General features: G+C 71.1%; 53 protein-coding genes and 1 pseudogene. 31 read left to right on the top strand and 23 right to left on the bottom strand.

Annotated features, from left to right (window positions below):
* Nucleotides 1–9 precede the first annotated feature (9 nt).
* From ACWC2B_RS25410 to ACWC2B_RS25390, 5 genes are all read right to left on the bottom strand, one after another.
* Nucleotides 10–1,731, bottom strand: coding sequence for an urease subunit alpha (locus tag ACWC2B_RS25410; protein ID WP_450720332.1), 1,722 nt, complete (start codon nt 1,729–1,731; stop codon nt 10–12).
* A complete protein-coding gene (locus ACWC2B_RS25405; protein ID WP_450720330.1) occupies nt 1,724–2,035 on the bottom strand; it encodes an urease subunit beta in 312 nt (103 codons plus the stop codon). Before ACWC2B_RS25405 ends, ACWC2B_RS25410 begins: the two co-directional genes overlap by 8 nt.
* Nucleotides 2,036–2,050: 15 nt before the next feature.
* Nucleotides 2,051–2,353, bottom strand: coding sequence for an urease subunit gamma (locus ACWC2B_RS25400; RefSeq protein ID WP_161247375.1), 303 nt, complete (start codon nt 2,351–2,353; stop codon nt 2,051–2,053).
* A 299-nt stretch (nt 2,354–2,652) separates the two neighbouring features.
* Nucleotides 2,653–2,949 (bottom strand): type II toxin-antitoxin system Phd/YefM family antitoxin, encoded by a 297-nt coding sequence (locus ACWC2B_RS25395; protein WP_450720328.1) that lies wholly within the window; start codon nt 2,947–2,949, stop codon nt 2,653–2,655.
* A 175-nt stretch (nt 2,950–3,124) separates the two neighbouring features.
* Nucleotides 3,125–3,820, bottom strand: coding sequence for a lysophospholipid acyltransferase family protein (locus ACWC2B_RS25390; protein ID WP_450720326.1), 696 nt, complete (start codon nt 3,818–3,820; stop codon nt 3,125–3,127).
* 251 nt (nt 3,821–4,071) lie between these two features.
* Here ACWC2B_RS25390 and ACWC2B_RS25385 point away from each other — a divergent pair, with 251 nt between their 5' ends.
* From ACWC2B_RS25385 to ACWC2B_RS25375, 3 genes are all read left to right on the top strand, one after another.
* On the top strand, nt 4,072–4,701 hold the full coding sequence (locus ACWC2B_RS25385; RefSeq protein ID WP_450720324.1) for an ATP-dependent Clp protease proteolytic subunit: 630 nt from the start codon (nt 4,072–4,074) through the stop codon (nt 4,699–4,701).
* A 6-nt stretch (nt 4,702–4,707) separates the two neighbouring features.
* Nucleotides 4,708–5,016, top strand: a complete 309-nt coding sequence (locus tag ACWC2B_RS25380; protein WP_450720322.1) for a hypothetical protein — start codon at nt 4,708–4,710, stop codon at nt 5,014–5,016.
* A 525-nt stretch (nt 5,017–5,541) separates the two neighbouring features.
* Nucleotides 5,542–6,015 carry a C40 family peptidase gene (locus tag ACWC2B_RS25375; RefSeq protein WP_450720320.1) on the top strand — a complete coding sequence of 158 codons (474 nt, stop codon included), beginning with the start codon at nt 5,542–5,544 and terminating at the stop codon, nt 6,013–6,015.
* Between the two features lie 112 nt (nt 6,016–6,127).
* Here the strand turns inward: ACWC2B_RS25375 and ACWC2B_RS25370 are convergent, their stop codons facing one another.
* A complete protein-coding gene (locus tag ACWC2B_RS25370; RefSeq protein ID WP_450720318.1) occupies nt 6,128–6,562 on the bottom strand; it encodes an ATP-binding protein in 435 nt (144 codons plus the stop codon).
* A gap of 234 nt (nt 6,563–6,796) precedes the next feature.
* Between ACWC2B_RS25370 and ACWC2B_RS25365 the strand changes: the two genes are divergently transcribed.
* Entirely contained in the window at nt 6,797–7,660 is an 864-nt protein-coding gene (locus ACWC2B_RS25365) for a helix-turn-helix domain-containing protein (RefSeq protein ID WP_450720316.1), read from the top strand.
* A gap of 20 nt (nt 7,661–7,680) precedes the next feature.
* Nucleotides 7,681–7,920 carry a DUF397 domain-containing protein gene (locus ACWC2B_RS25360; RefSeq protein WP_450720314.1) on the top strand — a complete coding sequence of 80 codons (240 nt, stop codon included), beginning with the start codon at nt 7,681–7,683 and terminating at the stop codon, nt 7,918–7,920.
* Nucleotides 7,921–7,927: 7 nt separating this feature from the next.
* Here ACWC2B_RS25360 and ACWC2B_RS25355 read toward each other — a convergent pair whose 3' ends face one another.
* Nucleotides 7,928–9,070, bottom strand: a complete 1,143-nt coding sequence (locus ACWC2B_RS25355; RefSeq protein WP_450720312.1) for an 8-amino-7-oxononanoate synthase — start codon at nt 9,068–9,070, stop codon at nt 7,928–7,930.
* Between the two features lie 145 nt (nt 9,071–9,215).
* Between ACWC2B_RS25355 and bioB the strand changes: the two genes are divergently transcribed.
* The 11 genes from bioB (at nt 9,216) to ACWC2B_RS25300 (ending at nt 21,174) form a co-directional block, all read left to right on the top strand.
* Nucleotides 9,216–10,427: a biotin synthase BioB gene (gene bioB / locus ACWC2B_RS25350; protein WP_450720310.1), complete on the top strand. Its 1,212-nt coding sequence runs from the start codon at nt 9,216–9,218 to the stop codon at nt 10,425–10,427.
* On the top strand, nt 10,420–11,709 hold the full coding sequence (locus ACWC2B_RS25345; RefSeq protein ID WP_450720308.1) for an adenosylmethionine--8-amino-7-oxononanoate transaminase: 1,290 nt from the start codon (nt 10,420–10,422) through the stop codon (nt 11,707–11,709). Before bioB ends, ACWC2B_RS25345 begins: the two co-directional genes overlap by 8 nt.
* Nucleotide 11,710: 1 nt before the next feature.
* Nucleotides 11,711–12,403, top strand: coding sequence for a dethiobiotin synthase (gene bioD, locus ACWC2B_RS25340; RefSeq protein WP_450720306.1), 693 nt, complete (start codon nt 11,711–11,713; stop codon nt 12,401–12,403).
* Nucleotides 12,403–12,765, top strand: a complete 363-nt coding sequence (locus tag ACWC2B_RS25335; protein WP_450720304.1) for a VOC family protein — start codon at nt 12,403–12,405, stop codon at nt 12,763–12,765. The genes bioD and ACWC2B_RS25335 overlap by 1 nt, the downstream gene beginning before the upstream one ends.
* A gap of 98 nt (nt 12,766–12,863) precedes the next feature.
* Complete coding sequence (locus tag ACWC2B_RS25330) at nt 12,864–13,544, top strand: class I SAM-dependent methyltransferase (protein ID WP_450720302.1); 681 nt, start codon at nt 12,864–12,866, stop codon at nt 13,542–13,544.
* A 184-nt stretch (nt 13,545–13,728) separates the two neighbouring features.
* A complete protein-coding gene (locus ACWC2B_RS25325) occupies nt 13,729–14,547 on the top strand; it encodes an ABC transporter ATP-binding protein (RefSeq protein ID WP_450720300.1) in 819 nt (272 codons plus the stop codon).
* A gap of 6 nt (nt 14,548–14,553) precedes the next feature.
* Nucleotides 14,554–17,121 (top strand): FtsX-like permease family protein, encoded by a 2,568-nt coding sequence (locus ACWC2B_RS25320; RefSeq protein ID WP_450720298.1) that lies wholly within the window; start codon nt 14,554–14,556, stop codon nt 17,119–17,121.
* 24 nt (nt 17,122–17,145) lie between these two features.
* Nucleotides 17,146–18,030 (top strand): TIGR03621 family F420-dependent LLM class oxidoreductase, encoded by an 885-nt coding sequence (locus tag ACWC2B_RS25315; RefSeq protein WP_450720296.1) that lies wholly within the window; start codon nt 17,146–17,148, stop codon nt 18,028–18,030.
* Between the two features lie 155 nt (nt 18,031–18,185).
* Entirely contained in the window at nt 18,186–18,608 is a 423-nt protein-coding gene (locus tag ACWC2B_RS25310; RefSeq protein ID WP_450720439.1) for a GNAT family N-acetyltransferase, read from the top strand.
* 209 nt (nt 18,609–18,817) lie between these two features.
* The gene (locus ACWC2B_RS25305) at nt 18,818–20,155 is read left to right on the top strand and encodes a hemolysin family protein (RefSeq protein WP_450720294.1); all 1,338 of its coding nucleotides are present in this window, start codon (nt 18,818–18,820) and stop codon (nt 20,153–20,155) included.
* Nucleotides 20,152–21,174, top strand: coding sequence for a hemolysin family protein (locus ACWC2B_RS25300; protein WP_450720292.1), 1,023 nt, complete (start codon nt 20,152–20,154; stop codon nt 21,172–21,174). Before ACWC2B_RS25305 ends, ACWC2B_RS25300 begins: the two co-directional genes overlap by 4 nt.
* A gap of 21 nt (nt 21,175–21,195) precedes the next feature.
* Here the strand turns inward: ACWC2B_RS25300 and ACWC2B_RS25295 are convergent, their stop codons facing one another.
* Nucleotides 21,196–21,459: a holin gene (locus tag ACWC2B_RS25295; RefSeq protein WP_450720290.1), complete on the bottom strand. Its 264-nt coding sequence runs from the start codon at nt 21,457–21,459 to the stop codon at nt 21,196–21,198.
* Between the two features lie 181 nt (nt 21,460–21,640).
* Here ACWC2B_RS25295 and ACWC2B_RS25290 point away from each other — a divergent pair, with 181 nt between their 5' ends.
* Nucleotides 21,641–22,474 carry an SGNH/GDSL hydrolase family protein gene (locus ACWC2B_RS25290; RefSeq protein ID WP_450720288.1) on the top strand — a complete coding sequence of 278 codons (834 nt, stop codon included), beginning with the start codon at nt 21,641–21,643 and terminating at the stop codon, nt 22,472–22,474.
* A gap of 67 nt (nt 22,475–22,541) precedes the next feature.
* Here the strand turns inward: ACWC2B_RS25290 and ACWC2B_RS25285 are convergent, their stop codons facing one another.
* Complete coding sequence (locus tag ACWC2B_RS25285; RefSeq protein WP_450720286.1) at nt 22,542–23,264, bottom strand: GNAT family N-acetyltransferase; 723 nt, start codon at nt 23,262–23,264, stop codon at nt 22,542–22,544.
* A gap of 278 nt (nt 23,265–23,542) precedes the next feature.
* On the opposite strand from ACWC2B_RS25285, the gene def reads away from it, so the two are divergent.
* The 3 genes from def to mug all read left to right on the top strand — a co-directional run bounded on the left by def (nt 23,543) and on the right by mug (nt 26,406).
* Nucleotides 23,543–24,190, top strand: a complete 648-nt coding sequence (gene def, locus ACWC2B_RS25280; RefSeq protein WP_450720284.1) for a peptide deformylase — start codon at nt 23,543–23,545, stop codon at nt 24,188–24,190.
* 217 nt (nt 24,191–24,407) lie between these two features.
* Complete coding sequence (gene purB, locus ACWC2B_RS25275; protein ID WP_450720282.1) at nt 24,408–25,850, top strand: adenylosuccinate lyase; 1,443 nt, start codon at nt 24,408–24,410, stop codon at nt 25,848–25,850.
* A gap of 13 nt (nt 25,851–25,863) precedes the next feature.
* On the top strand, nt 25,864–26,406 hold the full coding sequence (gene mug, locus ACWC2B_RS25270; protein ID WP_450720437.1) for a G/U mismatch-specific DNA glycosylase: 543 nt from the start codon (nt 25,864–25,866) through the stop codon (nt 26,404–26,406).
* A gap of 118 nt (nt 26,407–26,524) precedes the next feature.
* Here the strand turns inward: mug and ACWC2B_RS25265 are convergent, their stop codons facing one another.
* The 3 genes from ACWC2B_RS25265 to ACWC2B_RS25255 all read right to left on the bottom strand — a co-directional run bounded on the left by ACWC2B_RS25265 (nt 26,525) and on the right by ACWC2B_RS25255 (nt 28,708).
* Entirely contained in the window at nt 26,525–26,959 is a 435-nt protein-coding gene (locus ACWC2B_RS25265) for a hypothetical protein (RefSeq protein WP_450720280.1), read from the bottom strand.
* A gap of 66 nt (nt 26,960–27,025) precedes the next feature.
* Nucleotides 27,026–27,772: an ABC transporter permease gene (locus ACWC2B_RS25260; protein ID WP_450720278.1), complete on the bottom strand. Its 747-nt coding sequence runs from the start codon at nt 27,770–27,772 to the stop codon at nt 27,026–27,028.
* Nucleotides 27,773–27,775: 3 nt separating this feature from the next.
* Complete coding sequence (locus ACWC2B_RS25255; protein ID WP_450720276.1) at nt 27,776–28,708, bottom strand: ATP-binding cassette domain-containing protein; 933 nt, start codon at nt 28,706–28,708, stop codon at nt 27,776–27,778.
* 107 nt (nt 28,709–28,815) lie between these two features.
* On the opposite strand from ACWC2B_RS25255, the gene ACWC2B_RS25250 reads away from it, so the two are divergent.
* The 3 genes from ACWC2B_RS25250 (at nt 28,816) to ACWC2B_RS25240 (ending at nt 32,167) form a co-directional block, all read left to right on the top strand.
* Nucleotides 28,816–29,991 (top strand): sensor histidine kinase, encoded by a 1,176-nt coding sequence (locus ACWC2B_RS25250; RefSeq protein ID WP_450720274.1) that lies wholly within the window; start codon nt 28,816–28,818, stop codon nt 29,989–29,991.
* 279 nt (nt 29,992–30,270) lie between these two features.
* Nucleotides 30,271–30,921: a response regulator gene (locus tag ACWC2B_RS25245; protein WP_450720272.1), complete on the top strand. Its 651-nt coding sequence runs from the start codon at nt 30,271–30,273 to the stop codon at nt 30,919–30,921.
* An 88-nt stretch (nt 30,922–31,009) separates the two neighbouring features.
* Nucleotides 31,010–32,167 carry an ROK family transcriptional regulator gene (locus ACWC2B_RS25240; RefSeq protein WP_450720270.1) on the top strand — a complete coding sequence of 386 codons (1,158 nt, stop codon included), beginning with the start codon at nt 31,010–31,012 and terminating at the stop codon, nt 32,165–32,167.
* Between the two features lie 181 nt (nt 32,168–32,348).
* On the opposite strand, the gene ACWC2B_RS25235 is transcribed toward ACWC2B_RS25240, so the two are convergent.
* The gene (locus ACWC2B_RS25235; RefSeq protein WP_450720268.1) at nt 32,349–33,122 is read right to left on the bottom strand and encodes a GntR family transcriptional regulator; all 774 of its coding nucleotides are present in this window, start codon (nt 33,120–33,122) and stop codon (nt 32,349–32,351) included.
* Between the two features lie 342 nt (nt 33,123–33,464).
* Here ACWC2B_RS25235 and ACWC2B_RS25230 point away from each other — a divergent pair, with 342 nt between their 5' ends.
* From ACWC2B_RS25230 to ACWC2B_RS25215, 4 genes are all read left to right on the top strand, one after another.
* Entirely contained in the window at nt 33,465–34,337 is an 873-nt protein-coding gene (locus ACWC2B_RS25230) for an alpha/beta fold hydrolase (RefSeq protein WP_450720266.1), read from the top strand.
* Nucleotides 34,338–34,589: 252 nt separating this feature from the next.
* Nucleotides 34,590–36,146, top strand: coding sequence for an alkaline phosphatase D family protein (locus ACWC2B_RS25225; protein WP_450720264.1), 1,557 nt, complete (start codon nt 34,590–34,592; stop codon nt 36,144–36,146).
* Nucleotides 36,147–36,299: 153 nt separating this feature from the next.
* Complete coding sequence (locus ACWC2B_RS25220; RefSeq protein WP_450720262.1) at nt 36,300–37,697, top strand: GNAT family N-acetyltransferase; 1,398 nt, start codon at nt 36,300–36,302, stop codon at nt 37,695–37,697.
* Between the two features lie 84 nt (nt 37,698–37,781).
* Nucleotides 37,782–39,458: a DUF885 domain-containing protein gene (locus ACWC2B_RS25215; protein WP_450720260.1), complete on the top strand. Its 1,677-nt coding sequence runs from the start codon at nt 37,782–37,784 to the stop codon at nt 39,456–39,458.
* Nucleotides 39,459–39,516: 58 nt separating this feature from the next.
* Here the strand turns inward: ACWC2B_RS25215 and ACWC2B_RS25210 are convergent, their stop codons facing one another.
* Nucleotides 39,517–40,002, bottom strand: a complete 486-nt coding sequence (locus ACWC2B_RS25210; protein ID WP_450720258.1) for a rhodanese-like domain-containing protein — start codon at nt 40,000–40,002, stop codon at nt 39,517–39,519.
* Between the two features lie 95 nt (nt 40,003–40,097).
* Between ACWC2B_RS25210 and ACWC2B_RS25205 the strand changes: the two genes are divergently transcribed.
* A complete protein-coding gene (locus ACWC2B_RS25205; RefSeq protein WP_450720256.1) occupies nt 40,098–40,544 on the top strand; it encodes an Lrp/AsnC family transcriptional regulator in 447 nt (148 codons plus the stop codon).
* Between the two features lie 378 nt (nt 40,545–40,922).
* On the opposite strand, the gene ACWC2B_RS25200 is transcribed toward ACWC2B_RS25205, so the two are convergent.
* On the bottom strand, nt 40,923–43,952 hold the full coding sequence (locus ACWC2B_RS25200) for an AAA family ATPase (protein ID WP_450720254.1): 3,030 nt from the start codon (nt 43,950–43,952) through the stop codon (nt 40,923–40,925).
* Nucleotides 43,949–45,103 carry an exonuclease SbcCD subunit D gene (locus ACWC2B_RS25195; protein ID WP_450720252.1) on the bottom strand — a complete coding sequence of 385 codons (1,155 nt, stop codon included), beginning with the start codon at nt 45,101–45,103 and terminating at the stop codon, nt 43,949–43,951. The genes ACWC2B_RS25200 and ACWC2B_RS25195 overlap by 4 nt, the downstream gene beginning before the upstream one ends.
* Nucleotides 45,104–46,123: 1,020 nt before the next feature.
* Between ACWC2B_RS25195 and ACWC2B_RS25190 the strand changes: the two genes are divergently transcribed.
* The 3 genes and pseudogenes from ACWC2B_RS25190 (at nt 46,124) to ACWC2B_RS25180 (ending at nt 48,071) form a co-directional block, all read left to right on the top strand.
* Entirely contained in the window at nt 46,124–46,549 is a 426-nt protein-coding gene (locus ACWC2B_RS25190; RefSeq protein ID WP_450720250.1) for an SAV_915 family protein, read from the top strand.
* Nucleotides 46,550–46,558: 9 nt separating this feature from the next.
* Nucleotides 46,559–47,546, top strand: a pseudogene (locus tag ACWC2B_RS25185) (diaminopimelate decarboxylase family protein); the annotation flags it as partial.
* Nucleotides 47,547–47,744: 198 nt separating this feature from the next.
* Nucleotides 47,745–48,071, top strand: a complete 327-nt coding sequence (locus tag ACWC2B_RS25180; protein ID WP_450720248.1) for a hypothetical protein — start codon at nt 47,745–47,747, stop codon at nt 48,069–48,071.
* 61 nt (nt 48,072–48,132) lie between these two features.
* Here the strand turns inward: ACWC2B_RS25180 and ACWC2B_RS25175 are convergent, their stop codons facing one another.
* The 7 genes from ACWC2B_RS25175 to ACWC2B_RS25145 form a co-directional block, all read right to left on the bottom strand.
* A complete protein-coding gene (locus ACWC2B_RS25175) occupies nt 48,133–49,086 on the bottom strand; it encodes a sporulation-delaying protein SdpB family protein (protein ID WP_450720246.1) in 954 nt (317 codons plus the stop codon).
* 29 nt (nt 49,087–49,115) lie between these two features.
* On the bottom strand, nt 49,116–49,727 hold the full coding sequence (locus tag ACWC2B_RS25170) for an SdpA family antimicrobial peptide system protein (protein ID WP_450720244.1): 612 nt from the start codon (nt 49,725–49,727) through the stop codon (nt 49,116–49,118).
* 109 nt (nt 49,728–49,836) lie between these two features.
* Entirely contained in the window at nt 49,837–50,496 is a 660-nt protein-coding gene (locus tag ACWC2B_RS25165) for a hypothetical protein (RefSeq protein ID WP_450720242.1), read from the bottom strand.
* 208 nt (nt 50,497–50,704) lie between these two features.
* A complete protein-coding gene (locus tag ACWC2B_RS25160; RefSeq protein ID WP_450720240.1) occupies nt 50,705–51,085 on the bottom strand; it encodes an SdpI family protein in 381 nt (126 codons plus the stop codon).
* A 322-nt stretch (nt 51,086–51,407) separates the two neighbouring features.
* Nucleotides 51,408–53,951 (bottom strand): ATP-binding protein, encoded by a 2,544-nt coding sequence (locus ACWC2B_RS25155; RefSeq protein ID WP_450720238.1) that lies wholly within the window; start codon nt 53,949–53,951, stop codon nt 51,408–51,410.
* A 63-nt stretch (nt 53,952–54,014) separates the two neighbouring features.
* Nucleotides 54,015–54,698 carry a response regulator gene (locus ACWC2B_RS25150; protein ID WP_450720236.1) on the bottom strand — a complete coding sequence of 228 codons (684 nt, stop codon included), beginning with the start codon at nt 54,696–54,698 and terminating at the stop codon, nt 54,015–54,017.
* Nucleotides 54,699–54,828: 130 nt separating this feature from the next.
* The gene (locus ACWC2B_RS25145; protein ID WP_450720234.1) at nt 54,829–55,512 is read right to left on the bottom strand and encodes a potassium-transporting ATPase subunit C; all 684 of its coding nucleotides are present in this window, start codon (nt 55,510–55,512) and stop codon (nt 54,829–54,831) included.
* Nucleotides 55,513–55,538 lie beyond the last annotated feature (26 nt).

Here is a 55,538-nt window from a genome sequence, read left to right as displayed (position 1 = left end):
GACGGCCCGTCAGAAGAGGAAGTAGCGCTGGGCCATGGGCAGTTCGACGGCCGGAGCCGGGTCCACCACATCGCCGTCGATGGTCACCGTGAACGTGTCCGGGTCGACCGTGACGTCCGGCAGCGCGTCGTTCTCGCGCATGTCCGCCTTGCCCACCCGGCGGGTGTTCTTGATGGCCACGAACCGCTTGTCCAGGCCGAGGCGTTCGGGAAGGTCGTCCTCCAGCGCCGCCTGCGACACGAAGTTGAGGGAGTTGGCGGCGGGCGCCTTGCCGTGGGCGCCGAACATGGGGCGCGGCAGGATCGGCTGCGGGGTGGGGATCGACGCGTTCGCGTCGCCCATCTGCGCGTACGCGATCTGGCCGCCCTTGATGACGAGCTGCGGCTTGACGCCGAAGAACGCGGGTTCCCACAGCACCAGGTCGGCGAGCTTACCCGGCTCGACGGAGCCGATCTCGTGGTCGAGGCCCTGGGCGACGGCCGGGTTGATCGTGTATTTGGCGACATAGCGCCGCACCCGGTGGTTGTCGGCCCGTCCGTCCCCGGGCAGCGCGCCCCGCCGGACCTTCATGACGTGCGCGGTCTGCCACGTACGCAGCACGACCTCGCCGATGCGGCCCATCGCCTGGGAGTCGGAGGAGATGATCGAGATGGCGCCGAGGTCGTGCAGGAAGTCCTCGGCCGCGATGGTGGAGGGGCGGATCCGGGACTCGGCGAACGCCAGGTCCTCCGGCACCGCCGGGTTGAGGTGGTGACAGACCATCAGCATGTCGAGGTGTTCGTCGATGGTGTTGACGGTGTGCGGCCGGGTCGGGTTGGTGGAGCTGGGCAGCACGTTGGGCTGCGAGACCACGGTGATGATGTCGGGCGCGTGCCCGCCGCCCGCGCCTTCGGTGTGGTACGCGTGGATCGAGCGGCCCGCGATGGCGGCGAGAGTGTCGCCGACGAAGCCCGCCTCGTTCAACGTGTCGGTGTGGATGGCGAGTTGGGCCCCGGTCTCGTCGCAGACGCTCAGGCAGGCGTCGATGACGGCGGGGGTGGCGCCCCAGTCCTCATGGATCTTGAATCCGAGGGCCCCGCCGCGCAGTTGGGAGTGCATGGCCGCGCGCGACATGGTGTTGCCCTTGCCGAGCAGCCCGATGTTGACGGGCGCGTTCTCCAGGGCGGCGAACATGCGGGCCAGATGCCAGGGACCCGGCGTGATGGTGGTGGCCTTGGTGCCCTCGGCGGGCCCCGTACCGCCGCCGACCAGCGTGGTGATGCCCGAGGAGAGCGCCTGGTCGATGAGGGTGGGCGAGATGAAGTGGACGTGGGTGTCGACGGCTCCCGCGGTGAGGATCTTCCCGTTGCCCGCGATGATCTCGGTCTCGGGGCCGATGACGAGCTCGGGGTGGACGCCGTCCATGGTGTCCGGGTTGCCAGCCTTGCCGATGCCGGTGATCCGCCCGTCCCGGATGCCGATGTCGGCCTTGACGATGCCCCAGTGGTCGACGATCACCGCCCCGGTGACAACGGTGTCGGGCGCGCCTTCGGCTCGCGTGGTCCGCGCCTGCCCCATGGACTCGCGGATCACCTTGCCACCGCCGAACACCGCCTCGTCGCCCGACCGTCCGGGCCCGCCGGAGCGGTCCTCCTCGATCTCGACGAGGAGGTCGGTGTCGGCGAGCCGGATACGGTCGCCGGCGGTGGGGCCGAACAGGTCGGCGTAGACAGCGCGGTCGAGGTCAGTCATCGAGGGAGCCTCCGGTCTCGCCGCGCAGACCCGGCACGATGCGCCGGCCGGCCAGGGGGACGAGTTCTACGTCGACGGGAATGCCGGGTTCGAAGCGGACGGCGGTGCCCGCGGCGATGTTGAGCCGCTTGCCCCGGGCAACCGTACGGTCGAAGTCGAGGCCGGGGTTGGCCTCGGCGAAGTGGTAGTGGGAGCCGACCTGGACGGGCCGGTCGGCGGCGTTGAGGACGGTCATCCGCACGGTCGGGCGGCCCTCGTTGAGAACGACGGGGTCCTCGGCGAAGAGGATCTCTCCGGGAATCACGGCAGCACTCCCCCGTCAGGCGATCGGTTCGTGGACGGTGACGAGCTTGGTGCCGTCCGGGAAGGTGGCCTCGACCTGGACGTCGTGGATCATCTCCGGGATGCCCGGCATGACCTCGTCGCGGGAGAGCAACTTCCGCCCGGACGCCATGAGTTCGGCGACGGTGCGGCCGTCGCGGGCGCCTTCGAGGATGTGCGAGGTGATGAGCGCGACGGACTCGGGGTGGTTGAGCTTCACCCCGCGTGCCCTGCGCTTCTCGGCCACATCCGCGGCTACATGGATGAGCAGCCGTTCCTGCTCGTGCGGCGTCAGTTGCACGCTTCCCACCTCACAGTCGTGCCCTTCCGACCACGGACAGCCATGGACGGACCCAGCTGGCGTCAGGGGCGGAGACCGACGGGACAGGTGTTTTCCGCCCGAACGCAGCGGAACCGTATCCGACGTCAACATCTTGTTGAGCGCCATCTCCGGGCCCCTTGGCCAGGCATTGCACGTTAGAGCGGAAGTTTTTCCGGCGCGTTAACTGGCGCTTTAAGAACCCATGATCATCAAAGGGGCCGCCGCGGCAGAACGGGTCCGTGTATGGGGCACCCTCATCGGGACGCGTGCGCCCACGCTCAGTTGCCGACGTGGGGGCCCCGGTGCTCCGCGGCGATCCCGAACCGCCGGGGCTCCGCGGGGGCCGACGTGGGCAGGGGGCCCACGAACGAGACGGAGCTCGACACCTGCTCCTCCTCCCGCTGCGCCTCCTGCTCCGGCGCGGCCTCCAGTTTCTCCAGGTCAGCGGCGGAGACCAGGGCGACGAGCGGCTTCCCGTGGCGCGTCACCACGACCCGCTCCCCGCCGTACACAACGCGGTTGATCAGCTCCGCGAGCTCTGCGCGGGCTTGCGTCACCGGAATCTCGTAGGCCATGCACCCAGCTTAGACTCCGCCCACCCGCGCCGTGAGGCCCGCGCGAAACGGCAGTCGCGCAGGTCAGAAGGGTGCGGCGCGCTCGGCTCGCGAGAGGGCCCCGGCCGGCAGACTCACTCCGGCCGGGGCCTCGCCCTGTGCTGCATGACAGGTCAGGCCTGTGCCGCGAGACAGGTCAGGCAGCCGCGGCGGCCGCTTCCCCTGCCGTCCGGGCCTCTGCCGCGTATACGTCCACGTACTCCTGCTCCGACAGCTTCTGCACCGCGTACATGATCTCGTCCGTCACGGCCCGCAGCACCAGGCGTTCGTTCTCCATCCCGGCGTAGCGCGAGAAGTCCAGGGGCTCGCCGAAGCGGAGGGTGATCGGCACGCGCCGGGGCAGTCGGCGTCCCTTCGGCTGCGCCTCGAACGTGCCGATCATCGCGACCGGGACCACCGGGGCGCCGGACCGTAACGCCATCGCCGCGACACCGACCTTGCCCTTGTACAGCCGCCCGTCGTGCGATCGCGTCCCCTCGGGGAAGACCCCCAACACCCCTCCGCCATCGAGGACTTGGAGCGCGGTGTCGAGCGCCGACCGTGCCGCGTCCTTGCCGGAGCGGTCGACCGGGATCTGGCCGAGCGCGCGGAAGAACGCCGCGGTCGCCCGGCCCCTGAGGCCCGGCGCGGTGAAGTACTCCTGCTTGGCCAGGAACGTGAGCCGGCGCCTGAGCGTCACGCCCAGCAGGAACTGGTCGGTGAACGACTGGTGATTCCCCGCGAGGATCACCGCACCTGTCTCGGGTACCCGCCCGGCCCCTTCGACGCACGGGCGGAACAGCCACCGCAGCAGCGGCACCAGCACCACGAGACGGAATGCGAAATAGAACACTTCAGTGAGCCCTCTCCCCAGGTGACCCCCGCGCCGACGCACGCTAGTCACCCGCGGAAATCGCCGGGAGAGGGCCTATTGAGCCAAGGCCCGCGCCCATGGGCGGCCGGATCCGCCCGCTCGCTGACAGCGAAACAGCCCCTGACCTGTCCCTTTCCAAGTTTTCCCGGCCATGCCCAGGCTCGCGGTCTGTACGTCCTGTACATTTTTTACAGAGGTCTTCAGATCCTCCGGTCGAGGAGAGGTATGTCATGAACCACCGCCCTGCCGCCCGCTATGTGCTGCCCGAGTTCCAGGAGCGCACCGCGTCCGGCGTCCGCACGCTCGATCCGTACTCCAAGCTCTTCGAGGAGCGGATCGTCTTTCTCGGCACCCCGGTCGACGACGCTTCGGCCAACGACGTGATGGCCCAGTTCATGCACCTGGAGCACGCGGACCCGGACCGGGACATCTCGCTCTACATCAACTCCCCCGGCGGCTCGCTCACCGCGATGGCCGCGATCCACGACACGATGCAGTTCGTGACCTGCGATGTGCAGACGTTCTGCCTGGGCCAGGTCGGCTCGGTGGCCGCGCTGCTGCTCGCGGCCGGCACGCCCGGCAAGCGCGCCGTACAGCCCGGCTCGCGGGTGCTTCTGCGGCAGCCGGCCATCGAGGAGCCGGTGCGGGGACAGCCGTCCGATCTGGAGATCCAGGCGGCCGAACTCCTGCGCGGCCGCGCGCTGTTGACGGAGCTCCTCGGCCGGCACACCGGGAAGAGCGCCGAGCGGGTGGCCGCCGACATGGAGCGGGACGTGGTCTTCGACGCGGCGGGCGCCGTGGCGTACGGGCTCGCCGACCACGTACTCGCAAGCCGCAAGACCTCGCTGCGCGGGAGGTGACCCGAGGTGCTGCCACCGGAGCTTCCGCCGCTGCCCGCGCTGACGCGTGCCGAGGCCGGGTTCATCGACTCCTACCTCGAAGTGGTCGATCTGCTCGGCCGGATCAACCCGGCGCACGGCCATGACACCTATGCGGCCCTGAGGGCAGCCCAGGCCCTGGTCGGCCGGGCGGCCGCGCTGAAGGAGGCCCTGACCCTGATGCACCTGCGCGGGGAGACTCAGGTGCACGCGCCCACCCTGACGCGGGCGCTGCGGGTCCTGGACGGCGAGCGCCGCGCGGGGCGGCTCACGGTGCCGCCGCAGTCCACGGGTTGAGGGTGCCGCGAGGCGCGAGGGACACCCGACGCGCTCATGAGGCCCGTGAAACGGACCAGACGGGCTACCCCCATTCGGCCCACCGGCGGCTACTTTCGTCGGCCCTTATGAGTTGCTTATGGCCCGTGGACAATCAGCTGAATCGATCCTTCCGTTGCTGGTACGAGGCTCGTCAGCCCCGTTCGGAGTAGTGCCGAGCGGCCCGTGTCCACCCGAACGAGGCGGTCGTGAGCACCCTCACACAAAGCCGTTTCGCGTCGTAAATCCGATTGTCGGTGCGGAAAGATCCCTGGGACGACAAGCCCCCGCCACCGCGGCGGGGCGGTCCGGGCGGACGCCGAGTCCTGCCGCCGCTCCGGACGTCTGGTCGACAGGAGTGGACCGGCAGGAGTGGAGGACCCGAGTGTTTCGGGAGGGCCGGACCCCGGCCGTCCCTCGGGGTGAAGCCGCTAGCGCGGCCGGGCGTCTTCGCCAGCCCGAACCCGACAGGTCATCCTTCGCAGGCGGTTTGACGAAGGGTTGCGCATGACCGCGCAGACACACGTCTCGTCCCTGGCGGTCCGCCTCGGCGCCGTCGGTGCCCTCGCCCTCGCCGTGACGGGCGCCATGACGCTGGCACCGGGCACCACGCCCGAGGCGAACGCCGCCGCCGTGGCCACCAAGGCGCTCCACGTGGCCGCGTCGAAGAAGGGGTCGCCCTACCAGTTCGGCGCCACGGGTCCGAACCGGTTCGACTGCTCGGGGCTCACGCTCTACTCGTTCAAGCAGGCGGGCCGCAAGCTGCCGCGCACCGCCCAGCAGCAGTACAACGGCTCCCGGCACATCTCGGCCTCCACCCGCAAGGCCGGGGACCTGGTGTTCTTCCACTCGCGAGGGCGCGTGTACCACGTGGGCATCTACGCCGGGAACGGCAGGATCTGGCACTCCCCCAAGGCCGGCACGGTGGTCCGCCTTGAGCGGATCTGGAGCCACAGCGTCCTGTACGGGCGGGTGGGCTGACGCTCCGTCAGGCCGGGCGTCCCGGTGCGTGTCCCGCGCACCGGGGCGCCCTCGTGCGCCCCGACCGGCGTCTGTCCGGCCGTGCGCGCCGGACAAGATCCGCCGCACGGGCCTACCCGCTTTGGACCGGCGCCGACCACGGGAGCGCGATCCAGACCGTCTTGCCGCCGTCCGCCGTGGGTGCCACCGAGAGCCGGCCGCCGCACTCGGCGGCGAGCCAGCGGATGATCACCATGCCCCGGCCGTTGTCCTGCTGGACGGCGGCGGGCAATCGTTTCGGCCAGCGCGGGTGGCTGTCGGTGACGCCGATCCGGAGCTCCTCCTCGCGCTCCAGCTGAACGTCCACGGTGAAGGTGGGCGACTGGCCGAAGGTGTGCTGCACGGCGTTGGTGGCGAGTTCGGAGACGATGAGGCGGACCGTGTCGGCGGCCTCGGCGTCGCTCGGCAGGCCCCAATCGGTGAGGACCTCAACGACATACCGCCGTGCCGCGGAGACCGAGGCGGGATCGCTCGGCAGAGTGAGGGTTGCTTCGAGGTGGTCTGCCATGGCGACGCTGTCCCTTTCCCACCCGGGCCGGCTTGAGGACTCGTAGCGGTTGAGCGCTCGCGAAGACGACATCGGCCTCGGATTGTGCTTCGCGCCAGAGTGCCACTCATCGTGCCGGTCTCGGGTGCGATCCACCAAGATATGCATATATCTGTCGCTCAAAGCAGTGAACTCTCCGACGGTAGACCGTATTTGGGCTCACACTTACCCATCGCCGAGACGAAGGAGGCGGCTATGGGGCATGGACCGGCGGTGCGCAGACGCAAGCTCGGCGAGGAGTTGCGCAAGCTGCGCGACCGAACAGGTCTCACGAGCGGCGAGGCGGCCGCTCTGGTCGGCTGGCACCAGTCGAAGGTGAGCCGGATCGAGACCGGTCGCAGCGGTGTGAAACCGGCGGACGTGGCCCGGCTGCTCGAAGCTTACGGGGTGCGCGACCCCCAACTCCGCGCGCTTTTGGAAGCGTTGGCCGATTCGGCGGGCGACGCCGGGGTGGACTGGGCGCATGCGTACCGGGGCCTGCTGCCGCCGCAGTACCGCGACTTCATCAGTCTGGAGTCGCAGGCACGCTCGGCGCGCACCCTGGAGACCTCGGTGGTGCCGGGCCTGTTGCAGACACCGGCGTACGCGCGGGCGGTGACGCGGGCCGCGCTCGGGGGGCTGCCGCCGGACAAGGTGGACTCGCTCGTGGAGGTGCGCATCGCCCGCCAGGAGGTGCTGCGCGGCGATCCTCCGCTGAAGCTCAGCGCGGTCCTCGACGAGGCGGTATTGCGCCGGAGGGTGGGCGGCCGGGCGGCCATGCGGGACCAGTTACGGCATTTGCTGGAGCTCTCCGCACTGCCGCACGTGCGGTTGCAGGTCATCCCTTTCCATTACGGCGGCTATGTCGGGCTCACCGGCCCTTTCATTATCTTTTCATTTCCAGCCATTTCAGATCTGGATGTGGTTGTTATCGACCATTTGACGAGTAGCCTCTACCTCGAACGGAGAGAAGACCTTGAGGCGTACAGTGCCGCGTTCCTGACCGTTCAGGCACTCGCGCTCTCCTGCGAGGACTCGTTTGATCTCATCGCCCGGACAGCCCGGGAAGAACCGGGCTAGTTCGTGGCGAGTGGGGAGGCATGATGTTCGCACGCCCTGCGCACGTTCCTTCCAGCACTTCCCTCACCGGTGCCACGTGGCGGCGCAGCAGCCGCAGCGTGGGCATGAACAACTGCGTCGAGACGGCCCGGCTCAATGGCGAGCTGCTTGCCGTGCGCGACTCCCGACGGATCGACGGGCCCGCGCTGCTCTTCGGCGCCCCCGCCTGGCAGCGCTTCATCTGCGCTGTCCCCAAATTCACTCTTGCCGCAGCGAATTGACAGCTCGTCAGACGGTGGGCGCGGTCCTCAGGATCGCGCCCACCGCGCTGTCGATCTGGCGGTCCGTCAGGTCCGCCCGCGCGGTCAGCCGGATCCGCGAGATGCCGTCCGGCACCGACGGCGGCCGGAAGCAGCCCACCACGAGCCCGGCCGCACGGCAGTCGGCGGCCCAGGCCACCGCGGCCTCCGGCGAGGGGGCCCGCACCGAGACGACCGCGGCGTCGGGACGCACCGCCAGGTGTCCGGCGGCGGTGAGCCGGCCGTGCAGTTCGGCGGCGACGGCGCGGGCCCGGCCCGCCAGCTCCGGCTCCGTACGCAGCAGTCGAAGGGCCGCGAGTGCTCCGCCGGCGGCCGCGGGGGCGAGCCCGGTGTCGAAGATGAAGGTGCGGGCCGCGTTCACCAGATGGCGGATCACTCGGGCCGGGCCGAGGACCGCGCCGCCCTGGCTGCCGAGCGACTTGGACAGGGTGACGGTGGCGACCACGTCCTGCGCCCCGGCGAGCCCGGCCGCGTGCAGTGCGCCGCGCCCGCCCTCGCCGAGCACCCCGAGCCCATGCGCGTCGTCCACGACCAGGGCCGCCCCGAACTCCCGGCAGGATGCGGCGAGTTGGGGCAGCGGCGCCGCGTCCCCGTCCACCGAGAACACCGAGTCGGACACGACGAGCCCGGGTCCGCCGTGGGCGTCCAGGGCCTTGCGGACCGCCTCCGGTTCGGCGTGCGGGACGACCTCGGTACGGGCGCGGGCGAGCCGGCAGCCGTCCACGATGGAGGCGTGGTTGCCCGCGTCGGAGACGATCAGGGAGCCGTGCGGGCCGAGCGCGGTGAGTGCGGCCAGGTTCGCCGCGTACCCGGAGGAGAAGACGAGGGCGGCCTCGAAGCCGCAGAAATCGGCGAGCTCCCGCTCCAGTTCCGCGTGCAGCACCGTGGTCCCCGTGACCAGGCGGGAGCCGGTGGCGCCCGCGCCCCAGCGGTGGGCCGCCTCGGCCGCGCCCGCCGTGACCGCGGGATGCCGGGTGAGCCCCAGGTAGTCGTTGCTCGCCAGGTCCAGGAGGTCCTGGTCGGCGGCGCGCGGCCGCAGCGTGCGGACCAGACCGGCGCGCTCGCGGCGCTCCGATTCTCCATCGATCCAGTCGAACGGCGCTCGCGGCATGGTCGAGTCCCTTTTTGTAGGCTGCCGACAGACCCTAGCCGGTGCCATGCCAGGTCAGGGTGTGGCGATACACACACCTCAAACGGCCCGTGTTGTGGGATCCCTACCTTGGCCCCAGGCGGTGCCGTGCGCGAAGATCGGCGCCATGGACCTGCTGAACACGCTGGTGGACAAGGGGTTGCGGCGCGAACTGCCGACCCGCGAAGAGGCACTCGCCGTACTGGCGACCTCCGACGACGAACTGCTCGATGTGGTGGCCGCGGCCGGCAAGGTGCGCCGCCAGTGGTTCGGACGCCGGGTGAAGCTGAACTATCTGGTCAACCTGAAGTCGGGCCTGTGCCCCGAGGACTGTTCGTACTGCTCCCAGCGGCTCGGCTCCAAGGCCGACATCCTGAAGTACACCTGGCTCAAGCCCGACGAGGCGTCCAAGGCCGCGGCCGCGGGCGTCGCGGGCGGTGCGAAGCGGGTCTGCCTGGTGGCCAGCGGCCGCGGCCCCACGGACCGCGACATCGCCCGGGTCTCCGAGACGATCGAGACGATCAAGGAGCAGAACGAGGGCGTCGAGGTCTGCGCCTGCCTCGGCCTTCTCTCGGACGGCCAGGCCGAGCGGCTGCGCGCCGCCGGGGCCGACGCGTACAACCACAACCTGAACACGTCCGAGGGGACGTACGGGGACATTACGACCACGCACACCTACCAGGACCGCGTGGATACCGTGACGAAGGCGCACGACGCGGGTCTTTCGGCGTGCTCCGGGCTGATCGCGGGCATGGGCGAGTCCGACGAGGACCTGGTGGACGTGGTCTTCGCGCTGCGCGACCTCGACCCGGACTCGGTGCCGGTGAACTTCCTCATCCCGTTCGAGGGCACCCCGCTCGGCAAGGAGTGGAACCTCACGCCGCAGCGCTGCCTGCGCATCCTGGCGATGACCCGGTTCGTGTGCCCGGACGTCGAGGTGCGGCTCGCCGGTGGCCGCGAGGTGCATCTGCGCTCGATGCAGCCGCTCGCCCTGCACCTGGTGAACTCGATCTTCCTGGGCGACTACCTCACGAGCGAGGGCCAGGCCGGACAGGCCGACCTCGACATGATCGCGGACGCCGGGTTCGAGGTGGAGGGCGCGGGCACCACGACCCTTCCCAAGCACCGCGCGGACGCGATCGCCGCGGCCGGCTGCGGTTCGGGCGCGGGCGCATGCGGTTCGCACGAGGAGAGCGGCTGCGGCTCCCACGAGGGCGGCGGCTGCGGGCCCTGCGGTGGCCACGCCGCACCCGAGCAGGCGCCCGCGGACCAGGCGCGCACCGATCTGGTGGCCGTGCGCCGCCGGGGCGCGGGGACGGATCTCGCGCCCAATGCCTGAGTACTCCCCCACCGATCTGCTCGACCTGGACCGCCGGCACGTCTGGCATCCGTACGGCCCGATGCCCAATCGGCAGGAGCAGCTCCTCGTCGAGTCGGCGTCGGGCGTACGGCTGCGCCTTGCCGAACCGGCCCACGGGCAGCGCGAGTTGATCGACGGGATGTCGTCGTGGTGGTCGGCCGTGCACGGCTACAACCACCCGGTGCTCAACGAGGCGGCGCGCGGCCAGCTCGACCGGATGAGCCATGTGATGTTCGGCGGGCTCACCCACGAGCCCGCCGTCCGGCTCGCCACCCGGCTCGTCGAGATCACGCCCGAGCCGCTCCAGCACGTCTTCCTCAGCGACTCGGGTTCGGTCGCGGTCGAGGTCGCCGTGAAGATGTGCCTGCAGTACTGGCGCTCGGTCGGCCGGCCGCGCAAGCAGCGCCTGCTCACCTGGCGCGGCGGCTACCACGGCGACACGTGGCAGCCGATGTCGGTGTGCGACCCCGAGGGCGGGATGCACGAGCTGTGGCAGGGCGCGCTGCCCCGCCAGATCTTCGTCGGCGCTCCGCCCGCGGAGTCCGAGGAGTCGTACGCCCGTGAGCTGCGCGAGGCGATCGCCCGGCACGCCGACGAGCTGGCCGCGGTGATCGTGGAGCCGGTGGTGCAGGGCGCGGGCGGGATGCGCTTCCACTCGCCGGAGTATCTGCGGGTGCTGCGCGAGGCCTGCGACGAGCACCGTGTGCTGCTCGTCTTCGACGAGATCGCCTCCGGCTTCGGCCGCACCGGCGCGCTGTTCGCGGCCGGTCACGCGGCGCTCTCGCCGGACGTCATGTGCGTCGGCAAGGCGCTGACCGGCGGCTATCTGTCGATGGCGGCGACGCTCTGCACCAGCCGGGTCGCCGAGGGCATCTCGTCGGGCGAGGTCCCGGTGCTCGCCCACGGCCCGACGTTCATGGGCAATCCGCTGGCCGCCTCGGTGGCGCTCGCCTCGATCGACCTGCTGCTCGGCCAGGACTGGCAGGGCGAGGTCAAGCGGATCGAGACGGGCCTGCTCGACGGGCTTGCGCCCGCCCGCTCGATCGAGGGCGTACGCGATGTCCGGGTGCTCGGCGCCATCGGTGTCGTCCAGCTGGACCACGACGTGGACATGAAGGCCGCGACCGCGGCGGCCGTGCGCGAGGGCGTGTGGTTGCGGCCGTTCCGGGATCTGATCTACACGATGCCGCCCTATGTGACGGGCGACGACGATCTGGCGCGTATCTGCCGTGCGGTGTGCGCGGCGGCGCGGGAGGGCTGAGATGGCGATTCTGGTCGTGAGCGGTACGGGCACCGAGATCGGCAAGACGATCACCACGGCGGCCGTCGCCGCCGTGGCGCTCGCCGCCGGCCGTTCGGTGGCCGTGCTCAAACCGGCCCAGACGGGGGTGGCGCCGGGCGAGCCCGGTGATGTCTTCGAGGTGCGGCGGCTCGCGGGCGAGGCGGTGACCGGCGTCGAACTGGCCCGGTTCCCCGAGCCGTTGGCGCCCAATACCTCGGCCCGCCGGGCCGGCATGACGCCGGTGGGCCCGGCGGAGGTGGCCGAGGCCGCGGCGAAGCTGGCCACCGAGCACGATCTCGTACTGGTCGAGGGCGCGGGCGGGCTCCTGGTCCGCTTCGACGACGAGGGCGGCACGCTCGCGGACGCGGCCCGGCTGCTCGGTGCCCCCGTCCTGGTGGTGACGCCCGCCGGACTGGGCACACTGAACTCGACGGCCCTGACCGGCGAAGCCCTGCGGGCCCGGGATCTCGAATGCGCCGGGGTCGTCGTGGGCAGCTGGCCGGCCGAGCCGGATCTGGCCTCGCGATGCAATCTCGCGGACCTTCCGGAGTCTGCCGGGGCGCCCTTGCTCGGCACCGTGCCCGAGGGCGCCGGACGACTGGCGCCCGCCGACTTCCGTACCCGAGCGGCCGGTTGGCTCGCCCCGGCGCTCGGCGGCGTTTGGAGTATCTGATGGCTGTGTTACGGGCCCGCCTCGGGCAGCTCGTCGTGGACTGCGCCGACCCGGGGCGGCTCGCCCGGTTCTGGGCCGGGCTGCTCGGCGGGCGTCCCGTGGTGCGGGACGCCTCGTGGGTGTACGTCGACCCGCCGGGCGCGCCCAGGCTCGCCTTCCAGCGCGTACCGGAGGAGAAGGCGGGCAAGAACCGGTTGCACCTGGACCTCGCGGTCGAGGACGTGACCCGCGCGCGGGCGGCGGCCGTACGGCGCGGGGCGGCTCCGGTGGGTGCGACGGTGACCGACGCTCAGGGCGCCTTTCAGGTGATGCGGGATCCCGAGGGCAACGAGTTCTGCTTCGTGGAGTCCGCGGACGGGTGAGCGGGCGCGGCGCGGGGACAATGGCGGTGTAACCGGTAACCGGCTGCCCGCAGGACGCCGGTGACCGGCCGGCTGCCCGCAGGCTCAGGAGGTCCGACATGGCGCAGCGCACCAAGATCGCCCCGGATGCCGTGCACCATCCCGTCTTCGCCCGCTTCTACGCGCGCTTCAGCGAGGCGGTGGACGTGAGGGCCGGGATCGCCGAGCACCGTAAGGAACTGCTCGACGGGCTCTCGGGGCGCGTCATCGAGATCGGCGCGGGCAACGGGCTCAACTTCGCGCACTATCCGGCGGCCGTGTCCGAGGTGGTGGCCATCGAACCGGAGCGCACGCTGCGGCAGTTGGCGGTCCGTGCGGCGCTGCAGGCCGAGGTTCCCGTCGATGTGGTGCCGGGCGCGGCCGAGGCGCTTCCGGTCAAGAGCGAGGCCTTCGACGCGGCGGTCGCCTCGCTGGTGCTGTGTTCGGTGCGGGACCTTCCCCGGGCGCTCGGTGAGATTCGCCGGGTGCTGCGCCCGGGCGGCGAGCTGCGGTTCTTCGAGCACGGCCGGGCGGACGGCCGGGTGCTCGCGACGGTGCAGCGCGGCCTGGACCGCACGGTGTGGCCGTTGCTGTTCGGCGGCTGCCACACGGCGCGCGACCCGCTGGGCGCGATCGAGGCGGCGGGCTTCGAGATCGTCGGCCACCGCCATCTGCGGGTGCCCGCCAAGGGCGTCGCGGCGCCGTCCTCGCCGTGTGTGCTCGGGGTGGCGAGGCGCCCCGCGCTCGGCCCGGACGAATAGGAGGCGGTGTCCGAGTAGGAGCCTGCGTCCGAGCAGGAGCCGGTGTCCGAGTGGCGCGTGGCCCTTACATCCGCCTCCCCACACCGGGCCCCTCGACGGATGGCGACGGTTCGGCCCCGCCCTCTACTCTCTTATGCGGTACGGGAGTTGGGACGGCCATGACGCCACAATCGGGGAGGCGGCCTTGTCCACACCTGCAACAGCACACGCGTACGGCACGGAACCCGCGGCGCCGGTCGCCGCGCGAGCCCGCGGACTCACCAAGGCGTACGGCAGTGGCGAGACCACGGTGCTTGCCCTGGACTCGGTCGACGTGGACATCGTGCGGGGCGCGTTCACCGCGGTGATGGGTCCTTCGGGTTCGGGGAAGTCGACCCTGATGCACTGTCTGGCCGGGCTCGACACCGTGTCGGCGGGGCAGGTGTGGCTCGGAGACACCGAGATCACCGGTCTCAAGGAGCGGGAGCTGACCCGGCTGCGGCGGGACCGGATCGGCGTCATGTTCCAGTCGTTCAACCTGCTGCCGACGCTGACCGCCGCCGAGAACATCACGCTGCCCATGGACATCGCGGGCCGCACCCCGGACCGCCCGTGGGTGGACCGGGTCATCGACACCCTCGGCCTGCGCGACCGGCTGAAACACCGCCCGGCGCAGTTGTCCGGGGGCCAGCAGCAGCGGGTCGCGTGCGCGCGGGCCCTCGCGTCCCGACCCGAGCTGATCTTCACGGACGAGCCGACCGGCAACCTGGACTCGCGGGCGGGCGCGGAGGTCCTGGCGTTCCTGCGGGAGGCGGTGGACAGCCTGGAGCAGACCGTGGTGATGGTGACCCACGACCCCGGCGCCGCGGGCCACGCCGATCTGGTCCTCTTCCTGGGCGACGGCCGGATCGTGGACCGGATGGAGCGGCCCACCGCGGAGGCCGTCCTGGAGCGGATGCGGCTCTTCTCGGGCACGCGGCCGGACCTCGGCGCCGCCGCCGACGACGCCGCGCGGAAGAGCTGACCGGCCGTGCTGAAGGCGACCCTGCGCGGGTTCCTCGCGCACAAGGGGCGGCTCCTGCTCTCGGCGCTGGCGGTGGTGCTCTCGGTGGCCTTCGTCGCCGGTTCGCTGATCTTCTCGGACACCGTGGCGCGCACCTTCGACCGGCTCTTCGCCTCGACGTCGGCCGATGTGACCGTCTCGCCGAAGAAGCAGATCGACACCGCGCTGCCGTCCGGGGAGACACCGACCGTGCCGGCCGCGCTCGCCGGGCAGCTCGCCCACGTCGACGGCGTGGCGGCCGCCCGCGTCGACGCGGCCGTCTCCAACATCACCGTCGTCGATGCCCGCAACCAGGCCGTGGGGCCGACCACCGGCGGGCCCACGATCGCCACCAACTGGTATGTCACCAAGCGCAGTCCGGTGAAGCTGACGAGTGGTCACGAACCGCGCGGGCCCCGCGAGGCGCTGCTCGACAAGGACACCGCCGACAAGAAGAAGGTGCGGATCGGCGACACCCTCACGGTGCTCGCCGGGCCCGGTTCGTTCAAGGTGAGCGTGGTCGGGATCGCCACGTTCACCACCACCAACCCCGGCGCGGCCCTGGTCTTCCTGGATACCCCGACCGCCCAGTCCCGGCTGCTCGGCAAGCCGGACGCCGCGACCGGCATCTCGGTCGACGCGGCCCCGGGTGTCAGCGACGACGTACTGAAGCAGCGCATCGCGGCACAGCTCGACGGCCGGTACGACCTGAAGACGGCGGCCGAGCAGGCCACGTCGGATGCCGCCCAGCTCGGCGGGTTCCTCGACGTCATCAAGTATCTGATGCTGGGCTTCGCGGGCATCGCCGTGCTGGTGGGGATCTTCCTGATCGTCAACACCTTCTCCATGCTGATCGCCCAACGCACCAGGGAATTGGGGCTGTTGAGGGCGCTGGGCGCCGATCGCGGGCAGGTGCGCCGTTCGGTTCTCCTGGAGGCGCTGCTTCTCGGTCTGGTCGGATCGACGCTCGGCCTCGCCGCCGGCGTCGGGCTCGCCGCCGGGCTCATCGCGCTGATGAGCCTGTTCGGGATGAACCTGAGCGCCGCCGAGATGGTGTTCAACTGGCCCACCCCGGTCGCCGCTTACGCGGTGGGCGTCGGCGTGACGTTCGTCGCCGCCTATCTGCCGGCCCGCCGTGCGGCCAAGGTATCCCCCATGGCCGCGCTCGCGGATGCCGAAGTGGCGGGCGCGGGGCGGCCGTTGCGGGTCCGGGCTGCGGTCGGTGCGCTCCTCGGGGCGGCGGGAGTCGCGGCCCTGGCGGGCTGCGCGGCCGGCACCAAGGCGTCAACTGCCGCCTCTCTCCTGGGACTTGGCCTCGTACTCACCCTGATCGCGACCGTCGTCGCGGGCCCGCTTCTGGTGCGCCCGGTGATCAGGGTGCTCGGCGGGGCGTTCCCGAGGGTGTTCGGACCGGTGGGCCGGATGAGCCAGCGCAACGCCCTGCGCAACCCACGGCGTACCGGAGCGACCGCGTCCGCGCTCATGGTCGGCATCGCCCTGGTCACCGGGCTCTCGGTCGCCAGCACGTCCATGTCCAAGTCCTTCGACCAGCAGATCGACCGGGTCCTCGGCGCGGACTTCGTCATCCAGAACGCCAACTTCCAGCCGTTCCCGCAGGAGATCACCGAGCGGATCCGGGCGACGAAGGGCGCGGGCACGGTGGTGCGCCAGCGGTTCGCGCCCGTGCGGGTCACCCTGCCGGACGGGAAGAAGACCGACACGACGGCGTCCGGCTACGACCCGAAGCTCGACGAGGTGGCCCATCTGACGTACGCGAGCGGCGGCACCGCGCAGGCGCTCGCCCCGGACGGCCTCGCGATGGACAAGACGTACGCCCAGGACCACGACGTGCGGATCGGCGACTGGCTGCCCGTGCTGTTCTCCTCCGGGCAGCAGGCGCGCCTGAACGTGGCGGCGCTGACCGACATGAACCAGGGCAGCGGCGGATTCGGGACCGAGGGCGCCCTCTTCATGGGCCTGCCCACGCTGGAGAGGTATGTGCCCGGCGGCCAGGACGCCGCCGTGTATGTGAACGCGGCGAGCGGCACGCCCGCCGACCAGCTGCGCGCCGCGCTCAGGACGACGCTCGACTCGTATCCCCAGGTCCAGGTCAGGAACCAGAGCGACTACAAGAAGCTGGTGCACGACCAGATCGCGGTGCTGCTCTACCTGGTGTACGCGCTGCTCGGCCTGGCGATCGTGATCGCGGTGCTCGGGGTGGTCAACACCCTTGCCCTGTCGGTGGTCGAGCGGACCAGGGAGATCGGGCTGCTCCGGGCGATCGGGCTCTCCCGGGTGCAGCTGAGGCGGATGGTGCGGCTGGAATCCGTCGTGATCGCCGTCTTCGGCGCACTGCTCGGGCTCGTCCTGGGCATGGTGTGGGGGGTGGCGGTGCAGCGGGTGCTCGCGCTCCAGGGCCTCACCGCGTTCGCCGTGCCGTGGTCGACGATCGTCGCGGTCGCGGTGGGCTCGGTGGCCGTCGGCCTGGTGGCGGCGCTGCTGCCCGCGCTGCGGGCCTCGCGGATGAACGTGCTCGCCGCGATCGCCCACGAGTAACTCCCCGACTCCTGAGGAGAGTTGATGACCCGTCCGTTCCGTTTCGCTGTGAACATGGTGACCCCGGCGGTGGGCGGGGAGTGGCGCAAGCGCTGCCGCCGGGCCGAGGAGCTGGGCTACGACGTGATCCAGGTGGCCGACCACCTCGGCATGCCGGCGCCGTTCCCCGCCGTGGTCGCCGCCGCGTACGCCACCGAGCGGCCCCGGGTCGGCCCCTTCGTGCTCAACGCCGCGTTCTGGACGCCCGCGCTCCTCGCCCGGGAGGTCGCCACGGTGGACGCGCTGACCGACGGCCGCCTGGAGGTGGGGCTCGGCACCGGATACGTACGCGAGGAGCACGAGCGGGCCGGGGTCGCGTGGCGCACGCCGGGCGGCCGGGTCGATCATCTCGCCCGTACGGTAAGGGAGTTGGAGCGCATTCTGGGCGAAGAGACGCTCGCGGCGCAGCTCGTGCAGCGGCCCCGGCCGCCGCTGCTCATCGGCGCGAAAGGGGACCGGATGCTGCGGCTGACCGCCGAGCACGCGGACATCGCCGCGTTCACCGGGGCGCGGACCTCGCCCGTCGACGGGACGCTCACCCTGATGGGCGCCGACGACCTGGCGGAACGGCTCGCCGCCTACCGGCGCTTCGCGGCCGGGCGCGAGACGGCGGCCGAGCTCAACCTGCTGATCCAGCGGGTGGCCGTGACCCGGGACCGGCGGGCCGCGGTGCGCGAGTCGCTGCACCTCCTTCCCCATCTCACCGAGGACGAGGTGCTCGATCTGCCGGTCCTGCTCATCGGCACCGTGCGGCAGATGGCGGACCAGCTGCGCGCCCAGCGGGAGCGCTACGGCTTCTCGTACCTCACGGTCCTCGACCCGTACATGGAGGAGTTCGGCGCGGTGATCGAGGAGCTGCGGGGCGAGTGAGCGCGCGGCGGGCGCCCGCATCGACGATCAGCTCCGCATCGACCGATCGGCGCCCGTATCGATCGGCGCCCGTATGGAGCGGCGTCCGTATCGATCGGCGTCCGTATGGCAAAACGGTTCGCCGCGGGTCACGGCCCGGTGGTGGGATGAACACCATGAACGAGTTGCGCATCCGGGCCGCCGGGCCCGAGGACCTGGACGCGGTCCTTGCCTTCTGGAAGACGGCCGCCGAGGGCACCAGCATCAGCGACGACCGCGAGGGCGTCGAGCGCCTCGTCGCCCGCGATCCCGAGGCGCTGATCCTCGCGGAGACCGGCCGCGATCTCGTCGGCACAGTGATCGCCGGGTTCGACGGTTGGCGCTGCCATCTGTACCGCCTCGCCGTCCACCCGGACCATCGCCGCAAGGGCGTCGGCGGGGCGTTGCTCTCCGCGGCCGAGGACCGTTTCGTCGCGCTCGGCGGACGTCGCGCGGACGCCATGGTCCTTGTCCGCAACGAGCTCGCCCAGCACGCCTGGCGGGCCGCGGGCTACGGGCCCGAGGAGCAGTGGCGGCGCTGGGTGAAGCCGCTGGGCTGAGAGCCCGCGTCCGGACCCCGTCCGGAGCGGACTCGGGGTCCGCGCGACCCGAGCCTCCCCTTTGCCAGTGCTTTACCATGGGTGAACCTCTACCCATCGACTGAAAGGTGTGAGCGTCCGCCCATGGGCGAGCCTCCCAGTACCAGTACCGCCGCGCGACACCGCGCGCACCGCCTCCCCCGGGCCGATCATGGGACGGAGGTGACCCGATGACCGAAGTGCTCCTGCTCCTGGCGGCCGTACTGCTGTCGCTGGTCTGCGCGGTCTTCGTCGCCGCCGAGTTCTCCCTCACGACCGCCGAGCGCAGCGATCTGGAGCGCGCCGTCGAGCGCGGCGAACGAGGTGCCTCCAGCGCCCTCAAGGCCGTACGCAGCCTCACCTTCCAGCTGTCCGGCGCCCAGCTCGGCATCACCGTGACCGGTCTCGTCATCGGCATGATCGCCAAGCCGTCGATCGCCAAGCTCCTGACCGGCCCGCTCGAAGCGCTCGGCCTGTCCGCGACCACCGCGAGTTCGGTGGCCCTGGTGCTCGGCATGGTGCTGTCCACCGTGTTCCTGATGGTCGTCGGCGAGCTGGTCCCCAAGAACTGGGCGATCTCCTCGCCGCTCGCCGTCGCGAAGGTCGTCTCGGCCCCGCAGCGCGCGTTCAGCGCGGCCTTCCGCCCGCTGATCAGCCACCTCAACACCTCGGCCAACCACCTGGTGCGCCGCTTCGGCCTGGAGCCCGCCGAGGAGCTGGCGTCCGCGCGCAGCCCGCAGGAGCTGATCGCCCTCGCCCGGCACTCGGCCAAGGAGGGCGCCCTGGAGGCGGACACCGCCGAGCTGTTCGTACGCACCCTCAACCTCGCCGAGCTCAACGCCGAGAACGTGATGACGCCCCGCGTGCAGGTCACCGCGCTCGACATCCAGGCCACCGCCGAGGACGTCGCGAACGCGACCCGCGCCACCGGCCTCTCCCGCTTCCCTGTCTACCGGGGCAGCCTCGACTCGGTCGTGGGCATCGCGCACATCAAGGACGTCCTCGCGGTGCCGGCCGAGCTCAGGCGCCTGCACCCGGTGACGTCGTTGCTGCGCGAGCCGCTGCTCGTGCCCGAGACGCTCACCGTGGACCGGCTCCTCGACCAGCTGTACGGCAAGCGCACCATGGCCGTCGTCATCGACGAGTACGGCGGCACCGCGGGCGTCGTGACGCTTGAGGACATCGTGGAAGAGGTCGTCGGCGAGGTGCGCGACGAGCACGATCCGCACGAGACCAACGACCTCGCCCCCGCCGGGCGGGACGCGGACGGCCGCATCCTGTACTCCGCGGACGGCGCCACCCGCGACGACCAGCTAGCCGCCATCGGCCTGCGCCTGCCGGACGGCCCGTACGAGACCCTCGCCGGATTGGTCGCGACCGAACTCGGCCGGATTCCGACGGTCGGCGACCGCGTGGACCTGGCCGGCTGGCGCATGGACGTGGTCGACGCGTCCGGCCGGCGCGCGGCCCGTGTCCTGCTGCACGCACCCCTCGACCACGAGGACGACGACGAAGAGGCCGGCCGATGATCGCGATCCAGATCCTGATCGGCCTGGCGACCCTGGTCGTCAACGCCTTCTTCGTCGGCGCCGAGTTCGCCCTGATCTCGGTGCGCCGCAGCCAGATCGAGCCGCTCGCCGAGAACGGCAACCGCCGTGCCCGCAGCGTCATTTGGGGCCTGGAACACGTCTCGGCCCTGATGGCCGCGGCTCAGCTCGGCATCACGCTGTGCACCCTGGTGCTCGGTGTGGTCGCCGAACCGGCCATCGCGCACATGGTCGAGCCGGTCTTCGACGCGGTGGGCGTGCCGGACGGCCTCATCCACCCGGTGTCGTTCGTGCTCGCCCTCGCGGTCGCCACCTATCTGCACATGCTGCTCGGCGAGATGGTGCCGAAGAACATCGCGCTGGCCGAGCCGGCACGCACCGCGCTGCTGCTCGGCCCGCCGCTGGTGACGCTGGCCCGGGCACTGCGCCCGATGATCTTCGCGATCAACGCGTTCGCCAACACCCTCCTGGGGCTGCTCAGGGTGGACGCCAAGGGCGAGGTCGCGGCGACCTTCTCCGACGACGAGCTGGCCCGCCTGGTGACCGACGCGGGCCATGCCGGTCTCCTCGACGACCGGGCGGCCGAGCGCCTGCACGACGCCCTTGAGCTGGGGCGACGACCGGTGCGGGACGTGGTCATGCCGCTGGACAAGGTGGTGCGGGCCGCGGTCGGAACCACCCCGGAGGAGCTGGAGCGGCTCTCCACGAGTTCCGGGTTCTCGCGCTTCCCGGTGGTCGACGAGGACGGCCGCATCCTGGGCTATCTGCACGTCAAGGACGCCCTGGACGCGGCGCCGCGCGACGTGGCCTTCCCGGTCGCGGCGCTGCGGCCGATCGCCCGGGTGCGCGCCGCGACCCCGCTGGACGACGTGCTGACCGCGATGAGACGCAGCCGTACGCACCTGGCGGCGGTCCTCGGCGACGAGGGCAGGCTGGCGGGTCTGGTCACGATGGAGGACGTGCTGCGGGAGCTCGTGGGGCCCCCGGCGGCCGCGGCCTAGCCATTGCGGTTGCCCGGCCGTTCACCCGGCGGGTTTGGCCGGAGTGGCTGGAGTGGTCGGGTTCGTGGTCTCGGTGAGGCCCGGGCCCGGCTGCCCCAGCTGCGCGGAGCCGACCGCCATCAGGACGGCGAGCACCGCGGCCATGCCCGCGGTCGCGAAAGCCGCGGTCCAGTGGACGTCGAGGAGGTTGGTCGCGCCGGCCGTCAGCACGGCGGCTAGTGCCTGGGCGAAGGTGCGGATGGCACGCTCGGCGGTGGCCTTCCAGAAGGCTGCGGTGAACAACATCGCACGCTCGCTCTCTCGACGGCCGGTCCCGGCCGAGTGTCAAAAAGTTGATGTGCTCCTGGCATACCGCGGAACGGGCCCCGCCGACAGGGCCTGATCGGTCTCCTTGCGATCACGGTCGCCGGCAGGGCTTCGACGTCCCGGAACCGCTGTCCCTACCGCGCGGTACGATCACTCCGCCATGGAGATGAATGCCTCATACACCAGCTTTGCCGCGATCGGGGACTCCTTCACGGAGGGCATGTCCGACCGGCTTCCCGACGGGTCCTACCGCGGCTGGGCCGATGTGCTCGCCACCCGTCTCGCGGCGCGCACACCCGGCTTCCGGTACGCCAACCTCGCCGTGCGCGGCAAGCTCATCGGGCAGATCGTCGAGGAACAGGTGGCCGCGGCGGCCGCGCTGCGCCCGGACGTCATCACGCTGGTCGGCGGCCTCAACGACACCCTGCGGCCCAAGTGCGACATGGGCCGGGTACGCGGCCTCCTGACACAGGCGGTCGAGCAGCTCGCCCCCGCCTGCAAGCACCTGGTCCTGATGCGCAGCCCCGGCCGCGACGGCCCGGTCCTCGACCGCTTCCGCCCGCGCATGGAGGAGCTCTTCTCGTACATCGACGAACTCGCCGACCGCCACGGCGCGTTGGTGGTCGACCTGTACGGTGCGCCGGCGCTCGGCGATCAGCGGCTGTGGGACGTCGACCGGCTGCATCTGACGGAGGACGGGCACCGCAGGGTGGCCGAGGCGGTCTGGCAGACGCTGGGCCTGGACGCCGAGGACGACTGGCGCTCGCCGCTGCCGCCCGCGGTCAAGCCCGGCTGGGCCGCGAGCCGCACCGCCGACCTGCGTTTCGCCCGCCGGCACCTGGTGCCGTGGATCGGGCGCCGCATCACGGGCCGCTCCTCCGGCGACGGCCGCAGCGGCTCCCACTTCGACGCCGCGCGGGGGCGGGCGTTCTGGGTCACGCCGGGGGACGGGGCGGCCGGGCCGGTGTCGGAGTGGGTACGGGTCGAGGACTGAGGCGCCGTCAACTCCCTTGAGCCGAGCGGGAGTTGCGCGACCAGCTCGCAGGGTCGGCCGGCACTCGTCACCCTGCCATGTTCGGCTCCGGCACCCGGGCCGCGAGGAACCGGGTGGTGCGGCGGAGCCGGAAGCCCAGCGACTCGTACAGCCTGATGGCGGCGGTATTGGTGGCCGCGGTGTGCAGGAACGGGGTTTCGCCACGCTCCCTGATGCCGAAGGCGACCGCGCGGACCAGGCGCGAGCCGAGCCCCTGGCCGCGGTGGGCGTCGTCGGTGCAGACCGCGCTGATCTCGGTCCAGCCCGGCGGGTGCAGCCGCTCCCCGGCCATCGCGATCAGCCGGCCCTCGCGGCGGATGCCGAGATAGGTGCCGAGCTCTACGGTGCGGGGCAGGAACGGCCCGGGCCGGGTGCGCTCCACGAGGGCGAGCATGTCGGGCACGTCGTCCGCGCCGAGCCGTATCGCCTCCTCGTCGGGCCGGGCGTCCACGGCCTCGTCCACGAGCTGTACGCCCTCCAGGTCGAAGGTGACCTCCCAGCCCCGGGGCAGCTCGACCCGGACCCCGGGGAGCGCCACTTCCGCGCCGGGCCCGGCGAGCGCGGCCAGGTCCGCCCAGTCGCCCGCGTCCGGGTCCGGGGGCAGGCCGAGCCAGGGCGAGACATCGGTCTCGTAGCGCAGCACCCTGCCCCGCACCTCGGCGAACCGCGCGTGCGGCCCGGTCAGCGAGGCGTACGCGGGGTTGTCCAGCGGATGCGCCGGGATCTCGGTGCGGACGGACGCGTTGGGCATGATCTCCTCGCTCGGCATGAGGCAACTCGGACAACGCCGGAGAGCGTCGGACAACGGCGGGTGACGGCGGATTCGGATCAGGCAACATCGGGGGCGGCCGCTGTCTGCGCCGTCGATGCCTCCGGCCTCGAAGCCCTCGACCTCGGACGTCGACCGCTCCGGGCTCCCTCATATGAAAGATCCGATTCCGGCCGCACATTCCCGGAGGGCCGGATTGTTCACAAGGCGGACATGATCCCGGGTGCGCGCCGAGTGATCGTTCTTGGCATGCTGTGGGCATGTCGTCCCCCGCGCTCCCCGACCTCGTCGACCAGCTGCTCGCCGCCTCCGGCCCCTTGCCGATAGTCGCCGCCGGCGACCCCGTGCTGCGCCGGCCCGCCGAACCGGTGGACGACCGCCTGGACCGCAAGCGCCTCGACCGCCTGATCGGGGCGATGCGCGAGACGATGCTCGCCGCCCCGGGCGTCGGCCTCGCCGCACCGCAGGTGGGCCTCCCGCTGCGGCTCGCGGTCATCGAGGACGCGGCGGAGGTCTCCGAGGAGATCAGGCAGGCCCGGGGCCGCGTACCGCAGCCGTTCCGGGTCCTGATCAATCCCTCGTACGAGCCCGTCGGGCCCGGCCGGGCCGCGTTCTTCGAGGGCTGCCTGAGCGTGCCGGGCTGGGGTGCGGTCGTCGCCCGGCACACGAACGTACGCCTGCGCGCGCTCGACGAGCACGGCCGTGCGGTGGACGAGGTGTTCACCGGCTGGCCCGCCCGCATCGTCCAGCACGAGACCGACCACCTCGACGGCACGCTGTATCTGGACCGCGCGGAGCTGCGCTCGCTGTCCTCACGGGAGACGATGGCCGACCGCTGGGCCCAGCCCACCCCGGCCACCGCGGCCGAGGCCCTCGGATTCGAACTGGGCGACGTCCCCGAGGCGTGAGCGCGCCCGTCACGGCGAGCCGACCACCGTGCCGCTGTGTGCCCTCGCGGCAGCGGCACGGCTTCGACACAGCGCCCGCCAGGGCGCGGGGAGCTGCGCGACCAGCCTCCCACCGGCCGGCAGATGAAGCCCTCCCCTTCCCGCGGAGCGCTTCGTAGCAAGGCACAAACCGGGGTGGGGCGCTGGCCTGCAGAAATCGCCAGTAGACTCTGGACACGTGACTGCTGTGTCTGCGAAGCCTCGCATCCCGAACGTTCTGGCCGGCCGCTACGCCTCCGCGGAGCTCGCCGTCCTCTGGTCCCCCGAGCAGAAGGTCAAGCTGGAGCGCCAGCTGTGGCTCGCCGTGCTGCGTGCCCAGAAGGACCTGGGGATCGAGGTGCCCGAGGCCGCGCTCGCCGACTACGAGCGCGTCATCGACCAGGTCGACCTCGCCTCCATCGCCGAGCGCGAGAAGGTGACCCGGCACGATGTGAAGGCCCGCATCGAGGAGTTCAACGCGCTGGCCGGCCACGAGCAGGTCCACAAGGGCATGACCTCGCGCGACCTCACCGAGAACGTCGAGCAGCTCCAGATCCGGCTCTCCCTCGAACTGATGCGGGACCGCACGGTGGCGGTCCTCGCGCGCCTGGGCAAGCTGTCCGGCGAGTACGCCGAGCTGGTCATGGCCGGGCGCTCGCACAACGTGGCCGCGCAGGCCACGACTCTGGGCAAGCGTTTCGCGACCGCGGCCGACGAACTGCTCGTGGCGTACGGCCGCCTGGAAGACCTGCTCGCCCGCTACCCGCTGCGCGGCATCAAGGGCCCGGTCGGCACCGCTCAGGACATGCTCGACCTGCTCGGCGGCGACGCCTCGAAGCTCGCCGACCTGGAGCAGCGCATCGCGGGCCACCTCGGCTTCGCCCACGCCTTCACCTCCGTCGGCCAGGTCTACCCGCGCTCCCTCGACTACGACGTGGTGACCGCCCTGGTGCAGCTGGCCGCCGCGCCGTCCTCGGTCGCCAAGACGATCCGGCTGATGGCCGGGCACGAGCTGGTCACCGAGGGCTTCAAGCCCGGCCAGGTCGGCTCGTCCGCGATGCCGCACAAGATGAACACCCGCTCCTGCGAGCGCGTGAACGGCCTGATGGTCATCCTGCGCGGCTACGCCTCGATGACCGGCGAGCTGGCGGGCGACCAGTGGAACGAGGGCGACGTCTCCTGCTCGGTGGTCCGCCGGGTCGCGCTGCCCGACGCGTTCTTCGCCTTCGACGGCCTGCTCGAAACCTTCCTGACGGTCCTCGACGAGTTCGGCGCGTTCCCCGCCGTCGTCGCCCGTGAACTGGACCGCTACCTGCCCTTCCTGGCCACGACGAAGGTCCTGATGGCCGCCGTGCGCGCCGGGGTCGGCCGGGAGGCCGCGCACGAGGTCATCAAGGAGCACGCGGTCGCCTCCGCCCTCGCGATGCGCGAGCAGGGTGCCGAGCGCAACGAGCTCCTCGACAAGCTGGCCGCCGACGCGCGCATGCCGCTCGACCGTGCCCAGCTCGACGACCTGATGGCCGACAAGCTGTCCTTCACCGGTGCGGCCGGCGACCAGGTCACCGCCGTGGTCTCCCGCATCGAGGAGATCGTCAAGCAGCATCCCGCGGCCGCCGGTTACGCCCCGGGCTCGATCCTCTGATCCCGCACACGTGCTGAGCCCCGAGGAACTCCAGGCCGCCCGCGACACCGTCATCCCCGACGTGATCGCGGGCGGACTGTCCGTCTTGTTCTGCGGAATCAACCCGAGCCTGATGTCGGGCGCCACAGGCCACCACTTCGCCCGCCCGGGCAACCGCTTCTGGCCGGTGCTGCACCTGTCCGGCTTCACGCCCCGGCAGTTGAAGCCCTCCGAGCAGGGCGAGCTCCTCTCGTACGGTCTCGGCATCACCAATGTGGTGGCCCGGGCCACCGCGCGGGCCGACGAACTCGACGCCGAGGAGTTCCGCGAGGGCGGGCGCCTGCTGGCGGCGAAGGTCGAGCGGCTGCGGCCCAACTGGCTGGCCGTCGTGGGGGTGACCGCGTACCGCACGGCTTTCGGTGACCGCCGGGCCCAGGTCGGCCCCCAGGACCACATGATCGGCTCGACCCGGGTGTGGGCGTTGCCCAATCCCAGCGGGCTGAACGCGCACTGGACGGCCCGGACGATGGCCGAGGAGTACGCACGGCTGCGTGTGGCCGCGAAGGGCTCCGACTGAGGAGTACGCACGGCCGCGCGTTGCCGCGGAGGGCTCCGACCAGGGCTCCCGCCGCGGGAGCGGGCGGGCCTCAGGCCGTGGGAGGCCGGGAGCCGGCGGCGCTGTCGATGGCTGGTCGCTACGGCGGGTCGACCTCCGTCACCGTCACGCTCAGGTCCCAGCCCGGGCCCTCCGCCTCCAGGTCGAGGCCCACGGCTACCCATCTGCCGTCGATCCGCCACAGGTTCAGGAAGTCGAAGCCGACGGCGAACTCCGCCCAGGGTTCCGGTATCGCCTCGCCGGCCACCAGCCTGGCCTGGGCGCTCCAGAGGCTGATCCACTGCGGTTCCTCCCAGCGTCGGGTGAGCTCGGCCACCAACGCGTCGTGGTCGGCGACGCATTGGGCGCGTTTTTCCAGTCGTTCCGTCAGGTCCTCCCATTCCTCCTCGTCGGCGCTCAGACATGCGGAGTGATATCCCGGGCCGCTCACATCCGCGCCGCTTCGGCTGCGCTCCGCGGGGAATTCCCGGGCGCGCAGCCGGTCGATGTGCTGGAGGTACAGAGCGGTGGTCATGCCGTCAGTAAACCGCCCGGCACTGACAATTGGTGTGCCGTCAGCCTCTGGATGGCCGCCATCCGGTCAGGCGTCGCGCCGCCGCAGCGCCCACCAGCCGGCGGCTGTCGCGAGCGCCGTCCAGGCCGCGAGGACGGCCATTCCACTCCACGGTCCGAGCGTCCCGGCCGGGTTCTGCAGCAGGATCTGCTGGCCCGCCCGGTCCGGCAGGAAGTCGGCCGCGCTGCCGCCCTGCGACACGTCTCCGACCACGAACGGGAGGATCAGGAACAGCGGCACGAGCACGCTCAGCGCGCCTGTGACGCTGCGCAGCAGGGCCCCGACTCCTGCCGAGAGCAGGCTGATCAGGGCCAGATAGGAGGCGCAGCCGACGACCGCGCGCAGCGCGCCCGGGTCCGCGATGCCTATGCCGAAGCCCTGGTCCATCAGCGCCTGGCCGCCGAGGAAGCTGATCAGGCTCGCCACCAGGCCGACCGCGAGGACGCAGCCGCCGACCACTGCGAGTTTGGCGCCGTAGAACAGCGTCCTGTTGGGCACGGCCGCCAGGGATATCCGGATCCCGGCGTTCTTGTATTCGCCGGCCATGGCTATGACCCCGAAAATGACCGCTGCCAACTGCCCGAAGTTCAGGCCGTAGTAGGAGAAGAGCACCGGATCGAAGTCCGTACTGCCGGGCTGCGGACGACCGAGCGCGGCGCAGATGAGGAGGGAGAGGCCGGCCGTCGCCACGGGGACGGTCAGCAAGGAACCCACCAGCGAACGCAGCGAACGGACCTTGATCCACTCGGTGTGGAGTACCGCGGGGAACGACATGGTTCAGGCCTCCTGGGTCTGGGGCGCGCGGGACGATGAGTACTCCGCCTCGTCGGCGGTCAGATCGAGGTAGGCCTGCTCCAACGTGGCTTCCTCATTGGCGAGTTCGAGAATGGGGATGCCCTCGCGGGCGGCGATCGGGCCGATCTCGTCGACCCGCGCGCCCTCCACCGTCCAGAGTCCGTCCTCCCCCTGGACCGGGTCGAAGCCCTGGTCGAGCAGGAGGGCCCGCAGCCGGGCTCCTTCGGTGGTGCGCAGTCGGACCCTGGGCCGGATGCGGGAGTCGATGAAGTCCCGCATCGGCGTGTCGGCGAGGAGCCGGCCGCGGCCGAGGACGACCAGATGGTCGGCGAACGAGGCGGTCTCGTTCATCAGGTGGCTGGAGACGAGCACCGTCCTCCCCTCCCGCGCGAGGCCGCGCATCAACTCCCTTGTCCAGATGATCCCTTCGGGGTCGAGGCCGTTGGACGGCTCGTCCAGGATCACGACCGCCGGGTCGCCAAGGAGGGCGGCCGCGATCCCGAGCCGCTGCCGCATCCCGAGCGAGAACGTCTTGATCCGGCGGCCGGCGACCCCCGCGAGCCCGGCTTCCTCAAGAACCTCGGCCACGCGCCGCACCGGTATGCGGTTGCTCACGGCAAGGGCCAGCAGATGACTGCGGGCGGTGCGGGAGCCGTGCGCGGCCTGCGCGTCGAGCAGGGCGCCCACTTCGCGCAACGGGTCCGCAAGCTCCGCGTACCGGCGGCCGCCGATCAGTGCGGTGCCCCAGGTCGGCCTGTCGAGGCCGAGCAGGATGCGCATGGTGGTGGACTTGCCCGCGCCGTTGGGGCCGAGGAAGCCGGTCACCCGGCCGGGCTCGACCGCGAAGGTGAGCCGGTCCACGGCTCGTGTGGCGCCGTATTCCTTGCGGAGCTCTTGGACGTCGATCCGTGTCATGCCCCAAGCGTCGCCGTCCATGCAGGTCAGCCGCCTCCCCCGGCAGTGGGGAGCTTCTCCCCCGCACGGGGGAGCCGCAGCGATCAGCGCGCTGGGACGATGGGCGCATGCACCGCACTCTTCGCCCACTGGCCCGCCCGGTCACCTACACGCGCTGGCTGCATCTGCTGATCCCGATCGCGTTCGTGGCGATCTGGCTCTTCATCGACATGCGGCGGGTGTGGGTCCTCGGGCTGCTCGTCGTTCCGGTCGGGCTGATACCGGCGGTGCGCCTCGAAGAAGGCATCCAGGCGCAGCTCCTCCTCACTCCCGGCGAGCGCGGCAGGCCCGACGCGTCGATCGCGGTCGCGCCCTCGGCCACCTGGCGCGACCGGTGGCGGACCGTGCTCTGGCTGGAGGCCCGGCTCGTGCTGTCCGGCGTGTCGATCGCGGGCACCGTCTGGCTTCCGGCGGCGTCCGTGGACCTGGTCGCCCGCGGGTTGGGCGGCTCGCCGGTCGTCTTCGGGTGGATGGCGTCATGGGTATCGCCGCAGTGGTGGCTCGTACCTCTCGCGGTGGTGCCGGTCATCGTCATGCTGGTCTGCTTGGTGCAGGCCGGGAACCTTGTCACCTTCGTCGCCCGCAAGCTGCTCGGGCCCTCGGCCACCGAGCGCCTCACCGCGCTCGAAGAGCGGACGGAGCTGCTCCTCGAACGCAACCGCATAGCCCGCGAGATCCACGACTCCATCGGTCATGCGCTGACCGTCGCCGTGGTGCAGGCGGGCGCGGCTCGCGCGGCCGGGGATCCCACCTTCACCGACCGGGCGCTGGCGGCGATCGAGGAGACCGGCCGGGCCGCCCTGGAGGACTTGGAGCGAGTGCTGCTCGTCCTGCGCGAAACGGGCCTGCCGGCCAGCCAGCGCCCCACGCTCCTGGAGGCCGACCGGCTCATCGAGTCGGCCCGAGGGTCGGGCGCCGCGGTCGACGCGGAGTTTTCCGGCCCCCTGGAGCAGGTGCCCGGTCCGGTGTCCCGGGAGGGGTACCGCATCCTGCAGGAGGCGCTCACCAATGTGCTGCGGCACTCGGGCCCCGTGCCCGTGCGGATCCGAATGGCCGTGCTGGGCAAGCGACTTGAGATGGATGTGACCAATCCGCTGACGGGGGCGGCGCCCGGCGGGAAGGGCGGCAGCGGTCTGCGCGGGATGCGCGAGCGGGCCGCACTGCTCGGAGGGGAGGCGGAGACAGGGGCGTACGAGGGTGAGTGGCGGGTGCGGGTGCGGCTGCCGCTCGACACCCTGATCTGACGCCCGCCCTGACCTCTGGTCTGACGCCTGGTCTGACACCCGCCCTGACGTCCACCCTGACCTCTGGTCTGACCTCTGGCCTGATGTCCGACTGGCGCCTGGGCTGACGCCCGCGCTGATGCCTGATCCGGCGTCCGGGCTGACGCCGGGCCTCATGACCTGACCTGGCCTCCGACGTGACGACGTGACGACGTGACGTCCGACCCGGGGTCGGGCGCCTGGTCCGAGGTTGTCCACAGGCTCCGGAGGGCACCTCTGGCCTGCGGCTAGGCTGGCCGGATGCCGGTAACCGTACTTCTGGTCGACGACGAACCCCTGGTCCGCGCGGGTCTGCGGGCCGTGCTCGAAGCGCAGCCCGACATCGAGGTGGTGGGCGAGGCCGCCGACGGCGCGGCCGTGATCCCGCTGGTGCGACAACTGCGGCCGGACGTGGTCGCGATGGATGTGCGGATGCCGCTCCTGGACGGCATAGAGGCGACCCGGGCGGTGTTGCGCACAGTGGACGATCCGCCGAAGATCCTCGTCGTCACGACGTTCGAGAACGATGAGTACGTATACGAGGCGCTGCGGGCCGGAGCCGACGGCTTCCTGCTCAAGCGGGCCCGGCCCGCCGAGATCGTCAACGCGGTCCGGCTCGTGGCGGAGGGCGACTCGCTGCTGTTCCCGGCGGCGGTGCGCGCGCTCGCCGCAGAGTACGGCAACGGCGCGGCGCGCACGGCGCTGACCGAGGCGGCGCTCACCGACCGGGAGGCCGCTGTGCTGCGCCTGATGGCGCGGGGGCTTTCCAACGCCGAGATCGCAGCCAAACTCATCGTCGGCACGGAGACCGTGAAGACGCATGTCAGCGCTGTGCTCGCGAAGTTGGGTGCGCGGGACCGCACCCAGGCGGTCATCGCCGCATACGAGTCCGGTTTCGTGGCCCCGAGCTGATGCGCCTCCGTTACCCGGCGCCGCTCGCCGTACACCTGACCAGCGAGTACGATCCGGCAGACACGCGCACGAGCTGGGAGGACACACGTTGGGGCGGCTGACCGGCGGGGACCCCTCTCTGCTGCGGAGGATCAATTCCGCGGTGGTGCTGCATGCCCTCAGGGGTGCGGAATCTCCCACGCTGACTGATCTGACCCGGATCACCGGTTTGTCCCGGCCGACGGTCGAGGGCGTGGTAGACGGCCTGATGGAGGCCGGGCTCGTCGTCGAGTCGGCCCCCGAGGAGGGCGAGGCGAGGCGTCAGGGACGGCCCGCGCGACGCTTCCGCTTCCGGGCCGAGGCGGGGCATCTGCTCGGCATAGAGATCGGCCCGCACCGGGTGGCCGCGCTGCTCTCCGGTCTGGACGGCCGGATCTTCGGCGCGGGTTCCCGCGAGGTGCCCGAGACGGCTTCGGCCGACGAGCGCCTCGAACGGGTCCGGACGACCGTCGCCGATGTGCTGCGCAAAGCCGGTGTGGCGCGGAGCTCGCTGCGTGCGGTCGGCGTCGGCAGCCCGGGAATCGTCGAGGCCGACGGCACCGTGCGGCTCGGCACCGCGCTGCCCGAGTGGACGGGCCTGCCTCTGGGCGAGCGGCTGCGACGTTCCTTCCGCTGTCCGGTACTGGTCGAGAACGACGCGAACGCGGCGGCCGTGGCCGAGCACTGGAAGGGCGCGGCGGTCGACTCCGACGATGTCGTCTTCGTCATGGCCGGTCTGAGCCCGGGAGCGGGTTCGCTGATCGGCGGCCGGCTGCACCGGGGCTTCGGCGGCGCGGCGGGCGAGATCGGCGCACTGCACCTGCTCGGCCGCGATGTCACCCCCGAAAAGCTGCTCTCGACGACGGACGAGCCGCTGCACCCGCTGGACGAGCAGGCCGTCGCCGACGTGTTCGCGCTGGCCCGGCAGGGCGATGCCCGGGCGCAGGCCGCGGTGGAGCGGTTCCTTCAGCGCCTGGTGCACGATGTCGCCGCGCTGGTGCTCGCCCTCGATCCGGAGCTGGTCGTCGTGGGCGGCTGGGCGGCCGGCATCGACGGCGTACTGGAGCCGCTGCGCAGGGAGTTGGCGCGTTATTGTCTGCGGCCGCCGCGGGTGGTGCTGTCGATGCTGGGCGAGGCGGTGGTGGCGACCGGCGCGCTGCGGCTCGCCCTCGACCACGTGGAGGAAGAGCTGTTCGCCGTCGAGGGAACAGTGACGGCACGGCGCTGAGACGCCCCGACGCGACCACATCGAAGCGTCTCGGCAGCGCACGCGATCGCACCGAGGCGCCTTCGCAATGCACGCGACCGCGCCCATGCGCCTTCGAAGAAACGCGTCACGGCCCGCGGCTCCGGGAGCTGCGGGCCGTGCGGCTTTACACGTTGCGGCCTTTTCGAGTTGCGGGCCGGGCTCAGGAGGCCCGGCGCTGCTGCCCGGGCTGGCCGGGGTGGCCGATCTCCACGTCGACCGAGTCACCGAAGGTGAGGCGGCAGGTGTCCGCGCGGTAGGTGGCGACGGAGACGGCCGCGGTGCGGCCCTCGGAGAAGTACCGGGTGGTCACGACGAGGACGGGGGCGCCCGGCAGCCGGTCGAGTTCCTTGGCGTCGTCGGCGCGCGCCGAGCCGAGTTCGACGGCGCGGTCCTGGCCTTCGAGCTCCAGGCGCTGAAGTTCGCGCAGGACAGCGCGGCCGCGGGCCGGGCCCGCGGGCACGTCGATCGCGGAGAGCTCGGGCACCGAGCCGACCGGAACGTAGAGGAGCTCGGCGGCGACGGCCTGGCCGTGGGCGACCCGGGTCCGGCGGACGGTGTGCATCTCCTCGCCGGTGGCGGTGTCGAAGAGGCGGGCGACCGCGACGGGCGGCACGGCGACCGTGGCGTCGGCGGTCCCCCAGGCGTCACCGGGCGCACCGGGCCAGTCGTGCTGGGCGGTGGAGACCGAGACGGCCGTGCGCGGCGGGGCGACGGTGGTGCCGACGCCGCGGCGGCGCTGGAGCCGGCCTTCGAGTTCGAGCTGTTCCAGTGCCTGGCGGAGCGTGGCACGTGCGACGCCGAACCGGGCCGCGAGATCACGCTCGTTGGGCAGGATCTCGCCCACCGCGAAGTCCGAGTCGAGCGCCTCGCTGAGTACCGTCTTGAGGTGCCAGTACTTCGGTTCCGGCACCGATTCCAGCTGCGTGGTCCCCACCCTGATCCTCCGCAATCGCCGTGTCCGCGGCGGCTTTCCGTGCCCTTGTTTATTAAAGGTTCCTGCACTAACTCTGCGACCATAGGGCGGCCCACCCCCTTGGTCAAGACCAATCCTCGTTCCGTTACGGAGCGCGCACGAGGGTTGCCGCAGAGCGTTCACACGACGTTCGCGCCCCGGTGGCAGCCGTGCCGCACAAGGGCCCCGGGGGCGATGGCCGAGCTCCGGGAAAAGTCACCGGCCGCCGAAATGTCCGGTATGGCTCTTGAACTCCAAGCTACCGAGCGGTAGTTGTTGCTGACAGAACGTCTAAGCGTGGATCCCAGGACAGGGAGCAGCAGCATGACCACAGAGGTCTCGTTCACGATCGACACGCCCCTGGGGCGCCGCTCCACCTCGGTCACCTACCGGCGCAAGGGCACGGGCGAGCCGCTCCTGCTGCTCCACGGCATAGGCCATCATCTGCAGGCCTGGGACCCGGTCTTCGATCTGCTCGCCGCCGACCGCGACGTGATCGCGATCGACCTGCCGGGTTTCGGCACCTCGCCCGCGCTGCCGGAGGGCGCCGCCTACGACCTCGCCACCGTCGTCCCGATCCTCGGCGCCCTGTGCGAGGCCCTCGACATCGAGCGGCCGCACGCCGCGGGGAATTCGCTGGGCGGCCTGCTCGCCCTGGCGCTGGGGCGCGAGAAGCTCGTACGGTCGGTGACGGCGCTCTCCCCCGCGGGCTTCTGGACACCGTCCGAGCGCCAGTACGCGTTCAATGTTCTGCGGATGATGCGGCTGGTCGCGACGGCGCTGCCGCTCCCGGTCATCGAGCGGATGTCCCGCACGGCCGCCGGGCGAACCGCGCTCACCAGCACCATCTACGCCCGGCCCGGCCGCCGTTCACCGGAGGCTGTCGTGGCCGAGACGCTGGCGCTGCGCACCGGGCCCGGCTTCGAGGAGACCCTGGCCGCCGGGCAGGACGTCCTGTTCACCGACGACGTGCCCGGGGTGCCCGTGACCGTCGCCTGGGGGAGCCGGGACCGGCTGCTGCTGCGCCGCCAGGGCGTCCGCGCCAAGCACACCGTCCCGGGCGCCCGGCTCGTGCGGCTGCCCGGCTGCGGCCACGTCCCCATGAACGACGACCCCGCGCTGGTCACCCGCGTCATCCTGGACGGAAGCCGCCCGGTCGGCGAGGTACCGCCCCGCCCGACTGTCCAACTCGCCTGAGTCGAGGCCGAGTTCGGGCCCGAGAAAGGGTACGGCCGCTCACCGTCAGCGGTGGGCCTCCGCTTGTCAAACACGCCGAACACGCCGAACACCAGGCCGTACCCGTCCGGTCGGCCGGGGGCGCGCCCCGTTCGTTCCCGTACGGGTGCGGCGGACCGGCCGGTTGTTCACCCGGTGTTCGCGTCCGCGCCGCCGCCGGGCAGTAGGCATGGCAGGGCACCCAGCGACCAACCTCCCCAGGAGGCGACACCGATGCCCGACCGCCGTACCGTACTGAAGGGTTCGCTCGCCGCTTCGGCGGGGCTCGCCCTGCCGACCGGGCTCGCCGCGGCGCCCGCGTTCGCCCGCTCCGGCCGGCCGAGCGCCTCCTGGGGTGTGCAGGCCGGTGACATCACCGCCTCGTCCGGTCTCATCTGGGCGCGCTCCGACCGCCCGGCCCGGATGGTCGTGGAGACGTCCGCGACGGAGTCGTTCCGGCACGCCCGCAGATGGCAGGGGCCGCTGCTCGGGCCGGGGACGGACTTCACCGGTACGACGTCGCTGCGCGGGCTTCCGGCCGGCGAGCAGATCCACTACCGCGTCACCCTGGCCGACCCCGACGACCCGCGACGCACCGGGCAGCCGGTCTCCGGCACCTTCCGCACCGCGCCCGTCAGCCGGCGCGACGACGTGCGGTTCCTGTGGTCCGGGGACATCGCGGGGCAGGGCTGGGGCATCAACCCGGACATCGGCGGCTACCGCGTGTACGACGAAATGCGGCGCCTGGACCCGGACTTCTTCCTGTGCAGCGGCGACAACATCTACGCCGACAACGTGATCCTGCCGAGTGTGACGCTGCCCGACGGCCGGGTCTGGCGCAACATCACCACCGAGGAGAAGTCCAAGGTCGCCGAGACCCTCGCCGAGTACCGGGGCAACTTCCGCTACAACCTGCTCGACGAGAACGTCCGCGCGTTCAACGCCCAGGTGCCGTCCATCGTGCAGTGGGACGATCATGAGGTGCGCAACAACTGGTTCCCCGGGCAGATCCTGGACGACGCGCGCTACACGGAGAAGAACATCGATGTGCTGGCGGCGCGTTCGCGGCGGGCGTTCAGCGAGTACTTCCCGATCTCGACGCTGGGGACCGGCGACCGCGCGGGCCGCGTGCAGCGCGTGCTGCGGCACGGGCCTCTCCTCGACGTGTTCGTGCTCGACATGCGGACGTACCGCGATGCCAACTCGCCCGACCGTCAGCCCGATGACGAGGTCGGCATCCTCGGTGCCGGGCAACTCCGGTGGTTGAAGCGGGAGTTGGCGAGGTCGCGGGCGGTGTGGAAGGTCATCGCCGCGGACATGCCGCTCAGTCTGGTCGTGGCGGACGGCGCGACCGACTTCGAAGCCGTGGCCCAGGGCGACCCGGGCGCGCCGCTCGGGCGCGAGCTGCAGATCGCCGAGCTGCTGCGGTTCATCAAGCACCAGCGGATCACGGGCACGCTGTGGCTCACCGCCGACGTGCACTACACCGCCGCCGAGCACTACGACCCGTCGCGGGCCGCGTTCAAGGACTTCGCCCCGTTCTGGGAGTTCGTGTCGGGCCCCCTCGCGGCGGGCGGCTTCCCCGCGAACAAGGTGGACGGCACGTTCGGCCCGCGGCAGGTCTTCGTGCAGGCCCCGGCCAAGGCCAACGCCTCCCCCATGGAGGCCCCGCCGAACTTCGGCGAGGTCGAGATCGACGGCGGCTCCGGCGAGTTGACCGTACGGCTGCGGGCGCAGGGCGGTTCGGTACTCTTCACGCAGATGCTGCGGCCGGGGCTCGTAGGCCAGTGATCCCCGGACGGATGACGGGCGGACCCGGAGGCGGAGGCGAACACTCCAGGCCACGCCCGGTAGAAAACAGCCAAAAGAGCATCAGAAGCACACTTAACCCGTCAGTCACAAAACGTTCGTGATCACGCAACACCACTGCGTCACAGTGATGCCATGACTGATATGCAAGGACAGCTGTCCAACAAGCACGCCCGCCGCCGTCACCACTGGCGGCGGGACCTGGTCGAACTCGCGGCGCTGTTCACGGCCGTGGCCGTCGCCGACGGGCTCTCGAACCTGGTCGCGCACGGCCCCGACGGACCGTTCATGCTGGTCGCCTCGGCGGTGGCACTGGTCGCCACGGCGGCGTTCCACACCTGGTGGGCCCGCCGCCACAGCCACGCGCCGCCGCTCCTCGATACCGGCGATACGGGCGATACCGACGGCGAATCACAGTCCGACAGCGCGCCCCGCGAGACGGCGCTGTGGCGGATGCGGACGACCGTACGGGACACACCCGGCAGCCTCGCCGCGCTGTGCACCGCGCTCGCCGAGCACCGCGTTGACATCCTCACGCTCCAGACGCACCCGCTCGCCGACGGCACGGTGGACGAGTTCCTGCTGCGTGCACCGGCCGAGCTGTCGGCCGCCGAACTGTCCCGGGCGATCTCCATGGCGGGCGGCCACGACACGTGGACCGAGCGGGCCGACGCCCACGACCTCGTGGACGCGCCGACCCGGGTGCTCGGCCTCGCCACCCGCACCGCCCTCGACGCGGCCGAACTCCCGCTCGCTCTGCGCCAGTTGCTCGGCCGGTGCACCATCCACTCGCTGCCCGCGGTCTCCCTGACCGGCCGCCCCACCGGCGAGACGGCCCCGGTCGAGGGTGTACTGGAGGCGACGACCATGCGGCTGCGCGACCCGAACGGCGGGGCGATCACCATCGAGCGGCCCCATCTCCCGTTCACCCCGACCGAGTTCGCCCGGGCCCGGGCCCTGGTCGAGCTGGACGCCCGGCTCGGCCCGCGCGTCCCGCGCAGCGAGGACGTCCTGACGCTGCCCGAGGGCAACGAGATCACCGTGCGGCGCGCCGACCAGAGCGACATCGAGGCCGCCAAGGCCATGCACGAGCGCTGCTCCGACCATACGCTCGGCCTGCGCTACCACGGCCCCGTCGCCGACGCCGACCGCTACCTCGGGCACCTGCTCAGCCCTCGCTACGGGCGCACCCTCGCCGTGCAGACCGCCTCCGGACGCCTGGTCGCGCTCGGCCACCTGCTGTGGGACGGCGACGAGACCGAGGTCGCCCTGCTCGTCGAGGACTCCTGGCAGCGCCGCGGCATCGGCTCCGAACTGCTGCGCCGCCTGGTCGACCTCGCCGTCGAGGCCCGCTGCGAGAGCGTGTACGCCGTCACCCAGTCCTCCAACACCGGGATGGTCGCGGCCATGCGCGGGCTCGGGCTGCCCCTGGACTACCAGATCGAGGAGGGCACCCTGGTGGTCACGGCCCGCCTCGACAAGACGGCCCCGATGAGCTCCGCCGGCCGCCGCGGGTACTTCGAACAGCTCTGAGCGGTCCGGTTTTCCGGCGACCCGGTCAGGCGTTCCGGCAAGATTGGTGGTGACGCGGAGCCCTCACTCGGAGAGGATGTCCGCATGTCAGTCACTTCCAGCAGCGCGCTGCCCCGCCAGGTCGCCGACGCCTATGTCGACGCACTCATCGAACTCGACCCGATCACCGGGAGCTATCTGGGCGTCAGGGCGAGCCACGCCCTGCTGCCCGACTTCTCCCCCGCAGGACAGTCGGCCGTGGCCGACCTGGCGCGCACCACGCTCGCCCGCCTCGACGAGGCCGAGCGGCAGCCCGGCGCCGACAGCGACGCCGAGCGCCGCTGCGGCCGGCTGCTGCGGGAGCGGCTGACCTCCGAACTCGCCGTGCACGAAGCGGACGAGGGGCTGCGCGCGATCAGCAATCTGCACTCGCCGGTCCACAGCGTCCGGATGGCGTTCACGATGACGCCGACCGAGACCGACGAGGACTGGCGCGCCGTCGCCTCCCGGCTGCGCGCGGTGCCCGCCGCCGTCGAGGGCTACCGCGCCTCGCTCGAACTCGGCCTGGAGCGCAAGCTGTTCGGCGGCCCGCGCGCCACCGCCACCGTCATCGGCCAGCTCGGCGAGTGGGTCGACACCCGCTTCTTCGAGGAGCTCGCCGCACCCGGCCCCGAGGCCCTGCGCGGCGAACTCGACGCGGCGGCGGGCGAGGCGTCCGCCGCCCTCGCCGCGCTGCGGGACTGGCTGCGCGACGTGTACGCGCCCGCCATCGAGGGATCCGCCGACACGGTGGGCCGCGAGCGCTACCAGCGCTGGTCGCAGTACTACAACGGCACCGCGCTCGACCTGGACGAGGCGTACGCCTACGGCTGGTCCGAGTACCACCGGCTGCTCGGCGAGATGAAGACCGAGGCCGCCAAGATCCTGCCCGGCGCGGGCCCTTGGGAGGCGCTGGCCCACCTCGACGAGCACGGCGCGCACATCGAGGGCGTCGACGAGGTCCGCGACTGGCTCCAGTCCCTGATGGACGAGGCCATCGAAGCGCTGGACGGCACGCACTTCGAACTCGCCGAGCGGGTACGGAAGGTGGAATCCCGCATCGCACCGCCCGGCGGCGCCGCGGCCCCGTACTACACGGGTCCGTCCGAGGACTTCTCGCGGCCCGGCCGCACCTGGCTGCCCACCATGGGCGAGACCCGCTTCCCGGTGTACGACCTGGTGTCGACCTGGTACCACGAGGGGGTGCCGGGCCACCACCTCCAGATCGCGCAGTGGGTGCACGTCGCCGACCAGCTCTCCCGCTACCAGGCCACCGTCGGGCACGTCAGCGCCAACGCCGAGGGCTGGGCGCTGTACGCGGAGCGCCTGATGGACGAGCTGGGCTTCCTCACCGACCCCGAGCGCCGGCTCGGCTACCTGGACGCGCAGATGATGCGCGCCTGCCGGGTGATCATCGACATCGGCATGCACCTGGAGCTGGAGATTCCCGCGGATTCGCCGTTCCACCCGGGCGAGCGCTGGACGCCGGAGCTGGCGCACGAGTTCTTCGGCGGCCACAGCAGCCGTCCGGCGGACTTCGTCCAGAGCGAGCTGATCCGCTACCTGTCGATGCCGGGGCAGGCGATCGGCTACAAACTGGGCGAGCGCGCCTGGCTGCTCGGCCGGGAGAACGCCCGGGCCCGCCACGGCGACGCCTTCGACCCGAAGGCCTGGCACATGGCGGCCCTCTCGCAGGGCTCGCTCGGGCTCGACGACCTGGTCGACGAGCTGTCCAAGCTCTGAGGCGCCGGCGGGGCGGTCCGGTGACCGGGCCGCCCCGCCCCCTGCTGGCCCTCCGGGTTCAGCAACCGCAGTCCTCGGAGTCGACCGGCGCGGTCAACGGGTCGGCGGCGCGCTTCTCGCGGCCCTCCCACGTCTCGAACTCGAAGCCCTCACGGACCCAGTACTCGAATCCGCCGAGCATCTCCTTGACCTGGAAGCCGAGTTCGGCGAGCGCAAGCGCCGCGCGGGTGGCGCCGTTGCAGCCGGGACCCCAGCAGTACGTGACGACCGGCACGGACTTGTCGAGGAGCTGCTCGGCCTGCTCGGCGATCAGTGCGGTCGGCAGGTGCACGGCGCCGGGCACGTGGCCCTGGTCCCAGGACGCGGTGGAGCGGGAGTCCAGGACGACGAAGCCGGGGTCGCCCTCGACGGCGAGTCCGGAGGCCACGTCGGAGACGTCCGCGTGGAAGACCAGGCTCGCCCGGAAGTAGGCGACGGCGTCGGCGGGGGCGGCCGGGGCCACGCGCAGGACGGGGTTGGCGGGGGTGGTGAGCGGTGTCGTCATGGCTGAAAATCTATGCGCCGATGATCAACTCCAGGAAGGTCCGATCCCCGGAACATCTCTTGCTCCACCGGGGATTTCACGGTTGTCTGTGCGGCATGACCGCGTATTCCCCCGACGCCACCGACTGGCGCATCCTGGAAGCCCTCCAGCAGGACGGCCGGGCCACCTTCGCCGAACTGGCCCGTACCGTCTCGATGTCGGCGAGCGCCGTCACCGAGCGGGTACGGCGGCTCGAAGAGGCCGGGGTGATCGCGGGCTACACGGCCGTCGTCGACCAGGAACGCCTCGGCCGGCCGATCCTCGCCTTTGTGCGGCTTCGCTATCCGAACGGCCATTACAAGCCGTTCCACGATCTGGTGGACGCGACGCCGGAGATCATGGAGGCCCACCATGTGACGGGCGACGACTGCTTCGTGATCAAAGTGGGGGCCCGGTCTATGAGCCACCTGGAGGAGATCTCGGGGAAGATCGGGGCGCTGGGGTCCGTGACGACGAGCGTGGTGTATTCGTCACCGCTCCCGCGACGAGCGATCGGCCGCTGAGCGAGTGCGGGGGGCGGGGTGCGGAGTGCGCTGGGGTTCCACCCCAGCCCCCGGGATCCCCACCCCGCCCCTTCCCTAGACCCGCCGGGGGTGGGATTTGGGGAAAGGTGCTCTCCTGGGGCTCCGCCCCCGACCCCGTTCGCGCCTCAAGGGCGCTCGTCCTCAAACTCCCCCAAGGCCTTAAGGGCCAGGGGGGACCCCCATGACGGGCTGAAATGCCTGGAGGGGCGGCACGCACGAGGCCGGACGGGCTGAAAGCTCCGGTGCCGGCCGGCATCAACCCTGCCAGGGGCGCGGGGAACTGCGCGAGCAACCACCCACCGCCCGCAGCCGACACACTCCGCCGGAGGCTTTCGGGAAGGGGTGGGGCGGGGCGGACTACGGGGTCTGGGGCGGAGCCCCAGCGGCCACTCCCCTCAGCCGCACCGACGACCCCGCCCGCCCCTTCACCACCTCCAACTGCGCCGGGATGCGGCGCCGCAGGTCGCCCACGTGGCTCACGATCCCCACGCTGCGGTCCCGCTCCCGCAGCGAGTCCAGGACGTCCAACACCTCGTCCAGCGTCTGGTCGTCCAGGCTGCCGAAGCCCTCGTCGATGAACAGTGTGTCCAGCCGCGCTCCCCCCGCCTCGTCGGTGACGACATCGGCCAGGCCCAGCGCGAGGGCGAGGGAGGCGAAGAACGTCTCGCCGCCCGACAGTGTCGCGGTGTCCCGTTCGCGGCCCGTCCACGCGTCCACCACGTGCAGCGCGAGACCCGAACGCCCCCGGCCACCCCTCGCGTCGGAGTGGACCAGCGTGTACCGCCCGCCCGACATCCGCTGGAGCCTGGCCGTCGCGGCGGCCGCGACCTGTTCGAGGCGGGCGGCGAGCACATACGACTCCAGGCGCATCTTGCGCTCGTTGTCCGCGGAGGTGCCCGCGGTGAGCCCGGCGAGGCGGGCCACTCGTTCGTACTCCTCGCGCAGCGGGCCGATCCTGCGGGTCTCCTTGGTGGCCCGGTCGCTCAGCGCTTCCAGTTCCGTGCAGCGGGCCCGGGCCGCCGAGAGGGCCGACGCGGCGTCCCGCAGGGCCCGTTCGGCCGCCGCGGACTCGGCCGCAGCCTCCGCGGTGCGGGCCGGGGCGGCAAGACCGGCCGCGGCCGTCTCCGGCTCGGCGAGGCGGGCGGTGACCGTGGCCCGCTGGTGCTGCCATTCGTCGAGCCGGTGCTGGATGTCGCGCTGGCCCCGCTCGTCGATCAGGGCGGCCGATGCCGCGGCCGGGGTCTCGAACCCGGCCCGGAACGCCGCCTCCGAGAGTCTGCCGTCGGCCTCCTTGAGCCGCTCGGCGCTGTCCTCGACGGCGCGGACCGCCTCCACGGCCTCGGCGAGGATGGCCGCCCGGTGTTCGAGCAGGCCGGCCTGCTCGGCGACGCTGGCCGCACCCGCCCGCGCCTCGCTCAACTCCCTTTCCAGGGCGGCCTGTTCGCGCTCCAGGGCTTCGCGGCTCGCGGTGCGGGCGGCGATGTTCTGCTGCGCGGTGCGCTCCGCGGCGAGGCGGCGCTCGTGCTCCTGTTCCGCCGCGACGAGGGCCAGCTGGGCCTCGTGCAGCCCGGATGCGACGTCCCGCGCCGCGGCATGTGCCCGCTGCAACTCGCCCACCGCATCGGCCAGTTCGGCGACGCTCGCCGCGCCCGCCTCGGCCCGCGCGCCGGCGAGTTCCTCCCGTACGGAGGAGAGGGCGGCCTCGGCCTCGGCGCGAGCCCGGTCGGCGTGCCGGTACGTCTGCTGTGCGGCGTCCTCGGTGGCACGGTCGACCTGGCCGGTGCCGGGGCGCGCGGGCGCGGGGTGGTCGGCCGAGCCGCACACCGCGCAGGGCTCTCCTTCGCGCAGCCGCGCCGCCAGTTCCGCCGCGATACCGCGCAGCCGCTCCTCGCGCAGCGCCAGCCAGTGTTCGTGGGCGGTGTTGGCGGCCTCGCGGGTGGCGGCGTGCCGCCGGTCGGCCTCGGTCAGGCGAGACTCCAGCACGTCGCGTTCGCGAGCGGCCGCGAGGCGGCGTTGGGCCGGTTCGAGCTGCCCCGCGAGCTGTTCCGCGCGGGTCGCCGCTTCGTGGGCCCGCTCGATACGGGTCTGGTGATCGGTCCGGGCCGTCTCCCAGCCCGCGAGCCATGCGGCGGTGTCGGTGAGGACCTCCTCGTCGGCGCGGGCCTGCCGGTCGAGGCGGGCGCGCTCGTCGTCGATCACCGCGCTGCGGCGCTCGGCCCGGCGGGCGGACTCAAGGGCGCCGAGATCCTGACGCATCCTCCGTTCCAGGGCGGCGAGTTGATCGGCCCCCGCGTCGGCGAGTTCCGGGTGCAGCCGGGCGCGGGATCGGTCCCGCTCGGCGGTCGCCGCGTGGTGCGCGCGCTGGGCCTGCTCCCACCATTCCAGCGCGGGCGAGACCAGCTCCGCCCTGCGGGCCGTCTCCAGACGGGCCCGCAACGCGTCCTGTTCGGGGCGACGGGCCGCCAGCTCCTCAGCCGTGCGGGCCGCGTCGGCGTACCGCTCCTGAAGGGCAGCGAGCTGCCGTGCCTCTTCGGCGATGCGGCGGGCGGCCGCCTGCCGGCTCTCGGCGGCGGCGACGGCTGCCGAGGCGATGTCGAGGCGTTCGTGTGCCCCACTGCGTGCGACGGCCGCCCACTCCAGGACAGCCGATGCGAGGCCCGGGTCCCCGGGCCGTGTGTCGGGCAGCGGCCATGCGCGTGCGTCGGCGCTGTCGCCCGCGGCCTGCGCCATCCGCTGGGCGATGGCGAGCAACTGCTCGTCGCCGTCCTTGACTTGACGCTCCGCCGTCTTGCGCAGCTCGGCGAGGCGGTCCTCGACGGCGGCGAACCTGCGGGTGTCGAAGAGCCTGCCGAGCAGTCGTCCGCGCGCTTCCGCGTCCGATCTCAGGAACTTGGCGAACTCCCCCTGCGGCAACAGCACGACCTGGCAGAACTGCTCCCTGCTCATGCCGATGAGTTGGCCGAGCTCCTCGCCGATCTCCTGGTGCGAGCGGCTCAGCGCCTGCCAGGCGCGCTCGGCCGGGTCGTACTCGCGCAGCCAGGTCTGCGCCTTCTCGGTGGTGAAGCCGGTGCCGCGCTTCTTGGGGCGGTCCTGCTGCGGGCGGCGCGTGATCTCCAACCGCCGTCCGCCCACGGTCAGTTCGAGCAGCACCTCGGTGAAGACGTCCGGCGCGGCGTGGTCGCTGCGCAGGGGCGCGCCGGGGCTCTGCCGGGCGCCGGGGACCGCTCCGTACAGGGCGAAGCAGACCGCGTCGAGCACCGAGGTCTTGCCCGCGCCGGTCGGTCCGTGCAGCAGGAACAGGCCTGCCGCGGACAGGACGTCGAAGTCGACCTCCTGGCTGCCCGCGAAGGGGCCGAAGGCCGTGACGCGCATGCGGTGCAGCCTCACCGGGCCACCTCGCGCACGCCGTCGCCCACGCGCACGGCGTCGAACGCCCCTTGCAGCACGGTGCGTTCACGGTCGTCCGGCCCGCTGCCGCCGCGTACGTGCGCCACGAAGTCCTCCGCGATCTGCTGGTCGCTGCGGCCGCTGAGGCGCTGCGCGTACGAGGCGTGCGGGTCGCCGTCGGCCCGCTCGGGGTCGAAGGCGAGGCTCAGGGTATGCGGGAAGCGGGTGCTGATCCGGGCCATCGCGTCGGCCGGGCGCCGGGCGTCGGTCAGCGTGGCCTCCACCCATGCCTGTTCGTGGCGGGTCAGCGTCGAGTCTTCGAGGAGTTCGTCGAGGTGTCCCCGGACGCGGGCGAGGGGGCGGGGCACCGGGCAGTCGATGCGCTCGGCGGTGATCGCTCCGTCGGCGGCGAGGTCCACCAGCCACATGGACTTGCGGTGGGTGGCCTCGGAGAAGGAGTAGGCGAGCGGCGAGCCCGAGTAGCGGACCCGGTCGGTGATGACCTGGCTGCCGTGGAGGTGGCCGAGGGCCACGTAGTCGACGCCGTCGAAGACTCCGGCGGGCACGGCGGAGACTCCCCCTACGGTGATGTCGCGCTCGCTGTCGCTCGGCTCACCGCCGGCCACGAAGGCGTGCGCGAGCACGATCGACCGGGTTCCTTCGGGGCGGGTCGCGAGGTCGGCGCGTACGCGCTCCATGGCCGCGGCGAGGACCGCCTCGTGCCCGGCCTTCGGCGCGGCCAGTTCGTCGCGGACCAGGGCGGGCTCCAGGTAGGGCAGTCCGTAGCAGGCCACGTCGCCGATCATGACCGGGGTGCCGCAGCCCGCCGGGTCGGTACGCAGATGGATCCCGGCCCGCTCGATCAGGCCGGCCCCGACGCCGAGCCTGCGCGCCGAGTCGTGGTTGCCGGAGATCATCACGGTGGGCACGCCGAGGTCGGCGAGGCTGTGCAGCGCCCGGTCGAAGAGGTCGACGGCGGCGAGCGGCGGCACCGCCCGGTCGTACACGTCCCCCGCCACGAGCACCGCGTCCACACCTCGGTCACGTACCGTCGCCACCACGTGATCGACGAACGCCGCCTGGGCGCCGAGCAGGTCGACCCGGTGGAAGGACCGGCCCAGGTGCCAGTCCGAGGTGTGCAGGAATCTCATATAAGCGCTCTGACCTGCATGTTTCTTCTCGATGACACCCTAAAACCAGCACCAACCAGCACGGGCTCCCGGTTGACCACCACCACGCTATCGCCTTTAGGTCGCTGATCCACCACGGGTCACAGTTCATCACCCACCCCCGATAAAAAACTTGCCGTTAATGTCCGAGATAAATTGGTTCACAAATTTTTCAGACACGTCGCGGATGGCCACCAACCCCGCCTTCAACCCGGACGCAAGGCAAGTGCTACTGATCTCTTGGGGTTGTTGTCGGGGGTCACATCTGCTGGCTCCTGCAGCCGACGGTTAGCACTGCGGCAGTTCTCGGCAGCGGATTCAATACGAGGCCGACGGGGGTGTGCACGGCGAGAGAGTCTCCGTGATCACGACCGACGGTGCCCAAGCTGTCCGATGACCAGTTCGCCGAGCCGTCGAGGACATTGCCATGCTCACCGTCGACCACCCGCGCGTTACCGCCGCAATGGTCTGAGTCTCGCCGCCACACCGGGTCCGTAGGACGCCCCACTCTCCCGCCGGGAGTGCGACGAGGGTTCGTGATCACAGGCAGCATGATCAGGCCAGAGGACAGGAAGCCCGCTGATACGCGGGCCTACAACACGTACAGGGCCCCCAACGGCTTCCCCAGGAGCACAGCGCGCGCCGATGGCTCAGCGAGGTGTCGCGACCGCACTCCGCAAGCAGTCATACCGGTGTCGGCGGCGGCTGAATCCTTCAGGCACCGCCGAGAACCAGGCGGGCGGGTAGGACGAGGTGGTGTTGGATCCAGGCGGTGCTGCGGCCCTGGGGGCATCACCGCCGTCGTTCCAGGGTGTCCGGCACTCCGTTCGCAGCGCCGACGCCCGGGCGCCGTCAGCAGCGCATCAGCACTCGGCCGGTTCGTGTCAAGCATGCGTCAGCGGGCGGGGCGCTCCCCCGGTCTACGGGCATAGCTTCACCGGAGCGCCCCGCGGCCGTCTCCGAGGGGCACCGAACCGCACGTAGCGCACCTGGAGGAACGCCATGTCTCCGACCATCCCCGACGAAGACCCCGAGCCTTGTGAACGCTTCCCGGCCGGACCTCTCTTCGTCCCCGTCCGGCCGGGACCCGAAGGCTGCTCGGCCCGCTTCTTCCGCACCCCTCCAGGTGTCCGCACAGCAGTCGGCTTCACCTCCGAGGAGCGGCTGACCGCCGCCCTGGGCAGCGACCAAAGCTGGATCCGGCTCTCCGAACACGCGCTGCGCGCCCTCGCCGAGCCGCTGGGCATCCACAGCCTCACCGTCGATCCGCAGTTCTCCGCCCCCTCCACATCCGCTGTGTCCGCTGCCCCCAGTGTTCCCGTCAAGCCTGTCCCCGCCTGGCGCGACTGGGATCCGCAGCACATCGGCATGCTGCGGGTGACCGGGGCCACCGCGGTCGTTTCCGCCTTGAACCTCCTGATCGGCTGAGGGGTACTCATGTCCGTCACTTCCCCGTCCCCCACCCGCGTACCGGACGCGGTGGAAGGGCTGACCGTCTGGCCCGGCTCCGCCCGCCCAGCCGCCGAAGGCGACGTCACCGTCGCCGGGGTCTCCCTGTCCGAGGCCGCCGACCGGTTCGGCACACCGCTGTACGTACTGGACGAGGGCGAGGTCAGGAACCGCGCCCGCGCCTACCGCACGGCCTTCCCCGACGCCGACGTCATCTACGCGACCAAGGCGTTCCTGTGCCGGGCCGTCATCCGCTGGATCGAGAAGGAGGGCCTGGGGGCTGGACGTCTGTTCCGCAGGAGAGCTGGGGCTCGCCATCACCACGGGTTTCCCGGCCGAGCGGATCGTGATGCACGGCAACGCCAAGAGCCCCGAGGACCTGGAGACCGCCGGCCGGCTCGGCGTCGGACGGATCGTCATCGACAGCCTCCCGGAGATCGATCACCTGACCGGCATCGTGCCGCGCCGCGCCCCCCAGCAAGTCATGGTGCGGGTCGTGCCCGGCATCGCGGCGGGCGGCCACACCAAGATCCAGACCGGCACCGACGACCAGAAGTTCGGCCTGTCCCTCGCGGACGGCTCGGCCCGGCGCGCGATGGACGCCATACTCCGCCGGCCCCAACTCAGCCTGGCCGGGCTGCACTGCCACCTCGGCTCCCAGATCACCTCCGTGGAGCCGTACGTCACCGCGGTGCAACGGATGGTCGGGCTGATGGCACAGGTGCGTGACCAACACGGCCTGGAACTGCCCCAGTTGAACATCGGCGGCGGCCACGGCATTGCCTACCGGCCGGGCGAGCAGAGCCTCGACATCGGCATCCTGGCCGGCCGGGTCCGGGCCGCCCTGGAGGACGGTTGCGCCGAGACGAACCTGCTTGTACCGCGCCTCACCCTCGAACCGGGACGCGCGCTCCTCGGGCCCGCCGGGGTGGCCGTGTACCGGGTGCTCTCGGTCAAGCAGACCTCGGGCCGCACCGCGTTCTACCCAGGCCCCGTAAAACTGGAGCACCTTCCGATGTCCGCCGACGAACGTCCTGAGCCCCGGTACGGACCGGACCGCGGAATGCGATCCGTACCAGGCAAGAAACGGCAGCCCCAAACGAGATGAACTCCAATACGGAATTCCTCCCCCTGCCCGCGTATGAGTCGCTGGGATGATTGCTAGGATCAACTCATGCATGATCAAGGGGCAGTTGTCTCGGTCAATGTCACACCGTCGCTCATCGCCGCGTGGTTCCACCGGCTGTTCACCCATCCCGTGATCGAGATCGACGGGCAGGAACAGGTCGGGCGATGGGGCACCACGGAAATATCGGTTGCGCCGGGCGAGCACCACATGAGCGTGTTCTTCCGATATCGCAGGCAGCATCACACGCGTCTCGCCGAGACCACCCGGGAATTCTCCACGGAGACGGGCGTACGGCGCGTGGACATCACCGCGAGGCTCGGCCCGCGCAATGGAAGCAAGTTCCGCATAGGCCCACCTTCGGTGCACCGGTAAAGACGAAAAGGTGAAAACGCCCGTCCCAACCGACGGGCGTTTTCACGTACTTACACCGCCGTCACGGGACGGCGGCGACCGTGGGCAGAGCACCGCATTCCGCGCAGTGCCGCACCTTCGGCTCGGCCGGTGGCACGTCCGGCACCCGCACGCGCTCCGGCCGAACCCGTTCCGGCGTCGCGCAGACGATCGCGGAGCCGATCATCACCACCGCGAAGCTCCACAAGCCCATCGTGAGGATGATCGAACCGTGCAGGACGATGTCCATCACCATGCCGGCCTTGCGCCGGCGGTCGGATGAGAGCACACACACGCCGATGGCGATCTCGATGAGCAGCGCACCCCAGGTCAGGGCGGTGACGACCGGGGCGCTCCTGGACATCCACAGAAACAGCGAGTCCCACGGCTGTCCCACGCCGAACATGTTGTCGCGCAGGAAGTAGTACTCGGCGGTGCCGTTGGCCCAGTCGGCCACGCCGAACTTGCTGACGGCGCTGTCGAGGTACAGGTAGGCGATCTGCACCCGTATGGCCAGGAAGGCGACGAAGGACACCGTCCGCCATGAAGGTGTCTGCTCCCGGACCGGCCGCTGCCAGTGCCACGTACGGCCGTCGGCCAGAGCGATGGGAATCATCAGCAGGCTCATGATCATGCCTATCGACTCGCCGCCGTCGGGCACCGCGATGCTGACCGCGACCGAGTACGAGGCCCACGCATGGGGAATGGCCGTCCAGCGGGGGCGGTAGCCGCTGGCGACCGCCCCCAAGATGGCGATCAACAGCCACCGCCTCGGCTCCATGCCCAGCGCGTCACCGCCGAGGCACAGTGCCGACGCACCGCGGACGGAATCGCAGCGCGGGTACTCCCCCATGGCGACGACCGGCACGAGCAATGCCTTGACCGGCGTCAGCAACAGCACGCTCAACTGGGCCAGCGCGATGACGGTGCGCCCGACACCGAACCACCGGGACCGCAGATCGTGCCGCGCGGTGCGCTTGGCCAACCGGTCGGCCATTTCCTGTACGGAATTCCTTACGGCGGGCATCACTTGCATCGGACGTCCAGGTGCACGATCCGCAGCACGCGTTTTTCGTAGGAAACCTGGTTGCGGAAACTCCACGGCACCGTCTTTTCCTGGGTGAGGTACGAGTCACCGCACACGGTCGGCACCGGACTGGTGTTGTCCACCTTCACCGCCGGTTTCCTGGACGCCTCCTTCATGCAGTCGTCCAGATATCCCCCGCAGTCGGACCAGTGCCCGGTCGCCGCCGCGTTGAAGAAACCCAGCTCGGGCCCTTGTGCGCGCTGCGTACGCGACAGTCCGAACATGTTCGAGGGATTGCCCTGCGGTGTGTGCAACAGGTTCCGGGGAGAGCCGTCGGCGGCCAGCGCGTAGGCGCCGGTCTGCTCGGACTGGGGATTCCGGGTGAAGAACGCCCAGTTCTCCGGAGTCAGAATGTTCAGGGCCGACCGGGCGCCCTTGGAGTGCCGACTGCTCAGCGCATTGCTCGGCAGCGTGTAGAAGAGCGCGGCGGCCAGGTAGCCGAAGACCACCAGGCAGGCGAGGGAGAACAGGGCGAGTTGGCGTATCGATCCGGTCCGGGGCTCCGGGGGCTCCCCCGGTTTCGAATGCGTGTCGGTGGACGTGCTGGCCATATGGGCGCGATCCCTATGCGGTGCGGAAAGCGGAAGAGTGTCGGGTGCGTCACCGGAGGCTCTGCCGCGCCGCGTTCGTGGGCAATACGGTGCGGCAGAGCCGTCGTTGTTACAGGGCCGCCGCCACGGCGGAGACCATGTTGTCGGCGTCCAGGCTATTGGGCTGGCTCATGTCGAAGCCGTAGCTCACGGCGGCCGGGACCACCACGAGCGTGACGACGGCCTCGGTTGCCCCGGCCACGTTCGCGTAACCGATGGCGTTGATGGCACCCACGGCGTTGATCTCGATCGCGATGTAGGCGTCGTGCCAGAACCAGCCGTTGGCGCGGTTCGGGCTCTTCATGGCCGGCGACTTGTGCTGGGTCATGAAGGTCTTGAGGTCATCGTTGAGCCGCTGCATGCCGGCCTTGGCCTGGAACGGGTCGTTGATCTGGACCGCGACCGTCACCTTCTCGTGGAAGTCCTTGTCGACCGCCGTGAGGTCCTTGGTGAACACCGCGATCTGCTCAAGCGTCACCTGGCTGGTCTGAGGGGAGCGGCGCGACCGGATCTGCTTGGCCAGGTCCGGGTGCTCGTCCGCCGCCTTGCCCTTGGCGAAGACGAGGAGACCGACGATGTCCTCGTCGGAGTACTTGACGTGGTGCTCGGCCGGCTTGACCGCGGTGCGGACGGCCACCGGGGCGGCGGAGGCGGACGCGGAACCGTAGGCGACGCCGACGGTCAGCACCGCTGCCGCGCAGGCGAGCGCACCGGTCTTCTTCAGATTCATGTGGGGTACCTTCGAATAGTCGTTGTGTGCGTGCTCTGCCGTTTCCGGGCAGGCGACATCCACGCTCCGGTCACGGGCAAGCGAGACGGAGCGACGGTCGGCTTCGGTGATGGCGGCGGAGCCGCGGGGGCCGAACGGGCCACCCGGTCAACGGTGTTGGAGACCGGTGGCGGAGATCCTCTCCGTCACCGGGGCAGGTGGGGTGGGCTCAGACCGGCCGGTGACGCTCGCGGCGGGCCGCGGAATTGGCTGCGGCGGCGGACGAGGTGGCGATCGCCAGGTCAAGGGCGCCACTCATCGCCACAATCACCGCGAAGCCCCAGAACGGCCCTTCGGCGAGGGCATTGATCAGCGAAGCGATCGCGGCTCCGGCCAGCACCGGTACGAGGCGCACATAGCGCCGTCGGGCCTCGCGCTGGCCGGCTTTCCAGGCGGCGTCGTCGCCGAGCGTTTCCCTCGTCCGTACACCCACGAGCGGATTCCTGGGGAGCGTGCCGTTGCGGCTCTTGCGGGCGATGGTCAATACGCCCACGGATACCGCCACATAGATGACGGCGAGAACGGTCCCCACCACGAGATGGGTATTCATAGCGTCGAACTCATTTCCCCCGGCTGAGCCCACTGATGCTGTTACTTGAGCATCTTTGCACCCCAGTTCGAGGCGGACAACGCCGAGTTGATCGATTTAACGGCTCCCTAACCGCACCCCTCTCCGCCCTGAACGGCGCGGCCAGCAATCGCCGACAAGGTTGTCGGCGAGCTGGTTCCCCTTGGTCGCGCCGACAACCAGGACGATTTCGCTGACCCGGTGCAGGCAGCCGGTTCTCGTGAAACAAAGCCACCCCCTGGACAAGCTCATCGCGGTCACCGGCCCCATGGTTGAGCGGCCGCGCCGGCTCTGGGATACGCAGTTACGAGGTCGCCGTCTCCGACAGGTCGGCCGGCACCGGCGGGCGGTCGTTCGCCTTCTGGAGGGTGAGGACCATCGTCATGCCGCCGCCGGGGGTGTCCTCGGCTGCCAGCGTGCCGCCCATCGCTTCGGCGAAGCCGCGGGCGACGGCGAGGCCGAGGCCGACTCCGGCGCCGCGCGGGGCGTCTCCGTAGCGCTGGAACGGGGCGAAGATGCGGGTCTTGGCCTCGTCGGGGACGCCGGGGCCCTGGTCGGCGACCCGTACTTCCACCCGGTCGGCGATCGCGCTGGCCGCCACCAGGACCCGTTCGCCCTCGGGGCTGTACTTCACCGCGTTCTCGACGACGTTGGCCACGGCCCGCTCCAGCAGGCCCGGGTCCACCGCGACCATCGGAAGGTCTTCGGGGATGTCGAGTACGACGCTGTCCTCGGGGACGCCGCCCAGTGCCATGGGAATGACCTCGTCGAGGTCTATCTCCCTGATGATCGGGGTGACTGTGCCGGTCTGGAGGCGGGACATGTCCAGGAGGTTGCCGACCAGGTGGTCGAGGCGGTCCGCCCCGAGCTCGATGCCCTCCAGGAGCTCCGCCTCGTCCGCCTCGGACCACTCCACGTCGTCCGAGCGCAGCGACGTGACCGATGCCTTGATGGAGGCCAGCGGGGTGCGCAGGTCGTGGCTCACCGCGGCGAGCAACGCTGTGCGGATGCGGTCGCCCTCTGCGTACAGCCTCGCCTGGTCAGCCTCTTCCTGGAGCCGTCGGCGGTCGAGGACGACGGCGGCCTGGGCGGCGAAGGCGCCGAGTACGCGTCGGTCCTCGGCGGGCAGCACCCGGCCGGTGAGGGCGAGGGCCATGTGGTCGCCGACCGGCATGTCCACATCGGCGTCCTCGGGGCGGGGCACGGGTGAGGGGCCGACGCTGCCCGCGCAGCTCCACGGTTCGGTGTCGACCGCTCGCTCCAGGAGGGCGACGGACTCCATGGCGAAGGTCTCGCGGACGCGTTCCAGGAGGGCGTCGAGACTGGTTTCGCCGCGCAGCACGCTGCCCGCAAGGAAGGAGAGGATCTCCGATTCGGCGCGCAGCCGGGCGGCCTGCTGGGTGCGGCGGGCGGCGACGTCGACCACCGAGGCCACCGATACCGCCACCAGCACGAAGATGACGATGGCGACGATGTTCACGGGGTCGTAGATCGTCAACTCGTGGACGGGCGGGGTGAAGTACCAGTTGATGAGCAGCGACCCGACCAGGGCCGAGGCCACGGCGGGCAGGAATCCGCCGAGCAGCGCGGCCGCCACGGTCAACGACAGGTACAGCAGCATCTCGTTGGCGATGCCGAGATCACTGTTGAGGTGGGTCAGCAGCAGGGTCAGCAGGACCGGACCCACGACACCCGCCAGCCAGCCCCACACGGTTCTGGTGCGGCCCAGCCGGGCGCCGCGCCCCGTCGGGAGGCCCCGGCCCTTGGCTGCCTCTTCGTGGGTGACGATGTGGACGTCGAGGTCGGGCCCGGAGTCGCGGGCCACGGTGGCTCCGACGCCGGGGCCGAACATGTACTGCCATGTCTTGCGGCGGCTGGTGCCCAGGACGATCTGGGTGGCGTTGACGCCGCGCGAGAAGTCGAGCAGGGACTGCGGTACGTCGTCGCCCACGACGTGGTGGAAGCTGCCGCCGACGTCCTCGACCAGGGTGCGCTGGACGGCCAGTTCCTTCGGAGAGGCGGACGTCAGACCGTCGCTCCGCGACACGTACACGGCGAGGACCTCGCCGCCCGCGCCCTTCTCGGCGAGCCGGGCCGCGCGGCGGATGAGCGTACGTCCTTCGCGGCCCCCGGTGAGGCCGACGACGATGCGCTCGCGCGAGCCCCAGATCGTCGAGACGCTGTGCTCGCTGCGGTACTCCTGGAGGTATTCGTCGACCCGGTCGGCCACCCACAGCAGCGCCAACTCCCGCAGCGCGGTGAGGTTTCCGGGCCGGAAGTAGTTCGCGAGGGCCGCGTCCAGCTTGTCGGGCTTGTAGATGTTGCCGTGCGCCATGCGGCGGCGCAGCGCCTGGGGCGACATGTCGACGAGCTCGACCTGGTCGGCCCGGCGCACCACCTCGTCCGGCACCGTTTCCTGCTGACGGATCCCGGTTATCGACTCGACGACATCGCCCAGCGACTCCAGGTGCTGGATGTTCACGGCGGAGACGACGTTTATACCGGCGGCGAGGAGTTCCTCGACGTCCTGCCAGCGTTTGGGGTTACGCGAGCCCGGGATGTTCGTGTGGGCCAGCTCGTCCACCAGGACCACCGATGGCCGACGCTCCAGGATGGCGTCGACGTCCATCTCCTGGAACACCGAGCCGCGGTATTCGATGTCACGCCGCTCGACCTGTTCCAGGCCGTGCAGCATCACTTCCGTGCGCGGTCTGCTGTGGTGTTCGACGAAGCCGATTACACAGTCGGTGCCGCGTTCGACGCGCCGGTGTGCCTCGGAGAGCATGGAATAGGTCTTGCCGACGCCGGGCGCCGCGCCGAGATAGATGCGGAGCTTGCCGCGTGCCATGGCCACGATTCTCTGTGTCGGGGAAGGGGAGGTCGAGGGGCTTCCTGATGGGGATACCGCGGCTCAGGTCTCGAACCGGTATCCCATGCCGGGAGCGGTGATCAGATGCTTGGGGTGGGACGGGTCCGCTTCGAGTTTGCGCCTCAACTGGGCCATGTATACGCGGAGATAGTTGCTCTGCGTACGGTAGCCGGGCCCCCAGACCTCCTCAAGGAGCTGGCGCTGGGTGACGAGACGGCCCCGGTTACGGATCAGGACTTCGACCAGGTGCCATTCGGTCGGAGTGAGCCGGATGTCCTTTCCCGCCCGCTTCGCCTTTTTCGCAGACAGGTCGATCGTGAAGCCCTTGGTCGTGACGATGCCAGCATCCCCGGACTCCGCCACGGGTTCGACCCTGCGGGTCGCGACCCGCAGCCGGGCCAGGAGTTCGTCCATGCTGAACGGCTTGGTGATGTAGTCGTCCGCCCCCGAGTCGAGGGCCTCGACCTTCTCGTCGGAGGTGTTGCGCGCGGAGACCACCAGGATCGGCGCCCGGCACCAGCTCCGCAGCCGGCGCATCACCTCGATGCCGTCCATGTCGGGCAGCCCGAGATCGAGCAGGACCGCGTCCGGCGGGTTCGCGGAGGCGAGCTTCAGGGCGGTCTCCCCGTCGGGCGCGGAGTCCACCTCGTATTTCCGCGCCCTGAGGTTGATCTCTAGCGCCCGTACGAGCTGTGGTTCATCCTCGACCACCAGCACCCGGGTCATCGGCGTGCCGCCTTTCTTTCATGCTGTGCGTTGTGCCGGAGCCGGCAAGGGAGTGCGGTCACACAAGGGGGCGGGAGCCGGTGGCGGGAAGAACCCCGTCCACTGGCTCCCGCCCGCCGTCGTAAGTGGCTCACTTCGAAGTGAGTTCCTTGAGTGCGATGTTCAGCTTGAGGACGTTGACGCCGGGCTCACCCATGAAGCCGAGGATCCGGCCGTCGGTGTTGTCGGTGACGAGCTTCTCGACCTGCTTCACGTCGAGGTGGTTCCGCTCGGCCACCCGGTGGACCTGGATCTTCGCGTACTCGGGGGAGATCTGCGGGTCGAGACCGGAGCCGGAGGAGGTGACCGCGTCGGCGGGCACGTCGGCCGGGTTCACCTGGTAGCCGGCGGTCGAGTTGTCCTTGACGACCGCGTCCTTGGCGTCCTTGACCTGCTGGATCAGCTTCTCGTTGTCGCCGGAGAGGTTGGTCGCGCCCGACACCAGCAGGTTGTACTGCGTGTTGATGCCGTTGGTGACGTTGGAGCCGAGCCCGTTGGAGGGGCGGGGCTGGAACCACTTCAGGTCCGGCTGGGCTGCCTCGTCGGCGTTGTTCGGGTCCTTCTTCGGGAGGTTGTACGTCTGCCCGATGAGCTCGGAACCGGCCACCTTCCCACCGGACTTGATCGCGGACCCGTTGGCCTTGTCGCTGAAGGCCACCTGCGCGATGCCGGTCACCACCAGCGGGTAGATCACGCCGCACACGAGGGTCAGGACCAGCAGGGCGCGCAGGCCCGCACCGAGCAACCGGGCTGTGTTTCCAACAGAGTTGTTCATTGCCGATCAGCACGCTTTCGAAAAGT

Source organism: Streptomyces sp. NPDC001415 (assembly GCF_053597395.1).
Note: the sequence above shows the minus strand (reverse complement) of the source record. Positions and strands in the feature narration are given on the sequence as shown.

What these genes read in the sequence shown, in the direction of transcription:
- ACWC2B_RS25345 (WP_450720308.1), top strand. Translation starts at nt 10,420, where the DNA reads ATGCCTGAGTACTCCCCCACCGATCTGCTCGACCTGGACCGCCGGCAC.
- ACWC2B_RS25145 (WP_450720234.1), bottom strand. Translation starts at nt 55,512, where the DNA reads ATGAACAACTCTGTTGGAAACACAGCCCGGTTGCTCGGTGCGGGCCTG.
- ACWC2B_RS25170 (WP_450720244.1), bottom strand. Translation starts at nt 49,727, where the DNA reads ATGGCCAGCACGTCCACCGACACGCATTCGAAACCGGGGGAGCCCCCG.
- ACWC2B_RS25205 (WP_450720256.1), top strand. Translation starts at nt 40,098, where the DNA reads ATGACCGCGTATTCCCCCGACGCCACCGACTGGCGCATCCTGGAAGCC.
- ACWC2B_RS25255 (WP_450720276.1), bottom strand. Translation starts at nt 28,708, where the DNA reads ATGACACGGATCGACGTCCAAGAGCTCCGCAAGGAATACGGCGCCACA.
- ACWC2B_RS25160 (WP_450720240.1), bottom strand. Translation starts at nt 51,085, where the DNA reads ATGAATACCCATCTCGTGGTGGGGACCGTTCTCGCCGTCATCTATGTG.
- ACWC2B_RS25300 (WP_450720292.1), top strand. Translation starts at nt 20,152, where the DNA reads ATGATCGCGATCCAGATCCTGATCGGCCTGGCGACCCTGGTCGTCAAC.
- bioB (WP_450720310.1), top strand. Translation starts at nt 9,216, where the DNA reads ATGGACCTGCTGAACACGCTGGTGGACAAGGGGTTGCGGCGCGAACTG.
- ACWC2B_RS25195 (WP_450720252.1), bottom strand. Translation starts at nt 45,103, where the DNA reads ATGAGATTCCTGCACACCTCGGACTGGCACCTGGGCCGGTCCTTCCAC.
- ACWC2B_RS25335 (WP_450720304.1), top strand. Translation starts at nt 12,403, where the DNA reads ATGGCTGTGTTACGGGCCCGCCTCGGGCAGCTCGTCGTGGACTGCGCC.
- ACWC2B_RS25355 (WP_450720312.1), bottom strand. Translation starts at nt 9,070, where the DNA reads ATGCCGCGAGCGCCGTTCGACTGGATCGATGGAGAATCGGAGCGCCGC.
- ACWC2B_RS25290 (WP_450720288.1), top strand. Translation starts at nt 21,641, where the DNA reads ATGGAGATGAATGCCTCATACACCAGCTTTGCCGCGATCGGGGACTCC.
- ACWC2B_RS25150 (WP_450720236.1), bottom strand. Translation starts at nt 54,698, where the DNA reads ATGACCCGGGTGCTGGTGGTCGAGGATGAACCACAGCTCGTACGGGCG.
- ACWC2B_RS25180 (WP_450720248.1), top strand. Translation starts at nt 47,745, where the DNA reads ATGCATGATCAAGGGGCAGTTGTCTCGGTCAATGTCACACCGTCGCTC.
- ACWC2B_RS25230 (WP_450720266.1), top strand. Translation starts at nt 33,465, where the DNA reads ATGACCACAGAGGTCTCGTTCACGATCGACACGCCCCTGGGGCGCCGC.
- ACWC2B_RS25265 (WP_450720280.1), bottom strand. Translation starts at nt 26,959, where the DNA reads ATGACCACCGCTCTGTACCTCCAGCACATCGACCGGCTGCGCGCCCGG.
- ACWC2B_RS25315 (WP_450720296.1), top strand. Translation starts at nt 17,146, where the DNA reads ATGACCCGTCCGTTCCGTTTCGCTGTGAACATGGTGACCCCGGCGGTG.
- ACWC2B_RS25220 (WP_450720262.1), top strand. Translation starts at nt 36,300, where the DNA reads ATGACTGATATGCAAGGACAGCTGTCCAACAAGCACGCCCGCCGCCGT.
- ACWC2B_RS25210 (WP_450720258.1), bottom strand. Translation starts at nt 40,002, where the DNA reads ATGACGACACCGCTCACCACCCCCGCCAACCCCGTCCTGCGCGTGGCC.
- ACWC2B_RS25215 (WP_450720260.1), top strand. Translation starts at nt 37,782, where the DNA reads ATGTCAGTCACTTCCAGCAGCGCGCTGCCCCGCCAGGTCGCCGACGCC.
- ACWC2B_RS25190 (WP_450720250.1), top strand. Translation starts at nt 46,124, where the DNA reads ATGTCTCCGACCATCCCCGACGAAGACCCCGAGCCTTGTGAACGCTTC.
- ACWC2B_RS25175 (WP_450720246.1), bottom strand. Translation starts at nt 49,086, where the DNA reads ATGGCCGACCGGTTGGCCAAGCGCACCGCGCGGCACGATCTGCGGTCC.
- ACWC2B_RS25225 (WP_450720264.1), top strand. Translation starts at nt 34,590, where the DNA reads ATGCCCGACCGCCGTACCGTACTGAAGGGTTCGCTCGCCGCTTCGGCG.
- ACWC2B_RS25250 (WP_450720274.1), top strand. Translation starts at nt 28,816, where the DNA reads ATGCACCGCACTCTTCGCCCACTGGCCCGCCCGGTCACCTACACGCGC.
- ACWC2B_RS25245 (WP_450720272.1), top strand. Translation starts at nt 30,271, where the DNA reads ATGCCGGTAACCGTACTTCTGGTCGACGACGAACCCCTGGTCCGCGCG.
- ACWC2B_RS25365 (WP_450720316.1), top strand. Translation starts at nt 6,797, where the DNA reads ATGGGGCATGGACCGGCGGTGCGCAGACGCAAGCTCGGCGAGGAGTTG.
- ACWC2B_RS25385 (WP_450720324.1), top strand. Translation starts at nt 4,072, where the DNA reads ATGAACCACCGCCCTGCCGCCCGCTATGTGCTGCCCGAGTTCCAGGAG.
- def (WP_450720284.1), top strand. Translation starts at nt 23,543, where the DNA reads ATGTCGTCCCCCGCGCTCCCCGACCTCGTCGACCAGCTGCTCGCCGCC.
- ACWC2B_RS25330 (WP_450720302.1), top strand. Translation starts at nt 12,864, where the DNA reads ATGGCGCAGCGCACCAAGATCGCCCCGGATGCCGTGCACCATCCCGTC.
- ACWC2B_RS25360 (WP_450720314.1), top strand. Translation starts at nt 7,681, where the DNA reads ATGATGTTCGCACGCCCTGCGCACGTTCCTTCCAGCACTTCCCTCACC.
- ACWC2B_RS25310 (WP_450720439.1), top strand. Translation starts at nt 18,186, where the DNA reads ATGAACGAGTTGCGCATCCGGGCCGCCGGGCCCGAGGACCTGGACGCG.
- ACWC2B_RS25285 (WP_450720286.1), bottom strand. Translation starts at nt 23,264, where the DNA reads ATGCCCAACGCGTCCGTCCGCACCGAGATCCCGGCGCATCCGCTGGAC.
- ACWC2B_RS25155 (WP_450720238.1), bottom strand. Translation starts at nt 53,951, where the DNA reads ATGGCACGCGGCAAGCTCCGCATCTATCTCGGCGCGGCGCCCGGCGTC.
- bioD (WP_450720306.1), top strand. Translation starts at nt 11,711, where the DNA reads ATGGCGATTCTGGTCGTGAGCGGTACGGGCACCGAGATCGGCAAGACG.
- ACWC2B_RS25305 (WP_450720294.1), top strand. Translation starts at nt 18,818, where the DNA reads ATGACCGAAGTGCTCCTGCTCCTGGCGGCCGTACTGCTGTCGCTGGTC.
- ACWC2B_RS25375 (WP_450720320.1), top strand. Translation starts at nt 5,542, where the DNA reads ATGACCGCGCAGACACACGTCTCGTCCCTGGCGGTCCGCCTCGGCGCC.
- ACWC2B_RS25260 (WP_450720278.1), bottom strand. Translation starts at nt 27,772, where the DNA reads ATGTCGTTCCCCGCGGTACTCCACACCGAGTGGATCAAGGTCCGTTCG.
- ACWC2B_RS25395 (WP_450720328.1), bottom strand. Translation starts at nt 2,949, where the DNA reads ATGGCCTACGAGATTCCGGTGACGCAAGCCCGCGCAGAGCTCGCGGAG.
- ACWC2B_RS25295 (WP_450720290.1), bottom strand. Translation starts at nt 21,459, where the DNA reads ATGTTGTTCACCGCAGCCTTCTGGAAGGCCACCGCCGAGCGTGCCATC.
- ACWC2B_RS25165 (WP_450720242.1), bottom strand. Translation starts at nt 50,496, where the DNA reads ATGAATCTGAAGAAGACCGGTGCGCTCGCCTGCGCGGCAGCGGTGCTG.
- ACWC2B_RS25370 (WP_450720318.1), bottom strand. Translation starts at nt 6,562, where the DNA reads ATGGCAGACCACCTCGAAGCAACCCTCACTCTGCCGAGCGATCCCGCC.
- ACWC2B_RS25410 (WP_450720332.1), bottom strand. Translation starts at nt 1,731, where the DNA reads ATGACTGACCTCGACCGCGCTGTCTACGCCGACCTGTTCGGCCCCACC.